Source organism: Thermoanaerobacterium thermosulfurigenes, assembly GCF_051201035.1.
GTDB classification, from domain to species: domain Bacteria; phylum Bacillota; class Thermoanaerobacteria; order Thermoanaerobacterales; family Thermoanaerobacteraceae; genus Thermoanaerobacterium; species Thermoanaerobacterium thermosulfurigenes.
The window spans coordinates 1-49,940 of sequence record NZ_JBPODR010000004.1 but is presented as its reverse complement, the minus strand read 5'-3'; the positions used below and the strand labels follow the sequence as shown (position 1 = coordinate 49,940).

Sequence of the window (49,940 nt, the reverse complement as noted above, 5' to 3'; positions counted from 1 at the left end):
CACAGCAAGTTCAGTAGAGCAGATATCAGCATCGATAGAACAGATAAGCAAGTCGATAAAAGGAGTAGCAGGGAACGCAGAAAGCTTGTCAGCATCAGCAGAAGAAACATCGGCGGCGATAGAAGAAATGGTAGCATCGATCAATCAAGTAGCTAACAGTACTGAAAATATTAAAAGATTAAGCGATTCGCTAAAGACTGAAGCACAAAATGGCAGGAAATCGGTAGAAGAAACATTATCTTCTATTAAAGATATTACTGATGCAATTTATCTTACAGGAAATGTAATAAATAATTTAGGAGAAAGTTCTGAAAAAATAGGAAGTATTACGGAAGTTATTGATGATATTGCAGAACAGACCAATTTGTTAGCTTTAAATGCAGCGATAGAAGCTGCAAGGGCTGGTGAACATGGCAAAGGGTTTGCGGTAGTAGCAGATGAAGTTAGAAAACTTGCTGAAAGAACAGCTACAGCTACAAAAGAGATAGCTGCTCTAATAAAGAATGTTCAAAAAGAGACGGAACAAGCAGTGAAAGCAATTGCAGTAGGGCAAGATAAGGCTAAGCGTGGAACTGAGTTAAGCAATGATATGAGTATAGTAATAGAAAAAATTGTTGAAGGAATAGAAGAAATAAATAATGAGATTAACGAAGTCACATTAGCCGCAGAAGAGCAGAGAAATCAAGGGCAAAACATAGTAATAGCAGTAGAAAATATAACAAACCAGGCAGCGCAGGTAAGGCAAGCGACAAAAGAACAAGCAAAAGGAGTAGAGGAAATAGTACAAGGAGTAAACAATGCAAGAGAGCAAGTAAGACAGATAGCGGTGGCCACAAAAGAGCAGAGAAATCAAGGGCAAAACATAGTAGAAGCAGTAGAAAATATAACAAACCAAGCAGCGCAGGTGAGTCAAGCGACAAAAGAACAAGCAAAAGGAGTAGAGGAAATAGTACAAGGAGTAAACAATGCAAGAGAGCAAGTAAGACAGATAGCGGTGGCTGCAAAAGAGCAGAGAAATCAAGGGCAAAACATAGTAATAGCAGTAGAAAATATAACAAACAAAGCAGCGCAGGTAAGTCAAGCAACAAAAGAACAAGCAAAAGGAGTAGAAGAAATAGTACAAGGAGTAAACAATGCAAGAGAGCAAGTAAGACAGATAGCGACGGCTACAAAAGAGCAGAGAAATCAAGGGCAAAACATAGTAATAGCAGTAGAAAATATAACAAACCAGGCAGCGGAGGTAAGTCAAGCGACAAAAGAACAAGCAAAAGGAGTAGAAGAAATAGTACAAGGGGTAAACAATGCAAGAGAGCAAGTAAGACAAATAGCGGCGGCTGCAAAAGAGCAGAGAAATCAAGGGCAAAACATAGTAGAAGCAGTAGAAAATATAACAAACCAAGCAGCGCAGGTAAGTCAAGCAACAAAAGAACAAGCAAAAGGAGTAGAGGAAATAGTACAAGGAGTAAACAATGCAAGAGAGCAAGTAAGACAGATAGCGGCGGTTGCAAAAGAAATAAATGCAAATATCGGCGAAGAAATGAACAATTCAAATGTTATAAATAAACAAGCAGAACAAATTGAAGAGTTAATAAAAAAACAAACCTCAGAATTTAAGCAAGTTGCGGCATTTGTAAAAGAATTTAGCACTTTATTAAGTTTAAATGGCAAGGATGTTGAAAAATCTATCAATACTACTGAGGAACTTCTTAATAATGTGGAACAAATAAAAAATACATTAAGAGGCTTTGAAATATGATATATTCTGTACTATTGAAGAAGTTATATTCTTCAATAGTACAAATTTTGTTTAGGGGTTGATAAATATGATAGCAAATGAACAGAATTATTTAGGGGAATTGGCTAATTTTATATACGATTTTTGTGGCATTGATTATAAAAATAATTTAAACAATCTCAAGATAAAAATTGAAACAAGGATTAAAGAATTAGGGCTATCTGTTTGGGAATATTTTGGATATATCAAAATGGAACCAGAAGAATTGGATGTGTTAATAGAATTAATAACTGTGAACGAAACGTATTTTTTTAGAGAAGAAAATTTGTTAGAAGAATTTAAGAACTCAATTTTGCCTGAATATATTAATTCTGCAAACAATAATGTGCGCATATGGTCTGCCGCTTGTTCGACGGGTGAGGAGCCGTACACGATCGGTATGTTAATTGAAGACAGTGGTTTATTAAAAAACCATGAAGTTAAAATTATTGCTACAGACATTAATAACAAGGTATTGGAAAAAGCTGAAAAAGGTCTTTATAAGAAAAATTCATTATCGTTTAGGAGAACTCCTAATTATGTATACGACAAATTTTTTATAGATCATGGAGAATATTATAAAGTTAAAGATGAAATTGCCAAAATGGTGGAATTTAAAAGAATAAATCTCTTGGATAAGGATCTTGAAGAGAAAATAGGAAAATGTGATATTATATTTTGTAGGAATGTTTTAATATATTTTGATGAACATGCAATTCGAAAAATAATCAACGATTTTTACAAAATTTTAAATCCTGGCGGTTACTTATTATTAGGTCATGCTGAGTCAATAACTGGTATTCACAGTGGATTTGAAGTAATACATAAGCCTTCTGTTTTCTATTATAAAAGAAAGGGATGATATAGTGGAAAAGTTTGGTGTTTTAGTTGTAGATGATTCGTCTTTTATGAGAAAGTGTATTACTAAAATTATAGAAAAGAACCCTAAACTTTCTGTTGTAGGAATCGCCAGAGACGGATATGAAGCGATAGAAAAAGTTCAAAATCTTAATCCGGATATAATAACTATGGATATTGAAATGCCTAATATGGATGGTATTATGGCTCTTAAAAAGATTAAAGAATTGTATAATATACCTATTGTAATGTTGAGCAATTATACAGAGGAAGGTGCTGAACCTACTATAGAAGCGTTAGAAGCAGGTGCAGAAGATTTTTTTCTAAAAAGCGAGTTAATTAATCAAGATGTTGATGACAAGATTATTGATAATTTTATAAATAAGTTGATAAATGTAATAGAAAGCAAAAAAATACAAAAACAATGTTCAGAAATTAATAAAGACGAAATGGTTAATAAAAGAGAGCTTAGCAATGATAAACCAAAGGCAAAAGTAAATATAATTATCATAGGTACATCTACAGGAGGACCGGTCGCTTTGCAATCTATACTACCTAATTTTCCACCAGATTTGCCTGTTCCTGTACTTGTTCTCCAACACATGCCTCCCGGTTTTACTAAGTCTTTAGCTGAAAGATTTGATACATTCTGCCAACTTCATGTAAAAGAAGCAGAAGAAGGGGAAATTTTACAGGCTGGCAACATTTATATTGCTCCGTCAGGATTTCAAACTACTTTGCATATAAAAAATGATAATGAAGTTGTTTTTAAAATTATAGAAAGCTCAGATGATAATATTTTATACAAACCATCAGTTGATGTTACGCTAAATTCTGCAGCACCGATTTATAAAGAGCATTTATTAGCTGTTATACTTACTGGAATGGGCAATGATGGCCTTGTTGGATGTAAATCAGTAAAAAAATATGGAGGGCATGTCATTATCGAATCTGAAGAGACATGCGTTGTTTATGGAATGCCAAAAGCAGTTTTTGAAGCCAAGCTATATGATGTTCAAGTGCCGCTACAGGATGTTTTAAAGGAAATATTGGCATATGTGTGATAATGGTTTATGTCAGATGTGCTTTTTTAATTATTTTTTAATAATTTCGACATTTGTCTGAAAATAAAATATGATATAATATGATATGGTATAATATTAGTATTAAATATTTTTTGAGGGGATATGTTATGGAGAACAATACACAACTTAGGCGTAGTGATAGAAATAAAAAGAAAAAAAGCAAAAAAAGCGCCTTTAAGAAAGTATTCAATGTTGTGCTGTGGGGTGTCATTATACTGCTTTTAGCAGGCATTGGTGTTGTTGGCGGTAAAGTTTTAGCTATAATAAAAAACACGCCTCCACTGTCGCAGGATGCCTTGACGAAGATGAAACAGTCGTCCATAGTGTACGCTAAAAACAGCGATGGAAGCTGGAGCCAAGCTGCGATTTTACATGGTTCTGACAACAGACTTTGGGTTTCTATAGATAAAATTCCTGAAAATTTACAAAATGCCGTTGTGGCCATAGAAGACCAGAGGTTTTACAAGAATAATTTAGGCATTGATCCTAAGAGGATAATTGGTGCATTTTTGGTTGATATAAAGGCTGGTGGCAAACCTGTGGAAGGTGCCAGCACTATAACACAGCAGCTTGTTAAAAATACCATGCTTACAGATGAAAAGACATTGACGAGAAAGATTCAAGAGGCTGTACTGGCATGGCAATTAGAGCAAAAGTACACGAAAAAGCAGATACTTGAAGCGTATCTTAATACCATTTATTTAGGTGGTCCACATATAAATGCGTACGGTGTTCAAGCGGCAGCGCTACAGTATTTTGGCAAGGATGTAAGTCAGTTGGATCTTGCAGAATGTGCTATGCTGGCAGGTATTACTAATAATCCCTCTATGTACTCACCTGATTCCAATATACAGCAAGCGACGGAGAGGCAGCACCTTGTTTTGAGTGAAATGCTGAAACAGGGTTTTATCACTCAAGAACAGTACAATGCTGCAATAAATGAAAAGCTGCATTTTGTTTTCAAGAATCTCAATTTGTCTACGTACAGTCACGGTTATTTTATAGATCAAGTCATAAACGATGCTACAGATGCTCTTGTCAAAAAACTTGGCATGACTAAATCAGAAGCATTGAATGAAATATACAATGGTGGTCTTAGGATATATTCAACAATGGATCCAAACATACAGACGATAATGGAAAATGCGTTTAAAAATCCAAAGCTTTTCCCTGTAGATCCAACTACAAAAGAGGCTGTACAGGGTGCTATGGTAGTGATAGATTGGAAAACTGGAGAAATTAAGGGTATTGTAGGTGGTAGAAATACAAATGACTTTAAATATGTCACAAGAGGTATAAGCTTTGCTGATTCAAAAAGACAGCCAGGGTCATCAATAAAGCCTTTGACTGTGTATGGACCTGCACTGCAAAGCGGTCTTACCGCTGCTACAGTTGTAGACGACGTTCCTACCACATTTACACTTCCTGGTGCAAAGCCGTACACGCCTCATAACTATGAAAGCAATTATTACCATGGTTTAGTGACATTAAGGGAAGCTATAACAGATTCGTTGAATGTGCCTGCTGTTCAGGTTGTCAACAAAATAGGCATAAATGTCTCTGCAAGTTACGGGAAAAAATTTGGACTTGACATAACTAAAAACGATATGTACCTTCCAGCTCTGGCATTGGGCGGTTTAAGTCAAGGCATCACGCCTATACAAGAAGCGGCTGCTTACGGGGCAATTGCCAATAAAGGAATGTATATAAGTCCGATTACTTTTACAAAGATTACAGACTCTACAGGAAAAGTATTGGTAGACAATAAACCTGAAGAACATGTGGTGTTAAGTGAGCAAAATGCTTATATATTGAGAAGCATGATGATGGATGTTGTAGACCATGGTACAGGTACTGCTGCCAAGCTTTCTAATATGGATGTGGCAGGTAAGACAGGCACATCTGAGAATTCAGGCAACATTTGGTTCTCAGGTTTTACGCCATATTATGTTGGTACTGTATGGATGGGTTATCCGTCATCAAATAATCCTGTGAAAAATTACGGTGTGCCGCAGGTAGGAGGTACTTTCCCGGCTCAGATGTGGAGGACTGTCATGGCACAAATACATCAAAATCTTCCACCAACACATTTTACAGACAAACCATCGGGAATAGTATATGAGACTGTCTGCAAAGATTCCGGAGAATTGCCGACGGATTTGTGCAGAGAAGATCCGAGAGGGGACAGGACATATACTGAGATGTTTGCTGCAGGTACACAGCCTACGGAGTATTGCACTGTTCACGTATCAGCCCAGATAGATACATTGACAGGGAAATTGGCATCTTCCTGGACACCGCCTTTCCTCGTGAAACAAGAAGTGTTTATCAATCCTCCAGGTAGGACGCCTGAGCAGAATGCATACGCCGCCGACGGCAAATACGTATTGCCTACACAGTCAGACAGTGGAAGCGATGTATTGCCGGGAAATAATCAGAATGACAACGGAGCACAAACTGGGAATCCATCTACAAATAGTGGCGATACTACTGCTCCGACAAATGGCACGGAACCGGGAAATACAAATACTGAAAATACAGGACAAAGTAACACATCCGGCAATGGCGGGCAAAGCAATAGTAGCGGTACAAATAGCAGTAATACTAATGGCAGTGGACAGGGAAATTCTACCACGAATCAAAAGGGGATTGGAAATATAATAAACTCTATACTTGGGCACTAAATCATAACTACTGTACTTAGTAGTAAAAAAATGTGGTATTGGCACATCTATTTTGTGCATACCGTTTCATCTCGTTTATTAGCCATTAAATCACCTTTCCTTTTGTTATATAGTAGCTTGAACAACTCTATTATAACGGAAAGGTGATTTTTTTGTACAACTTCTGTCTCGCACCTGTATAGTAGGTGTTTTTTTATTTCGCTCGCTTTGGAGGCTCAAGTAATTTCCCTATTGTGAATAATGTATCAACTCATAGGAAAAAATTATTGAAGGAATATTGAAAAGTCTGTAGAAATATATAGTTAGGGGGCGAATATTATGAAAAGTATGGATTACTTAAAAGAGCTTTCAAAATTTGAACACCGTGGTTCAGCCACAAAGAATGAAAGAAAGGCAGCAGATTACATCGCAGAGAAGCTTAAAAGTTTAGGCTATGATGTTGGTGTACAGGAATTTAAAACAACACGAGACAATCTTTACATTTTGCCTCTCCAGTTTGGGATTCTTCTTTTCATCATGGGTGCTGCATCGCTTGTATACGATAAATTTTTAAATATTGTGGAGCTTTTAATTTCCATTGTTGCAGTATTTTTGTTGGTTTTAGAGTTAAGCGGCAGGTCTTTTGAAACCAGCATAATGCCCAAACACAGATCCAAAAACGTATTCACGAAATTTGAGAAAAACGACAAAAAGAAGGTAATCATATCTGCCCATATTGATACACAAAAAGGCAGTCTAATGTTCAGTCCTAAAATTGTTGGAAGATTAAAAATGATTTTTAACGTTGGCTATGTGGGATTTGCTTTGATACCATTGGGTATCGCATTTAAAATAATGGATATTTCTTTTGTATCAAATGTTTTATTGGGATTAGGCATACTAATAACATTTGCAATGGTTGTGTTTTTGCTTATATGTCAGTTAGGTGGAAAGTACACAAATGGTGCTAATGACAATGGTTCTGGTGTATCTTTGGCATTAGCGATTGCAGATCATTATGCAAATAATAAAGATAAGTTTCCTGATGATGTGCAACTGGTTTTCCTCTTTACAGGTAGCGAAGAGACTGGCGAAAGGGGAATGAAATATTTCTTGAAGAAGTATAAGAGGTTATTAGACAGGGATGCGCAGTTTGTAATACTTGATAACCTTGGAGCAGGCAAACTGACATACCTTGAAGGAGAAGGAATGATCATATACAGGAAAGCGGGCAAAATGCTTTTAGACGTTGCAGATCTTATGGCAAAAGAGTACCCCAAAAATACGGTTCAGAGAAGAAAAAATCTGCTTTTGCCCACAGATGCACTGCCTGTCTTAGCAAGTGGATTCGACGCTATAGCGTTTTTATCCATGGATGAAGACGGATCTATAAAAAATTATCATTGGTTTACAGATACTATAGAAAACGTGGATTCAAAGCTTTTAAGATATGAAGAAAGCTTTTTGATAGAATATATCTTAAGGGTTTCAAATAAGATGACCGATTTAAAAAACGTTGAAGCAATTGAGTAGGAGTAGGGATATACCTACTCCTTTGATTTATTGAAATAGCCTGTCAAGATGAATATTAAAAATATGGATAGTATTCCACCGATTATAGCGGTAGCTAATTGTGGAAATGTAAAGGCTGCTGCAATTTTTTGAGGTACTTTTACGCCAAACATTACGAGAATGTACTTTACAGAAGCTGCCAGCCATAAAAACTTTACAACTGAACCTGTTATCATGCCTATGATGTTGTTTTTAATAGCCGAGAAAAACATCACATAAAGTGCATTGCCAACCATTATAAATGGTATAAGCATTGGAAATCCCATAAGTCCTACTAAAAAAGCGATGATTGGCGTCAAAAGCCCTATTGTGATGCCAGACCAGACACCTACAAAGTAAGCCGATACAATAAGCATCGCATTTACGATTGAGCCTGTTACAAGCTGTGGCATCTTGATAAATTGTGCGATTATAGTCAATGCCAGCAAAATAGCGGTTCTTGTTATAAATTTTGCGTCAAATTTTTTGGGTGATGTGCCATTTACCATAATATCACCTCCAACATCAATCTATTTAACTATATTTTAACACTATAGTTTAATGCTGTTAAGCGATTATCAATAAAGTATTAAAAACATTAATTATGTATAAATCTCCCTTAAAGTCATTGACGAAAGGCATTGCATAAGGTTATCATTTGTGTGGGGGAATAAATAAAAAATTGGAGGATTGATTATGAAAAAATACGGCTTATTGATAGCACTTGTTGTTGCTGTATCGATTTTTGCCGGATACCTGCTTTACAATAATTCTAATATAGCACAAAGAAGAAATCAAGAATCGCAAAGCCAAAAAACTGCAACAAATGATAATTCAACTTCTGATAATAATGCAAAAGATGAAAATAAGAGTAGCAATGATAGTAATAATGGCAATAGTGATAAACAAGATCACAATCCTGTTGTAGACAATCGCAACGTTGATTTGATAAATCAGATAGTAAGCCTTGCTAAACAAGGTAAAGTAATAAACTGCGATTTTGTAACAGGTAAAACTACTATAGATGATATAGAAAAGGTGTATGGAAACCCTGACAAGCAAGAGTATATTTCATCTGCAAAGGGAACTTATACGACTTTTACAAAGAAGTATCTTGTATTTGGATTTAATAAAGGAATGCAGGTTTTTGAGACAAGGTCATTTGATCCAAGATTACAAGCTATTTCAAGAAGTGATATTGAAAATGTATTGGGAAAAGCCCCATATAAAGCCTCTATAAGCGGCACTCCAAGCCAAACTGTTTTAGGCTATACGATGAATTCTGATTACAAGCTTGAATTTGTCATATCAGATACGACAAATCTTGTTGACCATGTAAATGTGCTGTATCCTGCGGCAACAGTTAATTCTATGGCAGGTGATCCAGGCCGCCAATGGTGATTATCATATTGCATTTTAAGAGCATTTGTAATAAAATATTGATAAATATATATTGTTAATGCAATGATGTGGAGTAGTAGGCTAAGACTTTTTCAGAGAGCCTTATGACGGTGGGAAAGGGCATTGTGTTAGCTGAACTCGCCATTGAGCATGCATATTAAAAGTATGCACGGTTGTACCGTTATATGAAATAAGTGGGCTTGCGTCAAAAAGAGTGGTACCACGGAAGCGTAGCTTTCGTCTCTTTGTGATGTGAAGCCTTTTTTATGCAAAAAATATTAATAGGAGTGAGAAGATGGCTTATTCAAGGGATATTGATAAAAAATGGCAAAAGAAGTGGGAAGATACAAAACTATACAAGTTTAATCCGGAAAACATTGATAAGAAGCTGTACTGTCTTGAGATGTTTTCGTATCCATCAGGTGCAAAGTTACATGCAGGACATTGGTATAATTATGGGCCTGCTGATTCATGGGCAAGGATGAAAAGGATGCAAGGCTATGAAGTTTTTCATCCAATGGGTTTTGATGCGTTTGGATTGCCGGCAGAAAACTATGCCATAAAGACAGGCATACATCCACAGGATTCTACCCTTCAAAACATAAAGACAATGGAAAGACAGCTAAGAGAGATGGGTGCCACATTTGATTGGGATTATGAGGTTATAACCTGCTTGCCTGACTACTATAAGTGGACACAATGGGTTTTCTTACAACTGTACAAGAAAGGTTTGGCTTATAGAAAAAAGGCTCCTGTCAATTGGTGTCCAAGCTGCAAGACAGTCCTTGCAAATGAGCAAGTTGTAGAAGGTACTTGTGAAAGATGTGGCTCTGAAGTCACTAAAAAAGATTTGACTCAGTGGTTTTTAAAGATAACCGATTATGCAGAAGAACTTTTAAATAAGCTCGATGAGCTGGACTGGCCTGAAAAAACGAAAATGATGCAGAGAAACTGGATAGGAAAATCAGACGGTGCCGAGATAGAGTTTAAAGTCGATGGCAAAGACATATCGTTTAAAGTTTTTACAACAAGAGCTGACACGCTATACGGTGTTACATACGTAGTCTTGGCTCCAGAAAATGAGATAGTAGATCTCATAACGACAGATGAGCATAGAAGAAATGTAGAAGATTATAAAGAATACGCCAGAAAGCAAAGCGAGATAGAGAGGCTTTCAACGGAAAAAGAGAAGACAGGCGTATTTACAGGAGCGTACGCTATTCATCCTATTACAAGTGAGAGAGTGCCTATATGGATATCTGATTACGTTCTTGCAACATACGGGACAGGCTGTGTAATGGCAGTACCTGCCCATGACGAGAGAGATTATTCATTTGCTAAGAAGTACGACTTGCCAATAAAGAGAGTTATCAAGGGGAAAGATGGAGTAGATGACTCACTGCCATTTGTTGAATACGGTATTCTTGTTGATAGCGGTGATTTCACAGGAAACAAATCTGAAGATGCAAGGATAGAGATAGTGAAGATGCTTGAGAAAGAAGGCAAAGGAGCTCTTAAGGTAAACTACAGGCTTAGAGATTGGCTTGTATCAAGGCAAAGGTATTGGGGTGCTCCTATACCAATAATACACTGCGACAAGTGCGGATTAGTTCCTGTGCCTGAAGAAGATTTGCCAGTATTATTGCCTTACAATGTGGAGTTTTCTCCAGATGGAGAGTCGCCGCTTAAGAAATCTGAGGAATTTATGAATACCACTTGCCCTAAATGCGGTGGTAAAGCATTGAGAGATCCTGATACACTTGACACATTTGTGGATTCATCGTGGTACTTCTTAAGGTATCCTGACAACAAAAATGACAAAGAGCCTTTCAACAAAGAGCTAATTGACAAGATGCTTCCGGTTGACAAATATATAGGCGGTGCTGAACACGCATGTATGCACCTTTTGTATGCCAGATTTGTCACTAAGGCATTGAGGGACTTAGGGTATCTTGATTTTGATGAGCCTTTTAAATCTCTCATACATCAAGGAATAATATTGGGACCTGATGGAAACAAGATGAGCAAATCAAGGGGCAATACAATATCACCGGATGAGTACATCAATGAATATGGCTCAGATGTATTTAGGATGTACTTGATGTTTGGATTTGCCTTTACAGAAGGCGGTCCGTGGAATGATGATGGTATAAAGGCTATGTCCCGCTTCATACAGAGAATTGAAAGGCTTGTAGATAAATTCATAGAGGAAAAGGGTAAAGCTGGTAAAGATGAGATTTCAAAAGATGAGAAAGAACTTAACTATGTAAGAAATTATGCCATAAAGAGCGTTACAGAAGATGCTGAAAAGTTCCAGTTTAATACTGCTATAGCAAGGATAATGGAGCTTGTAAACGCCCTTTATAAATATGACGCTGAAATAGAAATCAAAAACACAAAATTGTACGAGGAAACTATTGCAGATCTTGTAAGGCTTTTGGCGCCTTTTGCACCGCATTTTGCAGAAGAAATGTGGGACAGATTGGGATACAGCTATTCTGTTTTTAATCAAAAATGGCCAAAGTACGATGAAAAAGCTTTAGTCAAAGATGTTGTTGAGATAGCAATACAGGTTAACGGTAAGGTAAGAGGACGCCTTGAAGTTTCTCCAGATGCAAGTGAGAAGGAAATTCAAGATGCTGCGATTTCAGCAGAAAGCATAAAACAATACATTGACGGTAAAGAAATAGTTAAAGTTGTGGTTGTAAAGGGTAGGCTTGTGAATATAGTTGTAAAATAGGCAGTGAGGAACTGCCTATTTTAATCTTTTTTGTCTACGCCGTTTCCGGCTTCAACTTCATCTACGATTTCATCTCTCATGCCATGGATGCTTTCAAGCCTATGGCGGTTTTTCTCTTTGATTCGTGCGATTTCTTCTGGAGAAAGTTCTTCAGCGTGCAATTTCAAGTAATCTTCAGCTTCTCTATAATTTTCTATCGTATCGTGAATCATATCCTGTAATTTTCCTACGTTATCAGAACGATCATCAGGCTTGGGAGGATTTTTGTAACGCTCTTTTTCCTCAGCCATTTCTATCACACTCCTAAAAAGTATTTTTTCAAAATTATTTTTAACTTTTATATTTAATATATGTATTGAAAAAATTAGAAAAGTTTAGGGCGATTATAGTATAATATGTTTTAGATAAAATAGTAAAAGAGGTGCTGAAAATGTATAAAGTGGAAAAGTATATGGATAAATTTGAGACGTACAGACTTTATGATTTAAAAAGCAATTCGTTTTTTGAAGTTGTGCCGGAACGTGGTGGTATAATAACAAGATATGTATGGGCTGGACAAGATATATTGTATCTTGATAAAGAAACACTGTACAATACCGAAAAGAATATACGAGGAGGAATACCGATACTTTTTCCAATCTGTGGATATCTAAAAGATGAGAAATATACGATAGATGGCAGAGAGTACAACATGAAACAGCATGGTATTGCAAGGCTTTATAAGTGGGATGTAGTTAAAACAAGTGCTGATGATTCTGCGTCGATAACATTGAAGTTTACAAGCAGCAGCGAGACAAGGGAAATATACCCTTTTGATTTTGAACTTATTTTTAAATATATTCTCAAGAACGGAATGCTGACAATAGAGCAACAATATGTAAATAAGTCAGAGAAAAATATGATATTTTACTCTGGATTTCATCCGTATTTTTACATTGAAAATAAGGACAATGCTTCAATATCAGTTGATTCAGATGCATGCTACGATGCAATATATAAAAAGCAGCTTATTTTCGATGGAGAGATTGACTTTAAAAAGACTGAGGTAAATCTTATTTTTGAGCCTAAATCAAATGAGTGCTCTATATTAGATAAAAAAAGAAGTATGAAAGTTATTCTTAAATACGATGAAGTTTTTAAATACGTAGTTGTATGGGCATTACACGATAAAGAATTTATATGTGTTGAGCCTTGGATGGCTAAGCCTAACTCCATGAACACAAAGGAAGATATTAAAAATTTAAAGCCTGGCGATGAGCTAAAAGCAGTGTTTAGTATAAGAGCGTCTATGGAATAATATTTATGATTGCGGTACATTAACGTTTTGATTCATTTGCACATAATATAATGTACCACAAGAAATATATTGAGGTGTCAAAATGAATTTGCACTATGCTTTAATAGCTTTTATTTTATTATACATCTTTATCACAGGATTTCATGACGAAGGAAATCTTATAGCTACGATTATTTCGTCAAGATCTATCGGCATAAGAAGTGCCTTTATAACAGCGTCATTAGCTCAATTTATTGGCACAGCAACATTAAGCACTACAGTTGCATCAACCATCAGTAAAGATGTGCTTAATCTTAAATACCTCACAATTGCTGGTAATGATCTGTATATCATGATATTTACAGGCTTGCTTGGTGCTGTTGTTTGGAATCTCATCACGTGGTATATAGGCATGCCTTCCAGTTCTTCACACGCATTAGTTGGAGGCATGATAGGGCCTTTCATAATTAAATATGGAATTTATTCCATTAACATCTACGGAATATTACTAAAAGTCATAATTCCACTTTTTTTATCTCCTGTTTTTGGATTTTTGATAGGATATTTAGTGATGTATTTCACAAGCCGTATTTTGAGAAGTGCTGGAGTAAAGGTCAATACTGTTTTAAAAAAGCTTCAATATTTGACTCTTTTTATCTTAAATGCTGGCCAAGGTGCTAACGACGCTCAAAAGGGAATGGGACTTATATATATTTTGACGATAGGAAGTAGTCTCTCAAGAAGCAGTGAATTTCATAATATGATTAAGGTTTTGTCGGCTTTTATGATATCCTTTGGACTTCTTTTTGGCGGACTTAGAATGATTAAAAGCGTTGGAACAAGGATATACAGGGTTAAGCCATTTCATTCTTTTAATGCGCAGATATCGTCTCTATTCATAGTTATAACTGCTGCAGTTTTTGGACTGCCTACAAGTGGAACGCAGATAATCAATTCTTCTGTACTTGGTGTAGGAGCAAAAGAAAGGCCCACCGCTGTAAGGTGGCAGTTTGCAAGAAGTATGTTTGCATCTTGGATTATCACAATACCAGCATCTTTTGCGATATCTTCAATCTTATTTTTGATTTCTAAAACTATATGAAGGTGTGATACAAATTGGGATTGTTTAATTGGCTATTTTCAAAGGGCGTCGATTTTTACAAATTGTTGCAGGAACATTCTGATTTGGCTTTAAAAGGTGTTCAGGCATTGGCTCTATATATGACTACTGGTAAATATGACGACGGTGAGAAAGTTATAATCATAGAGAAAGAGGCTGATAAGAAAAGAAAAGAGTTAATCGATGAACTTGATAGCACATTTATAACACCTATTGAAAGAGAGGATATATACGAGCTATCAAGTGCCATTGACAACATACTTGATTACTGCGAGACGACGGTAAAAGAAATGGAGATATATGAGCTTAGTCCGACAGTGGAGCTTAGGGAAATGGTGGATGTCATATTGAGAGGTACAGAGCTTATAGATAAAAGTGTTTATAATCTCGATAAAGATAAAAAATCAGCAATGGATTACGCCCTAAAAGCTAAAAAACTTGAAAATGAGATGGAGTCATATTACAGGAAATATCTAGCGGAGCTTTTAAAGAATGATGATATAAAATACATTTTAAAAATGCGGGAGATATACAGACATTTAAGCAATTGCGCCGATAAGATGGACTTGGCAGGAGAGATATTAGGCCATATCCTTGTGAAGGAAATATGAATTTTGGGTAAGGCATTCTGTTGGAGTTGATAGCGACTGGAAGTGGACGTATATAGAGAAGCACTGATAAAAAGGCATTCCACATTGTGGAATGCCTTTTACTTAAGTTTCTTTTCATAATTTCTGTATATTAAAAAGCCTATTATCAAGAAAAGAAGTGTTCCTCCGACTAATTTGACTTCATACCAGAGAAGGCTTCCTAAATTCATGCCTGCAGGTGGAATGATAGAAAGGATTATTGAGAACAACACAACCAAGAAGCCTATTCCGCCGACAAGCCAAGCTCCAAAATTTCCAAATGGGACTTTGTACAGCCTTTTGACATCAGGCTTTTTATACCTTAAGACGATTAGTGCAGAAAACATCACAAGGTATGGTATAAAGTAGAGTATCGATGTCATGGCTGACAAAAGCCAATATGCTGACTCCACGGTAGGAGTCGAGAAAGCCATAAGTATCAGTAAACTTACGATAATTGCTTGTGTAATCATGGCATTTACAGGTGTCCCATATTTATCGTGGGACTTTGTGAAGAATTGTGGCATAATGCCTTTTGAGCTTGTAAAGATCATGTTTATAGGGCCTATTATCCATGCATTTATGCCGCCAATGCCTCCTATGAATATCAAAAATGCAGCGACGCCTATTAAATATTTTAAGCCGATTTTGTTGAATATGATTTGTATTGCTTGCATTATCCCAGTTGCCAAGCCTATTTCCTTCTGAGGAACTATGAAGGTTATAGAGATGGTGCCAAGGATGTACAATGCTGGTATGATGAAAGCAGATAAAACTATTGCTTTCGGGAAAGTCCTCTCGGGATTTTCTGTTCTTTCTGCCAGTGTTGGCGCTAATTCAAGCCCTGCGTAAGCAAATATCATGGATGAAAAGAAGACGATATTGCTTAAACTTGACAGATTAGGGAAAAGCGATGAAACCGTGTATGTGGCTTGAATTTTCTGGTGAAGCCCAGTAACCCAGTATATAGAAAAACCGATAAGAAGTATTCCCGGTATTATTGTTCCAAAAAGGCCGCCTGCATTTGAAAGCCATTTGCTTAAGCTAAGACCATTGACATTTACAAGCGTTATTATCCAAAAAAGTACAAATATAAATATGGATACAAATCGGTCATTATCAGCAAGCTTAGGATTCACCATGTAAGCAGCAGTGCTGGCGATGTATATAAGCATAGACGGGTAGTATACCACATTGGTAAGCCAATACGACCATGACGTTAAAAAGCCGTATTTGTCGCCAAATGCTTCCTTTGCCCATACGTACAAGCCACCTTCATAAGGCCATCCTGTAGATAGTTCAGCTACCGCAAGTCCTTGCGGTATGAAAAACAAAATAGAAGCTAAGATCCAAAGCATTACAGAAGATGCTCCATATTTTGCGGCAAGTGGAAGCCATCTTAAACCTATGATTGCAACTACATTCATAAGGACGATGTCACGCACTTTAAGAATCTTTTCTTTTTCCACAATTTTGCCTCCTTAAAATTTTTTAATTAGCAAAATAATTTTATCATAGAAATATATCTATGTATATATTCTACAGAAAAAAGAATCTTATAAATCCTGTTTAAAACTTCTAGAAAGTGTTTTGATGTGTATTATAATATGATATAATAACCTCGTAGGAGGTATTTTTTTATGAAGAGAATTGATAAAGTTTACGAGAAACTTAAAGAAATATGCCTAAGACAGCTAAAAAACGATGGTATGATAACAGGATGCTCTGCAATTGATCTATCTAATGAGCTTAATATTCATAGAGCAAATGTATCAGGTGATCTAAATAAAATGCATAAAGACGGTAAAATAGTTAAAATCGAAGGGAAGCCTGTCTTATTCAGTATAAAGCAAGATGAATTAAATAAAAGCCTTAATACGGTTGAAGAAGACGCTTTTAGAAAGATAATTGGTTCAAATCTAAGCCTTAAAAATGCGGTTCAACAAGCGAAAGCGGCTATCATGTATCCACCACATGGACTTCATACATTAATATTAGGTGAGACGGGCACTGGTAAGTCAATGTTTGCGGAGACAATGTACGAATATGCCAAAGAGATAGGAAGGATCAAGACGAATGCTCCGTTTGTAACCTTTAACTGTGCTGATTATGCCAACAATCCGCAGCTTCTCATGGCACAACTATTTGGAGTGAAAAAAGGAGCGTACACTGGTGCAGATAAAGACAAGATAGGGATAGTAGAAAAAGCGGACAAAGGAATACTATTCCTCGACGAAGTCCACAGACTGCCACCAGAAGGACAAGAGATGCTTTTTTATCTTATAGACAAAGGAATGTTTAGATACTTAGGCGAAACAGACGTACAGCATAAAGTAGATGTACTTATAATATGTGCCACTACAGAAAATGTGGAATCAATACTCCTTAAGACTTTTACGCGACGAATTCCAATGGTGATAAATTTGCCATCGTTAAAAGAAAGAACTTATGAAGAGAGATTTGAAATAATAAAAAATTTTATGATTGATGAGGCATCTATAATCAAAAACGACATATCAATAACATCAAACGCATTGAAGGCATTTCTGCTTTATGATTGCCCAAACAACATAGGACAGTTAAAAAGCGACATAAAACTTTGTGCGGCAAAGGCATACCTTGGATTCATGATGAATAGAGACAGGGAAGTAGTAATACATACAGAGGATCTTCCACAATATATAAAGAGAGGGCTTTTCAAATACAAAGAGGAAAAAGATAAAATTGATAAATTTGTAAAAGACGACAAAATAATGTTTTCAATAGACAAAATGGACATTATCGCATCTGAAGATAGTAAATCATTTAACTTTTACGAAGCACTGGAAGAAAAGCGTAAATCTCTGGAGAAAAAAGGTATAAATGAAGATGACATAAAACTCATAATGAATCTTGATATAGAAACGTATCTGAAAAGATATATTGATGAAGCCAAAAGATATAATTTAGAAGAGCTTTATAAAGTTGTCGACAAGAGAATTGTTGATATTGTGGATAATTTTCTGAATCATGCAGGAAAAATGTTAAAAAGAGAGTTTAGTGAAAAGACACTGTACGGACTTTCTATGCACGTTGCCAGCTCAATCGAAAGGATATCAAGCGGCAAGAAAATAGAAAACCATCAATTAGACGACATAAAAAGGATATACAAGGATGAGTTTGAAGTTTCTAAAGAGCTTAAAAAATTGATAGAGAGAGAATTTGACATAGAGGTTCCAGAAGATGAAGTAGGCTTTATAACCATGTTTTTGTGCCTTGACATAAAACAAGAAAAAGACGAAGAAAAGGTTAGCGTCATAGTCGCGATGCATGGTGAGTCCACGGCTACATCAATAGCAGATGTCTCAAATAGATTGCTGGGGGGAAATTTCGTCGTAGGGTACAATATGCCACTTGACCAGAAACCTGAAATAGCCCTTAATAATCTTTGCGATTTAATCAAAAAGACAAATAAGGGAAAAGGTGTACTGCTATTAGTAGACATGGGATCATTGGTATTCTTTGGTGATATGGTATACGAAAAAACAGGCATTCCGGTTAAAACGGTTGAAATGGCATCAACACCTATGGTATTAGAAGCAGGAAGAAAAGCATTATTAAATGCATCACTTGATGAAGTTTACGATTCTGCAGTTAATTTGAGCCCTTATATAGGGAGGATATATAAGGACAACTTTGAGATGCAAAACGGATTTAAAAATGATGTCATAATAACTGCCTGCATTACAGGTGAAGGTACTGCATTGAAATTAAAATCAATCTTAGAGAAAAAGCTCAATCTAAAATCAGCAGGAATCGACATCATACCTTTAAATATAGAGGATAAAAGAGAGTTTAAGCGAAAGCTGCAGAATATAAAAAGAGAAAAGAATGTATTAGCCGTAGTAAGCGCATTTGACCCAGGCGATGACACGCTTAAATACATTTCAACTACTGATGTGTTTGACAACCGGAAATTAAATTCTTTAAAAACCATGATTGATTCAAGAGATGCACTTGAAACCATAGACAATATGAAAGAGATAATCGCAGAAAACGTAGATATCGATGCAGAAAAATATATCAAAGCTTTTAAAGAATTTTATCTAAACATCGCGGAAAACAATGTAACTCTCGACAACGACAAAATAATCGGGCTAATACTTCATCTTGCTTGTGCAATAGAACGTGTATTAAATGGCGGAGAATTAATACGGATAAAAAATTGTAAAACAATCATAGAAAATAATACATCAAAATACGAAATGATAAAAACTGCTGTAAAACCAGTAAATGAAGCCTTTAACGTGACTTTATCAGACGATGAATGCGTCAGCATAATGAAAATAATTTATTCACTTTAATACACATATGTGTATTGATTACGGTTACAAACAATACAGATTAATACAAGTATTTCAACGACATAAGAAGCCGTGGAATTCAGGCTTTTGTTATTCAAAATTATTTTGGCACGGTATTTGCATTATCTATAAGCAGAAAATTAAATTGGAGGTGAAACAAAATTAAATGAAAATAGTTTTGGTTTGTTCAGCAGGAATGTAATGTAAATGATTAAAAAAATCAAGATGAAAGGAGAATGATTATGGAAACTGTTCTGAATTTCATACAAAATGTAATTGTTCCGCCAATGGAGAAGATCGGAAATGAAAAACATTTAAAGGGCATACGTAATGGACTTATCGCAACAATACCTTTTATAGTAGTGGGAAGTTTATTCTTAATAATAGCAAATCTACCTATAAATGGATGGAGTAAGATAATAGGCAAATTTGCAAATTATTTGTCTGTTCCAGTAAATGCTTCATTCGGTGTTTTAGGGCTTTTAGCAAGCATAAGTATCGGTTATAGTCTTGCAAAGGAATACAACGTTGATCAAATAGGTGGTGCGCTGATGTCTTTGGTAGCTTTTTTGACAACACAAGTAACAAGCAAATATACACTCGATACATCAAACTTTGGTTCAACAGGCCTTTTTACTGCAATATTAACAGCAATTATTTCAATTGAGATAACAAAATTCTTTGTTAAGAGAAATATTGTGATAAAGCTGCCTGATAGTGTGCCACCTGCTATTGCCAATTCCTTTATGACGTTAGTTCCTGCAGGAGTTGTTGTACTGTTAATATGGTTCATAAGAGTAATATTAAATTTTGATATAACAAAATTTCTCCAAAAAGTATTTAGCCCAATCGTATTTAGCTTAAATACACTTCCTGGTGTACTTGTCTATATGTTATTTGTACTATTGTTATGGACTGTAGGAATTCACGGTACGGCTTTATTGAGTGCAATTGGTGATCCAATTTTTATGCAATTTGTAGCAGAAAATGCAAAAGCATTTGCGTCACATCAACCTATACCGTATATTACTGCATATGGATTTGTAAATAATTTTGTTAACTTAGGTGGTACAGGTGCTACAATTGGATTAGTTTTGTTGATGCTTAAATCAAAGAGCAAATTTTACAATTCGTTAGGTAAAATTGCATTGCCGCCGGGAATATTTGAAATAAATGAGCCTGTTTCTTTTGGTGTACCAATAGTCATGAATCCAGTAATGATGATACCTTATGTAGTGACTCCTCTAATTTTAACGGCAGTAACATATTTGTTGATGCTATATAATATAATTGGAAGACCAATTGCATTATTGCCATGGACTACTCCACCAATTATAGGACAATTCTTGCTAACAGGTGGTGATTGGAAAGCAGCAGTTTGGGGTGCAATAGAAATAGTAATATGTGCTACAGTTTATTATCCGTTTTTTAAAGCTGCCGAAAAGGAACAATTAAAAATTGAAAGCGGTGAAGAAGTAGGTGCTGAGAATTAATTTTAGTGATGATGTTGGAAAAGTTTGAACAGCAAATATAAAGATATTAAGCGAAACATCAAATATTCAATATTTGATGTTTCGCAAATAGATATTTTATAGCATGTTTTTCACAATTTTTGATGACTATTTACTTTTATAAAATTATTTTTCATATTGATTAAATAGATATTTAATATGAAAGTATATCAAGGAAGGAGAAGTTAAAAATGAATCACTCAAAACTAAAACCATTTCCAGAAAACTTTCTATGGGGAGCATCTACATCAGCTTATCAAGTAGAAGGGGCATGGAATGAAGACGGAAAAGGGCCTTCTGTCATTGATATGGGAAAATATCCTGAAGGAACATCAGATTTTAAAGTAGCCAGCGATCATTATCATCGATATAAAGAAGATATAGCTTTATTTGCAGAAATGGGTCTTAAAGCTTATCGTTTTTCTATTGCATGGACAAGAATTTATCCAAAAGGTACAGGGGAAATAAATGAAAAAGGTATTGCATTCTATAACGATTTAATCAATGAATTGTTGTCACATAATATTGAACCTATCGTTACCATGTACCACTTTGATTTGCCTTATGCATTGCAAGAAAAAGGTGGTTGGTCAAATAGAGAAACGATAGATGCTTACGAAAACTATGCTAAAACTTTATTTAAATATTTCGGTGATAGAGTCAAGTATTGGCTAACCATTAATGAACAAAATATGATGATTTTACATGGAGCAACTATTGGAACTGTAGATCCTAATATAAAAAATCCAGAAAAAGAATTGTATCAGCAAAACCATCACATGCTTTTGGCCCAGGCAAAAGCGATGAAACTATGTCATGAAATGTGTCCAAATGCAAAAATTGGTCCTGCGCCAAACATCATATCAATATATCCAGCTAGTTCTAAACCAGAAGATGTAATTGCTGCTTCAAACTTCTCGTCAATTCGCAACTGGCTATACTTAGATGCGGCTGTGTTTGGGAGATACAACAGTATAGCATGGAGCTATTTGGAAGAGAAAGGATATACACCGATAATTCAAGAAGGAGATATGGAAATCTTAAAAAGCGGAAAGCCTGACTTTGTAGCCTTTAACTATTACTCAACATCAACTGTAGCTGAAAGCAAAAACGATTCAGCTGACAAGAATTCAACTGGAGATCAGCAGATTGCCATTGGAGAACCTGGAGTGTACAGAGGAGTTTCTAATCCGTATTTAGAAAAAACAGAATTTGGCTGGGAAATTGATCCGGTAGGTTTTCGCAGTACATTGCGCGAATTAAATGACAGATATAATCTACCGCTGCTTGTAACAGAGAATGGATTAGGTGCTTATGACAAGTTGGAGAAAGGCGATGTAGTAAATGATGATTACAGGATTGATTTCTTACGTAAACATATAGAACAAGCTAGGCTAGCAATTACTGATGGTGTAAACTTAATAGGATATTGTCCTTGGTCAGCAATTGACCTTGTCAGCACCCATCAAGGATTTAGCAAGCGTTATGGTTTTATCTATGTCAATAGAGACGAATTTGATTTAAAGGATTTAAGAAGAATAAAGAAGAAAAGTTTTTGCTGGTATAAAGATGTTATAGAATCTAATGGGGAAAAGATATAATCAGTTTTAAAAATAAAAAATTATAAATAGAAAGAGGAGATATATTATGAAAATATTGTTAATGTGTGCAGCTGGTATGTCTACAAGTTTACTGGTTAATAAAATGAAAAAGTATGCTAATGAAAATGGATATAATGATGTAATAATAGAAGCACAACCTATTGAAGACTTAGAAAAATATGTTGATGATTATGATGTATTTTTATTAGGTCCACAAGTAAAGTACAAAGAAAAATGGGCGAAACAGATAATAGAGGCTAAAGGGAAAAAATATACGACTATTCCAATACAAGTATATGGTTTAGTTGATGGCAAAAAAACTCTGGAACTTGCTTTACAGCTTTTAAAATGAATGGAGGCATAAATATGGATTTCGAGCAAATTGTGTTTACTATTATTTCACATGCAGGTAACGCGAGGAGTTTATGCTTTGAAGCATTAAAATGTGCAAGAGAAGGAAATATACTTGAAGCTGAAAATCATATAAAAGATGCAAGTGACGAACTACTAGAAGCTCATCACATACAGACAGATATGATTCAAAAAGAGGCATCTGGCGATAAACAAGAAGTTACACTTTTATTGATGCATGCAGAAGATCATCTAATGACAGCTATTCTTGCAAAAGAATTGATAACAGAGATGATTGAAATGTATAAAGTGATAAATAATACAAAGGAGAGTTCTTTAAATGTCTAAAAGAGGTTTGAAAATAGCTACAATAGGTGGTGGGTCAAGCTATACGCCTGAATTGGTGGAAGGATTTATAAAAAGGTATGATGAGTTGCCTGTGAAAGATTTATACCTTGTGGATATTGAGGAAGGAAAAGAAAAGTTAGAGATTGTAGGAAATCTTGCAAAGCGCATGGTGGAAAAGGCGGGCGTAGATATAAATATTCACCTGACTTTGAATAGGCGTGAGGCGATAAAAGATGCAGATTTTGTGACTACACAGTTTAGAGTGGGGCTTTTGGATGCTCGAATCAGAGACGAAAAAATACCTTTGAGATATGATGTGATAGGTCAGGAGACGACAGGGCCTGGCGGATTTGCAAAAGCTCAAAGAACGATACCGGTGATACTCGATATATGCAAAGACATAGAAGAATTATCTCCAAATGCATGGCTTATAAACTTCACAAATCCTTCTGGAATCATAACAGAAACAGTTTTAAAGCATACAAATGTGAAAACAATTGGACTTTGCAATGTTCCAATAGGTATGGTATATGGTGTTGCAGAAATGCTTGATGTAGACGTAAAGCGTGTGTCAATAGATTTTGCAGGTCTTAATCATCTTGTTTGGGGAACACATGTGTATTTGGATGGAGATGACATCACAGAGAAATTGATAGATAGTTTTGCTGGTGGCAAGTCTATGTCAATGAAAAATGTGCCTGACTTACCATGGGAACCTGAGTTTATCAAATCACTTGGAATGTATCCGTGCCCATATCACAGGTATTATTATCTTGCAGATAAAATGTTAGAGGAAGAAAAGAAAGATGCGTCAACAATAGGGACAAGAGGTGAACAAGTCAAAAAACTCGAGAGAGAACTTTTTGAATTGTACAAAGACCCAAATCTCGATGTAAAACCGTCACAACTGGAGAAAAGGGGTGGAGCCCATTATTCCGATGCTGCATGTTCATTGATAAACTCAATATACAACAATAAAAAGGACATTCATGTAGTTAATGTAAAAAACAATGGAACAATTTTAGATCTGCCTGATGATGTGGTAATAGAAACAAATGCCTTAGTAGATAGAAATGGTGCACATCCAATAAATATAGGTCATGTACCGAAAAAGATAAGAGGATTGATGCAGTCTGTAAAGGCGTATGAAGAATTGACAATAGAAGCGGGTGTGACAGGCGATTACTATACTGCACTTCAAGCTTTAACGATACATCCGCTGGTACCATCTGCGACAGTAGCTAAAAAAATCTTGGACGATATTATTAGAGAGAACATAGATTACTTGCCGCAATATAGATGAAATAAGTAAACTTTAAGCCGGGTTTTCCGGCTTTTTTTTGCAATGAAATTTTCTAGTAACCTTTTATAATTTATAGCAAATTGGAATAATTTTTTAATATTGAGAGGATTCTTAAGATAAATGTGTATAATTTTGGATAGAAGTAAATTTTGGGGTTTGTAATTGTTTTTATAAAGATATAAAATTATATTAAAAGTTGTCTGACATCTGATATATTACAATTAATATTGTGCACAAATTTAAGTTTTACATGATTTTAACACATACTTAATAATAGCTTTATAATTGTCTGTTATATTAATCTTGTAATAAGTTGTACCAATCGTCAAAGCAGCTAAGATTTTGTTGATTTTATGTTAATGCACATCTACGTTTCCAATGCATTTGTGTTTAAAGGATATGACATAAGGGGGGATTACGTTTATACTCAAAAATATTTCAAATAATAAAAGGAGTAGGAGGGTTTATATGTTAAAAGGTAGAGGCAAAGTTTTAAGTATCATTTTGACATTTGTGATGGTATTTGGCATGGTATTTTCAAGTATGCCTCAGATATCATACGCAGCTACATCAAAGACATTTGATTTTGTAGAAGTCACTGATTTCCACGGGTATCTGCAAGCATCAGGTAAATTAAGCGATGGAACACCTATCACCCAAGAGAGAGGATCTGTATTGGCAAAAAGAATAAAAGACATAAAGGCAGCAAATCCTGATACTGTCGTACTATCAGGAGGAGATATGTTTCAAGGTACGCCTCTTTCAAACGTTTTAAAAGGACAGCCTGTCATTGATATGATGAAAAGCATTGGCTTTGATGCAATGACATTAGGAAATCACGAGTACGACTGGGGCATTGATTCTGTTATAGACACTAATAATGCAGTTTTAAAAGGATCTACAATACCCGTTTTAGCAGCCAATGTATACGACAAAACTACAGGCAAACCTGTAAGTTACACGAAACCATACGTTGTAATTGAAAGAGATGGAGTAAAGATCGGCATCATTGGAATCGTTGATAACAAAGAATTCCCGTCTATAATTTTGCCATCTCTCATAAGTAATGTAGATTTTAAAGATCCTGTGCCAATTGTAAATAATCTTGCACAGCAGTTAAGAAATGATGGTGCGCAGATTGTAGTTGTCTTGGCGCATATGGGAGCTACGACTGATAAGAATACAGGTGAGACAACAGGTAATCTTATTGATTTTGCTAAGAACGTAAAAGGCGTAGATGCTATATTTGGTGGTCATACACATACGATTGTCACAACCAGAGTAAATGGAATACCTGTAGGTGTTGCCAACAATGCAGGCATGGGTTTTATAGATCTTAAGATAACAGTAAATAGCGATGGTACTATAAGCGCAGGAGATATGGTTTACAACGACGATTACAGCTATTACAATACGAAAACACCAGTAGTTGATGAAGATGTTCAAAGTATAGTAGATAAAGCTATACAAGACGCTGGGCCGTTATTTAGCCAAGTCATTGGCACTGCAGATGTAGATTTGACGAGAACTCAAAGTGCAAATCCTTTTGGAGATTCGATTTTAGGAAATTGGACGTCAGAAGTCGTTAAGAATGCTGTAAATGCTGATTTTGCCTTTGGAAACAATGGTGGACTTAGAACTGACGTATTAAAAGGCGACATCACTGTTGGAACAATGTACACGTTGATGCCATTTGACAATACCATTGTCACAGTAAGCATGACTGGTGCAGAGATTAAGAAAGTATTGGAACAAGCGGTTCAGGATGGTGGCAAAGGCATTCAGGTTGCAGGTCTTTCATTTAAGTACGATCCAAGTAAACCGTCAATGAATAGAGTATTTGACATGAAGAAATCTGATGGTACACCAATAGACATGAATGCAAGATATCTTGTAGCAACGAATAATTTTATGGGAACTGGTGGAGATGGTTTTACAGAATTTACTGATCCCGATGTGCAAAAGTCTTACATAGATACGCAGAAATTGGTGAGAGATGCATTTATCGATGCAGTAAAGGCACAAGGTCATATAACGGCGAAAATAGACAATAGAATATCTCCTGCCACAATGATAGCTTCTAATGAAACGACTATAACAGTTTTAGCCACATCTGATGTACATGGGAATCTGGTGCCGTGGGATTACAGCAGTGCAAAAGAAGCTAATCAAGGCCTTGCAAAGGTAGCAGGCTATGTTGATCAAGTAAGATCCGAAAATCCAAACGTCGTATTAGTAGACAATGGTGATACAATTCAAGGTACGCCACTCTCATACTACTACGACAAAATTGACACAAAGTCTGAATACCCTATGGCGAAGGCTATGGGCGCCATGCACTACGATACGTGGACGTTAGGGAACCATGAATTCAATTATGGTTTGGATGTCTTAAATAGAGTAATTGCTAATATGGAAAAGGAGAACATCCATGTCTTATCTGCAAATACTTACAAAGATGATGGCACCAACTTTGTAGAGCCTTACTACATTAAAACGATAACTACACCTATGGGCGATGTGAAAGTAGGCATATTAGGACTTACTACAAAAGAAATTCCTTCATGGGAAGACAAATCTCATTACGCGGGGCTTAAATTTAATGACCTTGTAGAAGAAGCAAATAAATGGGTACCTAAAGTGAGAGCTGCTGGGGCAGACATAGTTGTTGTTGCTATGCACTCTGGCGAAGAAAGCCCATCAGATACTATACCAGAAAATCAGGTAAAAGCTGTAGCTCAAGGTGTAAATGGGATAGATGCGATAATAGCTGGACATACACATGTTGTAATACAAATGGATACATTTAAAAACCCAGAAGGTAAAGATGTAATAGTGACAGAGCCTGGCAAATGGGGACAATACGTTTCAAGGATAGATTTCAACTTATCTAAAGATGAAAATGGGAAATGGACAATTGACAGCAAAACAAGCAAAGCTGTTGCGATGAATAGCTCAATACAACCTGATGAAAACATAATGCAGCTTGCAGAGCCATACCAAGAAGCGACTCTCAAATACGTAGGAACCAAGATAGGCACAGCTTCTGGTGACTTCTTAGGAAAAGATCAGTTGACAAAGGAAACAGCCTTGATGGATCTTATCAACAAAGTACAAAAATACTATGCAAAGACGGATCTTTCAATAGCCGCACCGTTAAGCAGCACTGCTCAGATATTAAAAGGCGATGTTACAATACAAGACATGATGAGCGTATATGTGTTTGAAAATTACTTGTACGGAATAAAGATGACTGGTAAACAGTTAAAGGATTGGATGGAATGGTCTGCACGATATTATCAGCAGGTCAAATCTCCAGATGATCCTATAACAAAGGATAAGACCCTTAATATACCAGATTACAACCTTGATCAGCTTTACGGAGCAAGTTATACCATAGATCTTACACAGCCTGTCGGAAACAGGATTAAGAATTTGACAGTAAATGGCAAACCAGTGAAAGATGACGATGTATTTACTGTTGCAATAAACAACTACAGATTTAATGGCGGCGGAGGTTTTATGAAGGCAGCAGGAATTACAAATCCTGTAATAGTCTTTGACTCAGCTAAAGCATACGGTGATGATGGTCAGGTAAGAAACTTAATGATAAGTTATATAAAAATGAAAGGTACTATAGATCCTGTTGTCGACAACTACTGGACAATATCTAAGACACCAGTTTCAGAAGGAAATGTTGGAAGTAAAGGCATTGTCACAGCATCAGCTTTAAATGTGCGTTCAGGTGCTGGTACAAATTATAAAGTGATAGGTGTAGTAAGAGCTGGTCAATCTATCAACATAATAGGCGAAAATGATGGTTGGTACCAGATTGAATACAATGGAAAAACAGGTTATGTATATGGCAAGTATGTAGCTTCGTCGCCAGATTTAACAAATGTAGCCGTATTAAAATCGGTGAAGGTGACTGCTAAAGACGGACTTAATATCAGAGTGAATAATTCCATAAACGCGCTAAAAATAGGAGCAGTACCGTACGGCTATGAATTAAAAGTGGTCGGCGAATACGACGGATGGTACAAGGTTCAGTATAACGGCGTATACGGATTTGTTTATGCAAAATACACAAAATAGAAAAATAAACTTAGTAAAAAGGGAAGGCTGTAAGATGGCAGCTTTCCCTTTTGCTATACATAAACAGCATAAGAGGCAGTTGGATAGATACAAATATAATGATAGAATAATAGAAGAATAAATATGATAATGTGGACTTAGCAAGAAGGGAATGAAGAGGAAGTTGTACATAGGAGACGTAGAAATCAAAAACAATGTGTTTTTGGCGCCTATGGCAGGTGTCACAGATAAGCCTTATAGGTGTATATGCAGTGAGATGGGATGTGGATTTACATACACTGAAATGGTCAGTGCCAAAGGCCTTTACTATGAAAGTGAAAATACGGAATTTCTTACAGATATAGATGATGACGAAAATGTAGCGCTCCAGATATTTGGCTCTGATCCTTATATAATGGGTGAAATCGCAAAGAGATTAAATACATCAAATGCAAAGGTGATAGATATAAACATGGGATGCCCAACGCCTAAAATAGTAAAAAATGGCGATGGTTCGGCTTTGATGCTTAAACCTGAATTGGCAGAAAATGTAATTAAAGCTGTGGTGAAAAATTCTTCAAAGCCTGTAACTATAAAGATAAGGAAAGGATGGGATGATGCTCATGTAAATGCTGTTGAGATTGCTAAGATGGCTGAAAATTGCGGCGTAAAAGCGGTTGCGGTTCATGGCAGGACGAGAGAGCAGTTTTATTCAGGTAATGCTGACTGGGATATAATAAAGAAAGTAAAGGATAATCTGAAAATACCTGTAATAGGCAATGGAGATGTGTTTTCACCGGAGGATGCAAAAAGAATGATAGACGAGACAGGATGTGATGCGGTGATGGTTGGCAGAGGGGCAGAAGGCAATCCATGGATTTTCAAAAGGATTCTTCACTATCTAAATACAGGTGAACTACTGCCAGAGCCGATTGTAAGTGAAAAGATTGATATGATTTTAAGGCACCTTGACATGATGATAGAATACAAAGGTGAACATATAGGAATATTGGAGATGAGAAAGCATATAGCATGGTATCTAAAAGGAATCCGCGGTGCTTCAAAGATAAAGCAAATGGTATTTACCATGTCTAACTATAAAGAGATTAAAGACCTGTTACTTAGCATTAAAAGTTCTACATAAAATTACGCCATGTATTTTGGGGGAAGATATCTTGCCATTAAAATATGTATTGTCATTATGCGTAATAGGATTTATTGCTGCTTTTATTGATTCTATAGCAGGTGGAGGAGGCATAATAAGCCTTCCGGGGCTTATGGTTTTAGGGGTACCTCCTGCATATGCTCTTGGGACTAATAAATTTGCATCGACTTGTGCGTCTTTTACAAGCTCTATGACTTTCATAAAATACAAAGTATATGATATCAATTTATTGAAATATCTCGTTTTTGGGACATTAATAGGAGCAATTTTAGGCGTTAAAGCGGTTTTGTCATTGGACAGTTCAAAATTGAGAATCATCATAATAATATTGATGATATTTGTTGCAATATATACATTGCTATCGAAAAATGTTGGAAGTGTAAATAATTTTGAAGGTGTTAATAAAAAGACGATAGCAATTGGACTTATTATATCTATAGTTTTGGGTTTCTATGATGGCTTTTTTGGACCTGGTACAGGCTCTTTTTATATTTTTTTATTTATAATATTACTGGGATATGATTTTAGAATAAGTGCTGGAAATGGAAAGATACTCAATTTTGTAAGCAATGTTACATCATTGGTTCTATTTGCTATAAGCAGTAAGATAATTTATTCTGCAGCAATCCCTATGGCAATAGCTATGATAGTTGGTGCCAGATTTGGCACTAAAGTGGCAATAAAAAATGGCGCAAAATTGATTAGACCTATACTAATATGTGTTGCTATTGCATATGCAATAAAAATGGTATTTGATATTATTAAATGAGACATGCACAAAACCCTTCTATGACAGCATAGATTATTAAGAAGGGGGATGTAGGAATGCTCATACTGCCTAACAGTAAATATCTATCAAGTAGTAGTGAAATGCCGAAACAGATTGAAATATCTGGTGTGAATATTGAAGAGTTTAATTTTAAAGAAAACTTAAAAAGGAAAAGCTTCTTTGAAAAGGAGGATTTTTATAAAAGATTTCTCACCCTAAATGGAGCTATCATGATATCAAAACCATTGGATGCAGGAGAAGTAAATAAATTCTATGTAAGTTTATACGATTTAATTAAAAACATCAACTCTGAAGAAGTATTTGGTGTGAAGTTTCCTTCAAGAAGCAGTGAAAAGGTTGTTTATAAAAACAGCATATCATTCGACAAGTTTGCAATTGGGGACATAATAGTTGCTACAAGTCCGGGTTTTCACGTGCAAGGTGCAATAAGACATGCTGCGATATTTGATAGCAGAAGATATCATGGAAGCATCGATGATAAATGCCTCTTGACGGCAGAGCCGGATCAAGGTGTGATTTATGAGACAATAAGGTTTTACAGAGAAAATTTCAGTGAGGCATGGGGGCTGACAGTTCCAAAGGCCACAATAGAAGAAAGAGTAAAAGCTATTGATGAAGTGTCAAAGTTTGTTGGAAAGCCCTACAATTGGAGGGCTGACAAAAACGATGATGAAAACTGGTATTGCTCAAAAGTCCCATGGTCCGCATACAAAAAATCATCAGGAATAGACATAGATGGAAATGGAGGCTTTTGGGTGTTGCCAATTGACATCTTCATATCAAAAGAAACAGAAGTGTTTGAGTATTCTACTTCATAAATATAGTGCAAAATTAAATTAGATGAATAAAATAAACTGGTATGAAGATTTCAAACGCCAGTTTATTTTTTTATAGAAAGATACTGAATTAATAATTTAAAATGTAGTTTTAAAAATTACATATAAAATATAAAGTATACTTCATATTTTTTGTATAAAAATATGAAGTATGTGTTATAATATTATATTAGAGGTGATAAAAATGTCTATTACAAGCTCAGAAAATATATTAAGGATTTTGTACTCGTATAACCCATGGTGGAGGGAAGGATATTTCCCTCAAGATCTATCCAAACCCGTAAAGAGAGTAGTCTATCATCAGGCATTTGAATTACTAATGCATCCAACTATCAGAAGATATGTCATACTTTCAGGTGCACGTCGTGTAGGTAAAACTACAATTTTATATCAAATGATAGAAACTCTTTTAAAAAATCAAGTGCACCCAAAAAAGATATTATATGTATCTTTTGATCATCCTTTATTTAAATTAAGTTCTTTTGACCAAATTATTAATCTTTATGAAACTACCATAAATGAAGAAAAAGAGGCTTATATATTTTTAGATGAAATTCAATATGCAAGTGATTGGGACAGATGGTTAAAAGTCTATTATGACACCAAACCAAACTGGAGAATTATTGCTACAGGTTCAGCTTCTCCTGCACTTATTGAAGGTACAAAAGAAAGTGGTGTTGGCCGCTGGACTGTGATTTCTGTACCTACTCTTTCTTTTTATGAATTTTGCGAAATACTTGGTGTTCCAGAAAGACCAACCAATTTGCCAAATTTAAACTTAAATGAAATTTCAAATTTAAATGACTCTCAGTTAAATGAGCTTATGTTTTTACTTATGCCATTGCAAAAGTACTTTAATAAGTATTTAACAATAGGAGGATTTCCTGAATTTGTATTCTCAGAAGACCAATTTTTAGTGCAAAGAATGTTAAGAGAAGATGTGGTTGATAAAGTTATTAAAAGAGATATACCTTCCTTGTTTAATGTGAGAAATTTAGCAGTGTTAGAGAAGGTTTTTTTGTACCTATGTTTTAATTCTGCAAATGTTATAAGTATTTCAACGATAAGTAAAGAAATTGGAGATGTTTCAACAGTAACATTAGAAAACTATATTCATCTTCTTGAAAATGCAAATTTGATTTATAAAAGTTTACCTATAGAATTAGGCGGTAAAAAAGTTCTAAAAGCAAAACCCAAAATTTACGTTTCCGACCCTGCCCTAAGAAATGCAGTTTTAATGATAGACAATATACTCTTAGACAGTAAAGAACTTGGAATAACGGTTGAAACAGCAGTTTTTAAACATATCTATAATTTTTACCTGCAAACAAATGCTAGAATAGGTTATTTTAGAAAAGCTAATGATAATCAAAAAGAGATTGATGTAGTGGTTGAATTCCCACATAATAAATCCTTAATCGAAGTGAAATTCAGAGAAGATACGACACTTTCCGAGAATGATGCCATTGTTGAGATGAGCAAAAAAGAAAAAAATATTGATTCAGCAATATTAGTAACAAAAAGGCCAGAAGATTATGGGAAAGTTAAGGTTTCGACAAAAGTACCAATAGTAAAAATTCCTGCTTATGCATTTTTGTATTTGTTTGGAAGACGCTAACTTATTTTTCTCAAAAGAATATGAGAACCATTTAAAAAAATTTTTATAAAAAACTGTAACAAATTCCTTAGAAATTTGTCTTATATTGAGAGAGAGCAAGTTGCAAGATAAATTTAGTCCAATTGATAAATATTGCAAACATGGAAAGGATGTGATTGCATTTTTCCATCTGTTTTAGATAGGAAAGAATGATATTGGATTTAAATATAAAAGATAGGTGATATTAGTGAATAGTTTAATTCGCAACAATAAATATATTATCCATATAGTTCTATTGGCTATTTATGTTTTATGGATATTGAATTTAGATTATTTTTATCCTTTTATAAGATTTAAGTCTTTAAAATTAAACGATATTTTTTCTTTGTGTATTCAGATAATACCTTTGATATTGTTAATAAATGGCTTTAGATTTAAACATAATTCTGCAAAGGTAGTGAATAGTGTGATTTCAATAATATTAATGTTGATAAGTGCAACAACTGCAGTCATTATTTTATTTGCTACTATTACTCTTAATGTAAATGAGGCGTTTATGCCGATCCATAATATTAGGTTTGAATCAAGCTCCGTTATAGTTTATAGATCAAATTACGGCGCTACTACTGATTATGGAATTGTTGTAAGACAGGAAAAAGAAATCATAAAAGGTGTTTTGCTTGTTAAAAATTTACTTCGTAAAGATCATGTTTATGATATTTCAGTAAAGAAATTAGGTGATAATGTGGTAGAATTAATGGGCAAAAAAATATATTTAAAGCGAAATGTGTACTTTCCATAAATTTTTGTTGGATATATTAATGGATTTTTTTAGTTAGGAGGTTTTAGGAGTTGGAATACATAGAGCTTTTTGCAAATATATCTAATATAATAGATGTGATTGCTACTTTGTTGTTTTTGTATGTGGGATATATATTTTTAAGATATAGCCAATAGAGAAAGACTTAAACGAAAATCTTAAAGTCAGTACATTTTATTATCCAAGTTAAAAACAAAAAAAGCAGGTTAGTTACCTGCCTTCTTTATGCTTGCTAAACCCATGATTATGAGAGAAACTATTACAATGCTGCCGCCTGGTGAAAGATTGAGATAAAAAGATAGTATTATGCCTGCGAATACAGATATAAAAGAAAACAGTATGGCGTAAAAAATGGTCTGTCTGAAGTTTTTGGCTATTTTAAGACTGGCTGCTGCTGGTATCACCATCAATGCTGATACCAGCAAAGCTCCTACTATTCTCATGGAAACTGCTACGGTTACGGCCACAATCATGGTAAATATTATATTTACCAAGTTTACAGGAATACCTGATATCAAAGCAGCTTCTTCGTCAAATGTAATGTATAGAAGCTCCTTGTAGAAGATATAAATTAAAGTTATTACTGCAATGCTAAGTATGAGTGATAGCAATACATCAGTGTTATTAATTGATATTATGCTCCCAAAAAGGTAATTCATTATGTTTGCAGGACTTCCGCTGGATAAACTTAGAAGTATTACTGCGATTGCCATTCCTGCAGACATGACAACGGCAATAGATATTTCCGAGTATCTAAAGTATGATTTTCTCAAGCGTTCAATACCAAAAGATGACAGTATTACGAAGATTATTGAGCCGATTGTAGGATTTATACCTATGAGAAATCCTGCTGCTACGCCTGCCAGTGCTACGTGAGATAGAGTATCCCCCATCTGCGATAGCCTTCTTAACACTAAGAAACTGCCTACCAATGGAGCTATTATCGATATAAATCCACCTGCAAGAAATGCCCTAATCATAAAGTCGTATGTAAAAATATTAAGCATTGTAACACCTCAATCTAAAGTCGATTATTGATATTTTCACTTTGGTGATGGTGCATATCAAGTTTGACAGGGTATCCATATATTTCTGCTAATTCTTTTTTTGAGAAGTCTAAAGTGTCGCATTTGTCATATAGTCTGCCATTTCCCATGCATACGATTCGAGATACCTTGTCGGATATGGCCCATACATCATGAGTGACCATGATAATCGTTATTTTGTTTTCCTTATTTAAAGTATCAAGTATTTTATAGAGAGTGTCTTCTGACTTTGCATCTATGCCTGTCGTCGGTTCATCTAAAAATAAAATCTTAGGATCGCTGACAAGAGCTCTTGCTATAAATACCCGTTGCTGCTGGCCTCCGGACAGATTTCCAATAAGCCTGTCTTTGTAATCAATCATGTCGACAGTCTTTAAAGCGTTATTCACGATTTCCCAGTCATCTTTAGAAAGTTTTTTAAACAACCCTAATTTTCCATAAAGCCCCATTGAGACGACTTCTTTTACACTTGCTGGAAAAGAAGCGTTGAATGAATAAGACTTTTGGGGGACATATCCGATTACAGATCTATTTTTCATGTCTTTTACGTTTATCCCATTTATGAGGACTTCGCCAGATGAAGGTGTAAGATCTCCTATCATGATCTTTACAAGTGTGCTTTTGCCTGAACCATTAGGCCCAATAAGGCCTACAAATTCGCCATCATCGATAGTTAGATTGATATTGTTAAGTACCTTTTTATCATCATAAGAAAAACTAACATCTTTAAGCTCTACTATTTTACCCATAAAAATCCCTTTCATTAATCTAATTTAATGCTTTCTGAAGATTGTCTAAGTTTTGCTGTAACAATTTTATATAATCGTATCCTTTCTTCATTTCATCTTTAGTAAGCCCTTCAATAGTATTTAGCGGTAATACCTTTGCACCTGTTTCGCTGGCAATTGATTGGATCGGCTTAGGTGATGTCAATGGCTCTGTAAAGATGTACTTGATATTTTCTTTTTTTATAAGTTGTATGACTTCAGCAACTTTAGCAGGACTTGCTTCAGCTTCCTCGCTCATACCGACAATAGATACTTGGTTTAAGCCGTAATCTCTCGCTACGTAGTCAAAGGCACTGTGATAGACTATAAATGTCTTTGTCTTGGTGTTTTTAAGTCTTTCAGTGTATTCACTGTCTAACTGCTTTAATGTATTTAACAAAGTATTATAATTATCTTCGTAGTATTTTGCGTTTTTATTGTCAGCATTTACTAAAGCATCTTTGATATTTTTTGCTAATATTTGTGCTTCTTTTGGAGAGAGCCATACATGAGGATTTACAGCATTTCCGACTTTTATAGCGTCAATACCGTTTGACACATTTACAAATTTAGGTCCTGATACAGACGATTCTACTTTGCTTATCCATGAATCCATCCCAAGTCCTAAATACACGACGAGAGAAGCTCCTTCTATGTCTGCTATCTGTTTTGTCGTAGGTTCCCAGTCGTGTGGCTCCACGCCTGGTGGTATTATGTTTTGAACTGTGGCTTTATCACCTGCAATCTTTTTTGTAAGATCGTATAAGGGATAAAAAGTTGCATATACAGCTAATTTGCTGGGCTTTTTTGAAATTTTCGTATTGCATGACGTCAAGCTAAACACTATCAAAATCGCCAAAAAAATTGAAATAAATTTTTTCATCAACAATCCTCCTCGTGATTTTTGCAATTTTTGCAGTATCCAGTGATCTCGATTTTATGGTCTACAACTTCAAAACCATCCAGTTTGTTTCGGCAAAGATCTATGGGACATATATCCAGTTCAAAGACCTTTCCGCATTTTAGACATTTCATTATGTGTTCATGCATGTCTTTGTGAATTTCATACATAATATTGTTGCCTATAGTTGCTTCACTTAATACATTTATATCTTTTAGAAGGCTTAAATTTCTGTATACAGTATCTAAACTTACTTGTGGAAATGAACTTTTTACTTTTTCGTAGATTTCCCTTACAGATAAGTAACCATTGGAATTTAGCATTATGTTTATGATAAGCTCTCTTTGAGGAGTTATCTTAAAGTTGTTGGATTTTATGGTTTTTAAAATATCTTCCTTTGTCATAATCCCTCATTCCTTCTAAATAAGAATAATTTACTATTTAGGATTATATAATTGTTTATCGTATTTGTCAAGAAATTTTAATTATTTTTTAATCTGTATCTAATTTTATTTTAAGAATTGAAGGTTAAAATCTTAATACGAGGTGATGAAAATGAATTACGCTATTTTTCAATTTATCAATGGATTTGCAGGTCATCATAGTATATTAGATAAAGTGATGATATTTATTGCTTTGTATTCTCCTATTATATATGGGCTGATAATGGTTATCCAATGGTTTATTGGAGAGGATGATGGGAAAAAGATATCGATGGAAGAGTTCTTTGCTGCAGTCATAGCACTGAGCGCGAATTTTATCATTTCAAGATTTTACTTTGAACCAAGACCTTTTGTTACACATAAAGTGAATTTGCTTATTAAACATCCAAGTGATGCGTCTTTTCCAAGTGATCATCTATCAGGAGGTTCTGCTATTGCATTTACTCAGCTAAAAGGAAATAAGTTCCTTGGTGCTACTATGATGGTTTTGACGGTTTTACTGCTTATAGCGAGAGTATATGTTGGAGTTCACTATCCTGTAGATGTCGTAGCTGGATTTGTCATAGGATTTTTGAGCAGCAAGCTTGTGAAATATCTAAAAGGCATTTTGGATCCCCTTGAAAATCAAATTCTTAAGATATGGCATAGATTTATAAAGATATGATAAATATTATTTTTATATTTTATTGACACGAAGGGGAATATATAGTATCATAGAATCAGAAATTGAGAATGATTATCAACGAAGGGGTGGTAGTGGTGAGCGTATACGACTTAAGACCAGGGCAAACGGCTTTAGTAAGTGGTATTTTAGGTGACGAAAAGTTAGCCAAAAGATTGCGTGCTCTTGGAGCAAATGAAGGCGTAAAAGTAAAAGTCAAAAGCTTTGCGCCCTTAGGAGATCCTATAATAATAAATTTTATGGGTTTTGATTTAGCAATTAGAAAAAGAGATGCAAAGAATATCGTCGTAAAAGACGTTATTTAAAAAAATGAAGGAGGGGGCGTATGGCAGTTACTGATTCGAAACGAATGACAACCGCCGCTTTGATTGGTAATCCTAATGTTGGAAAGACAACTCTTTTTAATCTGGTTACTGGGTTAAACCAGCACGTAGGCAATTGGCCTGGTGTCACCGTTGAAAAAAAAGAAGGTTTCATAAATGACAATGTAAAAATCGTCGACTTACCTGGTATTTATGCAATGGATACTTACTCCAACGAAGAGAAAATTTCCAAGTCTTTTCTGGAAAGCGGAAATGTTGATTTTATATTAAATATAGTAGATGCTTCAAATCTTAAGAGAAATTTGTACTTAACTATGCAACTTAAAGAATTCAACATACCTATCATATTGGTATTAAATATGGTTGATGTTGCCGAGAAAAAAGGAATAAAGATTGATTATGTAGAATTGTCTAAATTACTTGGTGTCATGGTTGTTCCTATTGTGGCTTCAAAAGGAAAGGGTGTAGACGAGATTAAGGAACTTTTATCGAATGACATTTTTTCAAAAGCAATAAATGATAATGAAAATCATTATCGTAATAATGTAGGCTTTAAAAGTGAAGCTGAAACATATAAGTATATAGAAGGCATTTTATCACAGTGTGTTACGTACACATCTGAAAACACAGTTACAATTACGGAGAGATTGGATAAAATCCTAATAAATAAATTTTTGGCATATCCGATATTTATAGCCATCATATATTTAATTTTTCAGTTTACTTTTAGCTGGGTGGGCCAACCATTGGCAGATTTATTGGACGGTTTTGTCAATGCTTGGTTTGTACCGCATGTTAATATTTTGTTAGCTGGTGCAAATGGCTGGTTTAAGTCACTTATCGTTGACGGCATCATTGGCGGCGTAGGATCGGTAATAGTGTTTCTTCCCGTGATCTTAGCCTTGTTTTTGTGTATATCTTTTTTAGAAGACAGCGGATATATGGCAAGAGTAGCTTTTTTAATGGACAAGATAATCAGGAAAATGGGGTTATCCGGAAAGGCGTTTATTCCACTTATAATTGGCTTTGGATGCAATGTTCCTGGTGTGATGTCAACGAGAACTTTAGAGAGTGAAAAAGACAGAAAGATGACGGCTCTTCTTTTGCCGCTTATGTCTTGTAATGCAAGGTTGCCTATTTATCTGGTTATGGCTGGTGCTTTGTTTAAAGGTCACGAAGCTTTGGTTGTTGCATCTTTATACGCATTAGGCATCATTATGGCGTTTTTAGTAGGCATACTTTTCAAAAATACCATATTTAAGAAAGATGATGAGCCGTTTATAATAGAACTTCCTGAGTATAAGTTGCCTGAACTTAAGTCATTGGCAGTACACACGTGGGAAAAAGGCAAGGGATTCTTAAAAAAAGCAGGTACTATAATCTTTTCCGTGTCTATAATTGTTTGGATTTTATCAAACTTTAATTTCTCAGGCATGACGGAAATAGACAAAAGCTTTATCGCATATATAGGGAGATTCATAAGTCCTATCTTTATACCATTAGGTTTTGCTTCATGGCAAAATTCAGTATCGCTTCTTACAGGGATAATGGCAAAAGAAGTGGTAGTAGGAACTATGGGGGTTATATACGGCGGAAATTTGATAAAGATTTTGCCGACGGTTTTTACGCCGATTTCAGCTTTTAGCTTTCTCGTCTTTGTGCTTTTGTACACACCGTGTATATCTCTGATTGCCACAATGAAAAAGGAATACGGTGGGAAGATGGCGGCATTTTCTGTAGCATATCAATTAGTCTTAGCTTGGGTAGTTTCATTTATAGTTTACAATGGTGGAAATTTAATCTTGAGAATATTTTAATAAAAGGAGTGGGCCTATGATTATTGAAGTGATTGCAACTGTAGCAATAGTGGCTGCAGCGGTGTTTATTCTTTACAAAAACATAAAGAAAAGCACTTCTGGCCAATGCAATTGCGGCAGTTGTTCTTCCAGTTGTCCTAAATTTTCTGCAGTAAAGCAAAAAAAGTAGGGAAACCTACTTTTTTAAAACACTCTCTTAGCAAAGCTTTCTATTCTTTCAAGAGCTTTCATAATCTTATCGATAGAATACGCATAAGATACCCTTATAAATCCGTCTCCTCCAGGACCGAATGCATCTCCTGGTACGACGGCTATTTTTTCTTCTTTTAAAAGCCTTTCGCAAAATTCTTGAGATGAAAGGCCTGTTTTTTTAATTGAAGGGAATATATAAAAAGCTCCTTTTGGTTCAAAGCAATCAAATCCTATTTCTCTGAAGCCATTTACTATGAGACGCCTTCTTTGATCGTAAGTTTTGCGCATCTTTTCTATATCATCTTCGCACTCGTATATCGCTTTTATGCCTGCGTATTGTGCCATTATGGGAGCGCATATTGTCGTATACTGGTGAATCTTATTCATAGCCTCTATGAAGCTATGTTCCGCTGCTATATATCCTAATCTCCAACCCGTCATGGCAAAAGCTTTTGAAAATCCGTTTAAAACGATAGTCCTTTCCTTCATATCAGGCAGTGAAGCTATGCTTACGTGTTTTCCGTCATAAGTAAGTTCACTGTAGATTTCATCAGATATTACGATCAGATCATGTTCTATTATTATGTCTTTTATAGCTTCTAAGTCTTCTTTTTTCATGATAGCACCTGTAGGATTATTTGGATATGGAAGTATAAGTGCTTTTGTCTTACTGGTTATTTTTGATTTCAAATCATCAGGTGTTATTATAAAATTGTTTTCTTCATAGGTAGGTACGTATACTGGCACTCCTCTTGTAAGCTCTATGCAAGGTGAATAAGAGACATAACTTGGCACAGGCACTAAAACTTCATCACCATCATTAATAAGACATCTAAGCGCTAAGTCTATGGCTTCACTGGCGCCTACGGTTATCATTATTTCCTTTTCAGGATCGTAATTTAAGCCGTAATGATTTTTTAGAAAGAATGATACGGCTTCTCTTAATTCTAAGAGTCCAAGGTTTGACGTATACGTAGTGGCACCTCTGTCAAGCACATCTATGGCTTCTTTTCGCACAGTCCATGGCGTCACAAAATCTGGTTCGCCAACACCGAGAGAGATAATATCTCGTGAATTTGTAACAAGATCGAAGAATTTCCTTATTCCAGACGGTGGAATATTTTTTACTACATCTGAAATGTATTTATTATTCATGGTGTTACCACCAATCTTTTGTCTTCAGGACCGTCTGTAAAAAACACCCCATCTTGTTTGTATCTTTTAAGTATGAAGTGTGTAGTTGTACTTAATACGCCGTCAATAGGAGCCAGTCTTTCTGCTACGAAAATAGCTATCTCTTTCATGGTTTTACCTTCTACTTCTACTGATAGGTCATATCCGCCAGAGATTAAAGATACAGATTTTACTTCATCGTATTGTCCGATTCTTTCAGCAATAGCATTAAAGCCCTGTCCTTGCTGCGGTGTGACTCTTACATCAATAAGTGCTCGCACTACTTCCTTTTCGGTTTTTTCCCAATTGACCAATGTGCTGTACTTTAATATGACTTTTTCTTCTTCAAGGCTTTTTACTATATTCTTTACTTCATCTTCGCTGAGTCCAGTGATTATGGATATTTGCTTATCTGTCAGACGGCTGTTTTCATGAAGAAGCTCTACTATATCCATCTTTTTAGACATTCACGGCACCTCCCAAAAATAATGTTATGCACATTATAATACAAAAATTATAATAATTCAATCTATTAAAGTTTTAAATTTGCAACTTTCCTTTGAATTTCAATATCATCTTTGCAGGGTGGTATGACTTCTTTGCATACCTAAGGCCTGGGATTCCCAAATCTTGCTCCCTGTTTATATATTTGTATTCAGACATTAGCTTAGCAAAGCACATGTTTATAAATGCGTATGCGTCTTTAATCTCTGGATTTGCCTTTTCTATGTGAGTCACTGCTGTTTCTGGATTTAATTTTTCTCCGAATGAATATGCTTCTATTTTTCCGTTTATCTTTAATACAATTCCTTTTACATTAAAAAAATCGTAGTTTTCCAGAACTTTTTTTATCGCATCAAATTCCTTTAATATTCCGGGATTTTCCTCTATGTCTTTTAAGGAAATCCATTTTTCAGTAAATTTTAAGCATTCTAAAGCATTTACAGAAGATAATGCTTCTAATGTATAATCATAAGTTTTTAAAAATTTGTTTATATGATTTTTTTTATTGTGATATTTTCTACCAGAAAGATTGATGAGATCTTGTGTATTGTACACGTAGTCAAAATTGTCTTCATCTGGCTCCATCTCAACATTAAAGTTTTCTCTAATCTTAGAGGCAAAATCATTGTCAAAGCGAGTTAGATTGATTTCAGAGTAATCTTTTTTAAGCATTTCACAAAATTTTTCCAGTGCATTTAATGTATTTTCAGGTGGACCTACAGGAGGAAATACGTTATTGCCTGAAGCAATCAAAAGACACCCATCGATTATCTCATATCTAATGTCGTAAACGTGATTCCACATAAGGAGATTTGTAAATGTGTATTCCGATATTTCTGGTGGATATGCATAAAAGTATTCATCAAAAACATTTTTGTCGTCTATAGATAATGGTTTCAACTATTTTCACCTCTTGGATAATGATTATTTATTGAATATAGTTATTCACATGTGTTAATATTATAACACACAGCGGTTGAATAACAAAATTGACTTAAGCGTTGTGATAATATAATATAGAAGAATAATGGGAAAAATAATTAAGAGGTGTTTTTATGTACGACGAATTTGCTAAATTTTACGATAGATTAGGTTGGGATTCTTACGCGAAGGAGTTGTGGCCAGATTTTAAAAGATTTTTAGACAATGCTGGATTTAATGTTAAGACGATGTTAGATTTGGCGTGTGGAACTGGGGTCTTTTGTATAGGTGCTTTAAGAGATGGCATAAATGTGGAAGGTCTTGACTTATCTGAAGAAATGCTTAAGAAGGCAGTTGAAAATTGTAGAAAGTATGGTTACGATATAAAGTTTCATCTTGGCGATATGAGCGATTTTGATTTAGGCAAGAAATACGATCTCATTACATGTACATTTGATGCTATAAATCACATGACGGATTTTCAAAAGTGGAAATCTATGTTTAGCTGTGTTAAAAGTCATCTTAAAGAAAACGGAGTTTTCATGTTTGACATGAATACATTGAAAGATTTGAGAGATAATTGGAATAATATCCATATAAGGAAGTATTCAAACGGCGATTACTATATTTCCAAAAGCATATCTTTTGGAGATAATGCTTTTATAACATTTACTGCCTTTTTAAAGAAAGAAGGAAGGCTGTATGAAGAATATGAAGAAACAGTTCATGAAATGAGTTTTTCACTAGACGAAGTTGTAAATGAATTAAAAATGGTTGGATTTAAAAGTGTCAGAGTAATGAATAGAAAATTTGATATTGTTGAAGATGCAGATAGTTTAGATAGGGCTTTCATTTTCTGCAACATTTAATATGTTGTTGTGTAGTGAAAAATTAATTTTGGAATTAATAAATGGGAGATAGTGATATGTCAAAAATAGAATTGATAGCACCTACACTTTTTGGAATCGAATCAGTTACGGCTAATGAGATAAGATCTTTAGGCTATGATGATGTAAAAGTAGAAGATGGGAAAGTGACATTTAGTGGCGATATAGCTGCTATATGTAAGTCAAATTTGTGGTTAAGGACTGCCGAGAGAATCTACATTAAAGTTGGTGAATTTACAGCTACCACGTTTGACCAGCTTTTTGAAGGTGTAAAGTCTTTGCCGTGGGAAGAGTGGATTCCTGAAAATGGACAGTTTCCTGTAGATGGATACTCTCTTAAATCGAAGCTTTTTAGTGTGCCTGATTGCCAGTCGATAGTGAAGAAAGCAGTTGTGGAAAGGCTCAAGAAGAAGTACAAAAGAGAGTGGTTTGAGGAAAATGGTCCAGTATACAAGATAAAATTTTCATTAATGAAGGACAAGGCTATACTTATGATAGATACAAGTGGAGAGGGGCTTCATAAAAGAGGATATAGAGCTGTGTCAAATGTGGCGCCTTTAAGGGAAACTTTGGCTTCTGCCATGATAATGTTAAGCTATTGGAGATATGATAGACCGCTTATCGATCCGTTTTGCGGATCAGGAACTATACCTATTGAAGCTGCTTTAATTGGTGCAAATATGGCTCCAGGGCTATATCGACAATTTTCATCGGAAAGATGGAGGCAGATTCCAAAAAAGCTGTGGACTGACGTGAGAAATGAAGCTTTTGATTTAATCAAAAAAGATGTAAAACTTAATATAAGTGGATATGATGCAGATGAAGATGCGGTAAAATTATCTATAGACAATGCCAAAAAGGCCGGTGTCAGTGATTATGTAAGATTTTCAAAGCGATCTTTGAAAGATCTGAAAACCGATGATAAATATGGCATAATAATCTGCAATCCGCCTTATGGTGAAAGAATGGGAGAATTAAAAGAGGTGGAGAAATTGTATAGGGAGATGGGGAAAGTATTTTCAAAGCTTGATACGTGGTCCTACTATATAATAACATCGCATGAAAATTTTGAAAAACTTTTTGGAAGAGATGCAAGCAAAAGAAGGAAGCTATACAATGGCATGATAAAAACCACATATTATCAGTATTTTGGACCAAGGCCGCCGAAAAAATGACGAGTAAGCGTCTTTTGTTTTTGCAAAAAAATTTTAATAGTTATGAAAAAGTTATTTGCGGCTCGTTATAATTTTAATTATAATAAAATAAAATATCCTATTTTAAATAAATAATTTAAAATAGTTAAATTTAATTAAAACTGGGGGGATTAATATAAAATGGCTCACAAGGAAAAAGCCGGAAGTTCAAATATATTAAGAAAAAAATCTCTTGAAATGATAATAGATGACACACAGGACAAAAAGCACGCATTGAAAAAATCGCTATCATGGTTTGACCTTATTTTATTTGGCATTGGCGCCATAATCGGCACAGGTATTTTCGTGTTGACTGGCGTTGCGGCTGCAAAATATGCAGGACCAGGTCTTATATTGTCATTTGTTCTTTCGGGTATTGCATGCTCATTTGCCGCACTAAGTTATGCAGAATTTGCATCTACATTTCCCGCGGCAGGATCTACGTATAGCTACAGTTACGTGGCACTTGGTGAGATATTCGCATGGATCATAGGATGGGATTTGATATTGGAGTACGCATTCGCTATACCTGCCATTGCATTAGGTTGGTCAGGGTACTTTACAAGTTTGCTTCACAGCTTTGGCATTAACATACCTGTATGGGCTGCAAATTCGGCAAGCTCTGCGCCTGGTGGAATAATAAATTTACCGGCTATCGGCATAGTATTGCTTTTGGGAATAATCCTGCTTTTTGGCACAAAAGAAAGTTCAATACTAAATAATATCGCTGTTATATTTAAAGTGATGGTGATATTGTTTTTCATAGCCGTCGCTGTATGGCATGTACATCCATCAAACTGGAAGCCATTTTTGCCGTTTGGATGGAAAGGAGTATTTTCGGGTGCTGCAATAATATTTTTTGCTTACATTGGGTTTGATTCGGTATCAACTGCGGCTGAAGAGACAAAAAACCCTGAAAGGGATATGCCTATAGGAATTTTAGGGTCTTTAGGAATAAGCACAATTTTGTATATAATTGTCGTTGCAATTCTTACAGGTGTCGTATCATATACAAAACTTAATACACCTGAACCTGTGGCATTTGCATTAACAAGCCTCGGCATAAACTGGGCGTCGGGATTAGTTTCTTTTGGTGCGATAGCAGGGATAACGACGGTTCTTTTAGTGATGATGTATGGACAGACCAGGATATTCTTTGCTATGTCAAGAGATGGACTTTTACCGCCATTTCTTTCAAAACTTCATGAAAAGCATAAGACGCCTGTTGCAAGTACGATAATAGTTGCACTATTTGCAGCAGTTGTTGCAGGATTTTTCTCCATCGATGAACTTGCAAAACTTGTAAATATAGGAACCATGTTTGCATTTGTCCTTGTATCAGTAGCTGTTATTGTTTTGAGGTACACAAAGCCTGAACTTCCGCGAAAATTTAGATGTCCATTTGTTCCGTTAGTGCCTATCTTATCAATTGCATCAACTGTGTTTTTAATGGTTTCGCTTCCTCTTGAGACGTGGATAAGGTTTATAGTATGGTTTGTGTTGGGGATTGTCGTATATGTCTTTTATGGATATAGGCACAGCAAGCTGGCACAAAATGATTATAAAGGTGTTAAAACTGAAAGCTTTTAGAAACTTTAGAAATAAGTGTGATGAAGGAGCCTTGGAAGACCAAGACTCCTTTTTTGTTATGGGTGAATGGACATATACAGAGAAAATATGCTGTAAAATATTGCATAGTTTACTACTATGATAAAAAAGACTATTAAAAATGTTCTAATAAAATTCTTCTTCAACATTAAATCCCCTCTATGTTAGTTTTTTCTCCATATATATTAGACAAATAAGCATTAATTTTGTTACAGTTAAAATAAATTATTTTTTCAGTTTGATGCTATTGGCAGCTTTTATAAGTTCGTTCTTATCGATTTTCGACATTAAGGAGAATAAGTTGTTGTCTTTACGCCATACGATGGTGTTTAAACCGTTTTTTTGAATCAAGATGCCCTCATAGCCGTTTATATCAATCTTTTGCGTGATAGCATTTTCTGTGTCAACCATCATGTCAGTGTTTTCGTTAGAGCTTTGACTGAAAATTATGAAATCGCCTTTGCCATTTGTGTATTGAATGATTTTGGTTACCTCCTGTGACTCTACCTTGCTTATCTTGAACCCATGTGGCACGTATGAAAGATAATATTCATTTTTCCAGTTGGATGGAACCAGCGATGTGGAAGAAGACGTACTGGGTTCATTGTTTTCTTTTAATTTTATGTCTGTATAATCTTTTTTGATTTCAATTATGAGGTTAAAGACGCGAGCTCTAAAAGCAGAAACAGTCGTCATCGCCACAGTGAAGCCAATAAAAACCACAAAGAAGAATATCGCGACTTTTGGGAAGATCATTTTTGCCGATGTGAAGAATTTTTTGACTGCTTCTTTTCTTTTGTGATGTCTTAACATCTGTCTAATTTTAATGCTTAATTCTTCAGGGTAAGGCATTTCTTCATCATTGGCTTCTTCCAAGTCATTAATTATGTTGTTTACATGGCAAGCCCCTGCATATTCCAGCAATGCCTCAAATATTTTGCTTTCAGATTTTAGCTTTTCATTGTAAAGGTCTTTCATATTTCCACATCTCCTTTATACTGGTATAAAGCATCTTTAAGGCTTTGCCGCGCGCGATACAGTCTTACTCTTACATTGTCTTCTGTGATGTTTAAAAGATTTGCGATGTCTTTATTAGAGTAGCCGTAGTAGTATTTTAGAGAAATAATGTCTGCGTACTCTGTCTTTAGCTCCTTTACCTTTTCAGATACTCTTCTAAAAATGTCACCGTTTATTATATTCTCGTCAAACGGCTCTGAGTCATCATGGAAAATTTCATCCGCATCTTCAATAAATAAATTTTTTTGCCGCTTTATTTTATTGTACATATTTATTGAGATGTTTCTAACTATAATAACAACTAATGCTCTTATTTTGTTACAGTCATAATCAGAAATTTTTTCAATATAATTGATAATATTTATAAAAGCAGATTGGACCGCATCTTGTGCCAATTGATAGTCGTTTAAAATGTTGTATGCCACTTTAAACATATCTCTGCTGTAATTTACATATATATCTTCGACTTTTTTTCTTTGGCATTCATCTATAATTGTGTCAAATAAGATGAGCAAATTTCTTCCCTCCCTCGTCCATGCTTGCCCATAAAAATTTAAGCATGTTAAATAGATTATATCATAAAACTTTTTATGTGAGATATTTAACAAAAATTTTTGTAAGTAAAATCTGTTTTTGAGATATGGTTACAGTATTGTTACAAAACCTCATTATAAAATATTGCGGCAATAATCTGTATTTTTAATATTCGTATGATATAATAAAGGTAAGATGCTATTTTTTAGGTCTCCAATACACAAAAATCGATGAACTAAATATAGAATTTGCAAGAGTAGAACGCAGAGACAGCGATATGATATTTAAATGCACAACAGACAAAGGAAATGTGGCTGTGCATATAGAATTTCAATCAGAAAATGACGGAAAAATGCCTTACAGGATGTTACGATATTCCATGGAGATAATGGAAAAGCATAATCTCTTACCATATCAGATAGTCAGTCCTATATATAGGAAAAGATAATGTAAAAATGGCAAATAGCTTAAGCTACGACTTTAGAGAACAAAACACATTAGATTATAAATACAGAATAATAAATGTTGGCGACATAAAATATACTGATGTTTTGAAGACAGACTATTATGATTTGTATTCGCTTCTTCCGTTGATGGACAAAAATAGAAGGAAAGAAGAAGGAGAAAAATATCTGGAAAGATGTGTTGAGGCTATAAAAGATATTCCATTAGACATAAACAAAAAGAAAGACATTGCATTTAAGGCTGAATTATTGTCAGGTATAATTTTTAAAAGAGAAGTTATTGAAAAAGTTTTTTCGGAGGTGATAAAAATGTTTAGGATTGAAGAATCAGAAACATACAAAATGATAATAGAAAAAGGCGAAAAAGAAAAAAGTATAAAAATAGCAAAGAAGTTGTTAAAAGAAGGTATGGACATTGACAGAATAGCAGAGATTACAGAGTTGTCAAAAGAGGAGATAAAAAAATTGATGAATTAGGATCATAAACAGGCTTAATGCCTGTTTTTTTTAAAGTTTATTGATGACCGAAAAACGGTCGCGATTCCGACAATATATTACATAGATTGACAAAGTGTTACAGAAAAATTGACCTAATTTAGCACCTTCCCAAGTAAGGATAATTGGTTTATAATAACATTAACAGAAATTGGCGCCATTCCCTGAAGATAAAATCATAGTCAATATGCTTTTTGGTACCGAGAAGCGTAATGACTACAAAAAATGAGATGTAAAGTATGTTAAAAAAACTGATTTCACTGCTTCTAATTGTTGTGCTTTTTACAATTTCAAGTTTTAGCTTTGCTTTTTCTTCAGGTGTTGCGATTCCGAATTCTGAAGAGAAAGTAGTCGGAAAACCTACTGATAAGGTTGGTACAATCGTTACTTTTGTGGATGCTAATCTTTCAAAAACTAGTCCATTAGTTACAAATAATCTTGTCTATCCAATGGGTACAATACATGAAGAATATGATCATTCTTATTATTATTATGATCATAGCGCTATATCTGCTTATAATGTTGGACCAAGATGCAACGACATCTTTTTGATTTCAGTGGCAAGAGGAACAACTAAAACTTTAACTACGACAAAAACAGTATCTGGTACTATTGTCTTTACAACATCAGTTGAAGCTGGAATTCAGGATGTTGTTAAAGCTGGATTTGGGCTAACATCTTCCGGAACATATACTTATACTTGGTCTTTGACACAACAATTTACAGGGCCTCCTGCTCCTTATAACAGTCGTGATTATTATGGTGCCATAAATTATGATTTATATTCAGTCTATGTAAAGCGTTATGATGTGTATAGGGTATATAATGGAAACGCAATGACAGGTTATAACACTTATTATCAAGGTCTTACGACAGTAAATGGCGTTAAAATACCTAAAGCCGTTCAATATAGCGTAGATAGCATTCAATAGTATTTGAGTTTTAAAATATATTGCTTTCTATAGCTTTCTTATTTAGGTTTTAGATTATGGAGCATTCCTGTAATGAATAAAAAATAAGGAAGAATGAACTTTGAAAAAATAAGTACCTCCTGATAAAATACAAGATGTCGATTGTTCATGAACACGACTCTCAAAATAACAAGGAGGTACCTAATATGAAGTATAACCAAAATTT

42 protein-coding genes, 1 pseudogene and 1 other annotated feature are annotated in these 49,940 nt (G+C 34.9%); of the genes and pseudogenes, 31 read left to right on the top strand and 12 right to left on the bottom strand.

Annotation, left to right across the window (positions count from 1 at the left end):
- The 5 genes from HNR52_RS02225 to HNR52_RS02205 form a co-directional block, all read left to right on the top strand.
- Window positions 1–1,756, top strand: a 1,756-nt coding sequence (locus HNR52_RS02225) for a methyl-accepting chemotaxis protein (RefSeq protein WP_435619576.1), incomplete at its 5' end; no start/stop codon positions are given.
- Between the two features lie 67 nt (window positions 1,757–1,823).
- Entirely contained in the window at window positions 1,824–2,636 is an 813-nt protein-coding gene (locus HNR52_RS02220; RefSeq protein ID WP_435619575.1) for a CheR family methyltransferase, read from the top strand.
- A gap of 4 nt (window positions 2,637–2,640) precedes the next feature.
- Window positions 2,641–3,696 (top strand): protein-glutamate methylesterase/protein-glutamine glutaminase, encoded by a 1,056-nt coding sequence (locus tag HNR52_RS02215; RefSeq protein ID WP_013788757.1) that lies wholly within the window; start codon window positions 2,641–2,643, stop codon window positions 3,694–3,696.
- 128 nt (window positions 3,697–3,824) lie between these two features.
- Window positions 3,825–6,401: a transglycosylase domain-containing protein gene (locus HNR52_RS02210; protein ID WP_435619574.1), complete on the top strand. Its 2,577-nt coding sequence runs from the start codon at window positions 3,825–3,827 to the stop codon at window positions 6,399–6,401.
- A 318-nt stretch (window positions 6,402–6,719) separates the two neighbouring features.
- Window positions 6,720–7,913 carry a M28 family peptidase gene (locus tag HNR52_RS02205; protein ID WP_435619573.1) on the top strand — a complete coding sequence of 398 codons (1,194 nt, stop codon included), beginning with the start codon at window positions 6,720–6,722 and terminating at the stop codon, window positions 7,911–7,913.
- 14 nt (window positions 7,914–7,927) lie between these two features.
- Here the strand turns inward: HNR52_RS02205 and HNR52_RS02200 are convergent, their stop codons facing one another.
- Window positions 7,928–8,440 carry an ECF transporter S component gene (locus HNR52_RS02200; RefSeq protein ID WP_013788754.1) on the bottom strand — a complete coding sequence of 171 codons (513 nt, stop codon included), beginning with the start codon at window positions 8,438–8,440 and terminating at the stop codon, window positions 7,928–7,930.
- A gap of 187 nt (window positions 8,441–8,627) precedes the next feature.
- On the opposite strand from HNR52_RS02200, the gene HNR52_RS02195 reads away from it, so the two are divergent.
- Entirely contained in the window at window positions 8,628–9,332 is a 705-nt protein-coding gene (locus HNR52_RS02195) for a YjgB family protein (protein ID WP_435619572.1), read from the top strand.
- A 54-nt stretch (window positions 9,333–9,386) separates the two neighbouring features.
- Window positions 9,387–9,580, top strand: a binding site (T-box leader).
- Window positions 9,581–9,627: 47 nt separating this feature from the next.
- Window positions 9,628–12,072, top strand: coding sequence for a leucine--tRNA ligase (gene leuS / locus HNR52_RS02190; RefSeq protein ID WP_435619571.1), 2,445 nt, complete (start codon window positions 9,628–9,630; stop codon window positions 12,070–12,072).
- A 20-nt stretch (window positions 12,073–12,092) separates the two neighbouring features.
- Here the strand turns inward: leuS and tlp are convergent, their stop codons facing one another.
- Window positions 12,093–12,362, bottom strand: a complete 270-nt coding sequence (gene tlp, locus HNR52_RS02185) for a small acid-soluble spore protein Tlp (RefSeq protein WP_013788751.1) — start codon at window positions 12,360–12,362, stop codon at window positions 12,093–12,095.
- A gap of 140 nt (window positions 12,363–12,502) precedes the next feature.
- Between tlp and HNR52_RS02180 the strand changes: the two genes are divergently transcribed.
- The 3 genes from HNR52_RS02180 (at window position 12,503) to HNR52_RS02170 (ending at window position 15,079) form a co-directional block, all read left to right on the top strand.
- Entirely contained in the window at window positions 12,503–13,369 is an 867-nt protein-coding gene (locus HNR52_RS02180; RefSeq protein WP_435619570.1) for an aldose epimerase family protein, read from the top strand.
- A gap of 82 nt (window positions 13,370–13,451) precedes the next feature.
- Window positions 13,452–14,450, top strand: a complete 999-nt coding sequence (locus HNR52_RS02175) for an inorganic phosphate transporter (RefSeq protein ID WP_013788749.1) — start codon at window positions 13,452–13,454, stop codon at window positions 14,448–14,450.
- Between the two features lie 14 nt (window positions 14,451–14,464).
- Complete coding sequence (locus HNR52_RS02170) at window positions 14,465–15,079, top strand: DUF47 domain-containing protein (RefSeq protein WP_013788748.1); 615 nt, start codon at window positions 14,465–14,467, stop codon at window positions 15,077–15,079.
- A 98-nt stretch (window positions 15,080–15,177) separates the two neighbouring features.
- Here HNR52_RS02170 and HNR52_RS02165 read toward each other — a convergent pair whose 3' ends face one another.
- Entirely contained in the window at window positions 15,178–16,566 is a 1,389-nt protein-coding gene (locus HNR52_RS02165; RefSeq protein ID WP_435619569.1) for an APC family permease, read from the bottom strand.
- Window positions 16,567–16,737: 171 nt separating this feature from the next.
- Between HNR52_RS02165 and HNR52_RS02160 the strand changes: the two genes are divergently transcribed.
- The 12 genes from HNR52_RS02160 to HNR52_RS02105 all read left to right on the top strand — a co-directional run bounded on the left by HNR52_RS02160 (window position 16,738) and on the right by HNR52_RS02105 (window position 33,818).
- Window positions 16,738–19,440, top strand: coding sequence for a sigma-54-dependent transcriptional regulator (locus HNR52_RS02160; protein ID WP_435619568.1), 2,703 nt, complete (start codon window positions 16,738–16,740; stop codon window positions 19,438–19,440).
- Between the two features lie 242 nt (window positions 19,441–19,682).
- Window positions 19,683–20,933, top strand: coding sequence for a PTS sugar transporter subunit IIC (locus tag HNR52_RS02155; RefSeq protein WP_435619567.1), 1,251 nt, complete (start codon window positions 19,683–19,685; stop codon window positions 20,931–20,933).
- 209 nt (window positions 20,934–21,142) lie between these two features.
- A complete protein-coding gene (locus tag HNR52_RS02150) occupies window positions 21,143–22,552 on the top strand; it encodes a glycoside hydrolase family 1 protein (protein ID WP_435619566.1) in 1,410 nt (469 codons plus the stop codon).
- A 46-nt stretch (window positions 22,553–22,598) separates the two neighbouring features.
- The gene (locus tag HNR52_RS02145) at window positions 22,599–22,904 is read left to right on the top strand and encodes a PTS sugar transporter subunit IIB (RefSeq protein WP_435619565.1); all 306 of its coding nucleotides are present in this window, start codon (window positions 22,599–22,601) and stop codon (window positions 22,902–22,904) included.
- A 14-nt stretch (window positions 22,905–22,918) separates the two neighbouring features.
- On the top strand, window positions 22,919–23,251 hold the full coding sequence (locus HNR52_RS02140) for a PTS lactose/cellobiose transporter subunit IIA (protein WP_435619564.1): 333 nt from the start codon (window positions 22,919–22,921) through the stop codon (window positions 23,249–23,251).
- Window positions 23,244–24,554 (top strand): 6-phospho-beta-glucosidase, encoded by a 1,311-nt coding sequence (locus HNR52_RS02135; protein WP_435619563.1) that lies wholly within the window; start codon window positions 23,244–23,246, stop codon window positions 24,552–24,554. Before HNR52_RS02140 ends, HNR52_RS02135 begins: the two co-directional genes overlap by 8 nt.
- Window positions 24,555–25,022: 468 nt before the next feature.
- Entirely contained in the window at window positions 25,023–28,649 is a 3,627-nt protein-coding gene (locus HNR52_RS02130) for a 5'-nucleotidase C-terminal domain-containing protein (RefSeq protein WP_435619562.1), read from the top strand.
- Between the two features lie 151 nt (window positions 28,650–28,800).
- Window positions 28,801–29,772: a tRNA dihydrouridine synthase DusB gene (gene dusB, locus HNR52_RS02125; RefSeq protein WP_435619561.1), complete on the top strand. Its 972-nt coding sequence runs from the start codon at window positions 28,801–28,803 to the stop codon at window positions 29,770–29,772.
- 31 nt (window positions 29,773–29,803) lie between these two features.
- Window positions 29,804–30,562, top strand: a complete 759-nt coding sequence (locus HNR52_RS02120; protein WP_013788739.1) for a TSUP family transporter — start codon at window positions 29,804–29,806, stop codon at window positions 30,560–30,562.
- Window positions 30,563–30,663: 101 nt separating this feature from the next.
- Complete coding sequence (locus tag HNR52_RS02115) at window positions 30,664–31,401, top strand: YiiX/YebB-like N1pC/P60 family cysteine hydrolase (RefSeq protein WP_435619619.1); 738 nt, start codon at window positions 30,664–30,666, stop codon at window positions 31,399–31,401.
- A gap of 202 nt (window positions 31,402–31,603) precedes the next feature.
- Window positions 31,604–33,037, top strand: a complete 1,434-nt coding sequence (locus tag HNR52_RS02110; RefSeq protein WP_435619560.1) for an ATP-binding protein — start codon at window positions 31,604–31,606, stop codon at window positions 33,035–33,037.
- A 274-nt stretch (window positions 33,038–33,311) separates the two neighbouring features.
- Entirely contained in the window at window positions 33,312–33,818 is a 507-nt protein-coding gene (locus HNR52_RS02105; RefSeq protein WP_435619559.1) for a hypothetical protein, read from the top strand.
- Between the two features lie 224 nt (window positions 33,819–34,042).
- Here HNR52_RS02105 and HNR52_RS02100 read toward each other — a convergent pair whose 3' ends face one another.
- Genes HNR52_RS02100 through HNR52_RS02085 form a run of 4 tightly spaced genes read right to left on the bottom strand, consistent with a single transcriptional unit; the run spans window position 34,043 to window position 36,954 of the window.
- Window positions 34,043–34,843, bottom strand: a complete 801-nt coding sequence (locus HNR52_RS02100; protein WP_435619558.1) for a metal ABC transporter permease — start codon at window positions 34,841–34,843, stop codon at window positions 34,043–34,045.
- A 14-nt stretch (window positions 34,844–34,857) separates the two neighbouring features.
- A complete protein-coding gene (locus HNR52_RS02095; RefSeq protein ID WP_013788734.1) occupies window positions 34,858–35,631 on the bottom strand; it encodes a metal ABC transporter ATP-binding protein in 774 nt (257 codons plus the stop codon).
- Window positions 35,632–35,650: 19 nt separating this feature from the next.
- Entirely contained in the window at window positions 35,651–36,532 is an 882-nt protein-coding gene (locus tag HNR52_RS02090; RefSeq protein ID WP_013788733.1) for a metal ABC transporter substrate-binding protein, read from the bottom strand.
- A complete protein-coding gene (locus HNR52_RS02085; protein WP_435619557.1) occupies window positions 36,532–36,954 on the bottom strand; it encodes a Fur family transcriptional regulator in 423 nt (140 codons plus the stop codon). The genes HNR52_RS02090 and HNR52_RS02085 overlap by 1 nt, the downstream gene beginning before the upstream one ends.
- Before the next feature lie 151 nt (window positions 36,955–37,105).
- Here HNR52_RS02085 and HNR52_RS02080 point away from each other — a divergent pair, with 151 nt between their 5' ends.
- The 4 genes from HNR52_RS02080 to HNR52_RS02065 all read left to right on the top strand — a co-directional run bounded on the left by HNR52_RS02080 (window position 37,106) and on the right by HNR52_RS02065 (window position 39,984).
- The gene (locus HNR52_RS02080; protein WP_435619556.1) at window positions 37,106–37,657 is read left to right on the top strand and encodes an undecaprenyl-diphosphatase; all 552 of its coding nucleotides are present in this window, start codon (window positions 37,106–37,108) and stop codon (window positions 37,655–37,657) included.
- 95 nt (window positions 37,658–37,752) lie between these two features.
- A complete protein-coding gene (locus tag HNR52_RS02075; protein WP_041592123.1) occupies window positions 37,753–37,980 on the top strand; it encodes a FeoA family protein in 228 nt (75 codons plus the stop codon).
- Window positions 37,981–38,000: 20 nt separating this feature from the next.
- A complete protein-coding gene (gene feoB / locus HNR52_RS02070; RefSeq protein WP_435619555.1) occupies window positions 38,001–39,815 on the top strand; it encodes a ferrous iron transport protein B in 1,815 nt (604 codons plus the stop codon).
- Between the two features lie 16 nt (window positions 39,816–39,831).
- Entirely contained in the window at window positions 39,832–39,984 is a 153-nt protein-coding gene (locus tag HNR52_RS02065; protein WP_013788728.1) for a FeoB-associated Cys-rich membrane protein, read from the top strand.
- A 14-nt stretch (window positions 39,985–39,998) separates the two neighbouring features.
- Here HNR52_RS02065 and HNR52_RS02060 read toward each other — a convergent pair whose 3' ends face one another.
- The 3 genes from HNR52_RS02060 to HNR52_RS02050 all read right to left on the bottom strand — a co-directional run bounded on the left by HNR52_RS02060 (window position 39,999) and on the right by HNR52_RS02050 (window position 42,584).
- The gene (locus tag HNR52_RS02060; protein ID WP_435619554.1) at window positions 39,999–41,162 is read right to left on the bottom strand and encodes a pyridoxal phosphate-dependent aminotransferase; all 1,164 of its coding nucleotides are present in this window, start codon (window positions 41,160–41,162) and stop codon (window positions 39,999–40,001) included.
- On the bottom strand, window positions 41,159–41,647 hold the full coding sequence (locus HNR52_RS02055) for an Lrp/AsnC family transcriptional regulator (protein WP_013788726.1): 489 nt from the start codon (window positions 41,645–41,647) through the stop codon (window positions 41,159–41,161). The genes HNR52_RS02060 and HNR52_RS02055 overlap by 4 nt, the downstream gene beginning before the upstream one ends.
- A gap of 73 nt (window positions 41,648–41,720) precedes the next feature.
- Window positions 41,721–42,584, bottom strand: coding sequence for a DUF2156 domain-containing protein (locus HNR52_RS02050; protein WP_435619553.1), 864 nt, complete (start codon window positions 42,582–42,584; stop codon window positions 41,721–41,723).
- Between the two features lie 155 nt (window positions 42,585–42,739).
- Between HNR52_RS02050 and HNR52_RS02045 the strand changes: the two genes are divergently transcribed.
- From HNR52_RS02045 to HNR52_RS02035, 3 genes are all read left to right on the top strand, one after another.
- On the top strand, window positions 42,740–43,474 hold the full coding sequence (locus tag HNR52_RS02045) for a class I SAM-dependent DNA methyltransferase (protein WP_435619552.1): 735 nt from the start codon (window positions 42,740–42,742) through the stop codon (window positions 43,472–43,474).
- A gap of 56 nt (window positions 43,475–43,530) precedes the next feature.
- Window positions 43,531–44,667 carry a THUMP domain-containing class I SAM-dependent RNA methyltransferase gene (locus HNR52_RS02040; RefSeq protein ID WP_435619551.1) on the top strand — a complete coding sequence of 379 codons (1,137 nt, stop codon included), beginning with the start codon at window positions 43,531–43,533 and terminating at the stop codon, window positions 44,665–44,667.
- A gap of 159 nt (window positions 44,668–44,826) precedes the next feature.
- Entirely contained in the window at window positions 44,827–46,275 is a 1,449-nt protein-coding gene (locus tag HNR52_RS02035) for an amino acid permease (protein WP_435619550.1), read from the top strand.
- Between the two features lie 243 nt (window positions 46,276–46,518).
- On the opposite strand, the gene HNR52_RS02030 is transcribed toward HNR52_RS02035, so the two are convergent.
- Window positions 46,519–47,271 (bottom strand): DUF4367 domain-containing protein, encoded by a 753-nt coding sequence (locus HNR52_RS02030; protein ID WP_435619549.1) that lies wholly within the window; start codon window positions 47,269–47,271, stop codon window positions 46,519–46,521.
- Complete coding sequence (locus tag HNR52_RS02025; protein ID WP_435619548.1) at window positions 47,268–47,825, bottom strand: RNA polymerase sigma factor; 558 nt, start codon at window positions 47,823–47,825, stop codon at window positions 47,268–47,270. Before HNR52_RS02025 ends, HNR52_RS02030 begins: the two co-directional genes overlap by 4 nt.
- 200 nt (window positions 47,826–48,025) lie before the next feature.
- On the opposite strand from HNR52_RS02025, the pseudogene HNR52_RS02020 reads away from it, so the two are divergent.
- A pseudogene (locus tag HNR52_RS02020) lies at window positions 48,026–48,785 on the top strand (Rpn family recombination-promoting nuclease/putative transposase).
- A 257-nt stretch (window positions 48,786–49,042) separates the two neighbouring features.
- A complete protein-coding gene (locus HNR52_RS02015; RefSeq protein WP_435619547.1) occupies window positions 49,043–49,735 on the top strand; it encodes a hypothetical protein in 693 nt (230 codons plus the stop codon).
- Window positions 49,736–49,940: the final 205 nt, after the last annotated feature.

Excerpts from the sequence above, each read along its gene's own strand:
- HNR52_RS02220 (WP_435619575.1), top strand. The coding sequence starts at position 1,824 with ATGATAGCAAATGAACAGAATTATTTAGGGGAATTGGCTAATTTTATA.
- HNR52_RS02210 (WP_435619574.1), top strand. The coding sequence starts at position 3,825 with ATGGAGAACAATACACAACTTAGGCGTAGTGATAGAAATAAAAAGAAA.
- HNR52_RS02205 (WP_435619573.1), top strand. The coding sequence starts at position 6,720 with ATGAAAAGTATGGATTACTTAAAAGAGCTTTCAAAATTTGAACACCGT.
- HNR52_RS02200 (WP_013788754.1), bottom strand. The coding sequence starts at position 8,440 with ATGGTAAATGGCACATCACCCAAAAAATTTGACGCAAAATTTATAACA.
- HNR52_RS02195 (WP_435619572.1), top strand. The coding sequence starts at position 8,628 with ATGAAAAAATACGGCTTATTGATAGCACTTGTTGTTGCTGTATCGATT.
- leuS (WP_435619571.1), top strand. The coding sequence starts at position 9,628 with ATGGCTTATTCAAGGGATATTGATAAAAAATGGCAAAAGAAGTGGGAA.
- tlp (WP_013788751.1), bottom strand. The coding sequence starts at position 12,362 with ATGGCTGAGGAAAAAGAGCGTTACAAAAATCCTCCCAAGCCTGATGAT.
- HNR52_RS02180 (WP_435619570.1), top strand. The coding sequence starts at position 12,503 with ATGTATAAAGTGGAAAAGTATATGGATAAATTTGAGACGTACAGACTT.
- HNR52_RS02175 (WP_013788749.1), top strand. The coding sequence starts at position 13,452 with ATGAATTTGCACTATGCTTTAATAGCTTTTATTTTATTATACATCTTT.
- HNR52_RS02160 (WP_435619568.1), top strand. The coding sequence starts at position 16,738 with ATGAAGAGAATTGATAAAGTTTACGAGAAACTTAAAGAAATATGCCTA.
- HNR52_RS02155 (WP_435619567.1), top strand. The coding sequence starts at position 19,683 with ATGGAAACTGTTCTGAATTTCATACAAAATGTAATTGTTCCGCCAATG.
- HNR52_RS02150 (WP_435619566.1), top strand. The coding sequence starts at position 21,143 with ATGAATCACTCAAAACTAAAACCATTTCCAGAAAACTTTCTATGGGGA.
- HNR52_RS02145 (WP_435619565.1), top strand. The coding sequence starts at position 22,599 with ATGAAAATATTGTTAATGTGTGCAGCTGGTATGTCTACAAGTTTACTG.
- HNR52_RS02140 (WP_435619564.1), top strand. The coding sequence starts at position 22,919 with ATGGATTTCGAGCAAATTGTGTTTACTATTATTTCACATGCAGGTAAC.
- HNR52_RS02135 (WP_435619563.1), top strand. The coding sequence starts at position 23,244 with ATGTCTAAAAGAGGTTTGAAAATAGCTACAATAGGTGGTGGGTCAAGC.
- HNR52_RS02130 (WP_435619562.1), top strand. The coding sequence starts at position 25,023 with ATGTTAAAAGGTAGAGGCAAAGTTTTAAGTATCATTTTGACATTTGTG.
- dusB (WP_435619561.1), top strand. The coding sequence starts at position 28,801 with ATGAAGAGGAAGTTGTACATAGGAGACGTAGAAATCAAAAACAATGTG.
- HNR52_RS02115 (WP_435619619.1), top strand. The coding sequence starts at position 30,664 with ATGCCGAAACAGATTGAAATATCTGGTGTGAATATTGAAGAGTTTAAT.
- HNR52_RS02110 (WP_435619560.1), top strand. The coding sequence starts at position 31,604 with ATGTCTATTACAAGCTCAGAAAATATATTAAGGATTTTGTACTCGTAT.
- HNR52_RS02100 (WP_435619558.1), bottom strand. The coding sequence starts at position 34,843 with ATGCTTAATATTTTTACATACGACTTTATGATTAGGGCATTTCTTGCA.
- HNR52_RS02095 (WP_013788734.1), bottom strand. The coding sequence starts at position 35,631 with ATGGGTAAAATAGTAGAGCTTAAAGATGTTAGTTTTTCTTATGATGAT.
- HNR52_RS02090 (WP_013788733.1), bottom strand. The coding sequence starts at position 36,532 with ATGAAAAAATTTATTTCAATTTTTTTGGCGATTTTGATAGTGTTTAGC.
- HNR52_RS02085 (WP_435619557.1), bottom strand. The coding sequence starts at position 36,954 with ATGACAAAGGAAGATATTTTAAAAACCATAAAATCCAACAACTTTAAG.
- HNR52_RS02080 (WP_435619556.1), top strand. The coding sequence starts at position 37,106 with ATGAATTACGCTATTTTTCAATTTATCAATGGATTTGCAGGTCATCAT.
- feoB (WP_435619555.1), top strand. The coding sequence starts at position 38,001 with ATGGCAGTTACTGATTCGAAACGAATGACAACCGCCGCTTTGATTGGT.
- HNR52_RS02065 (WP_013788728.1), top strand. The coding sequence starts at position 39,832 with ATGATTATTGAAGTGATTGCAACTGTAGCAATAGTGGCTGCAGCGGTG.
- HNR52_RS02060 (WP_435619554.1), bottom strand. The coding sequence starts at position 41,162 with ATGAATAATAAATACATTTCAGATGTAGTAAAAAATATTCCACCGTCT.
- HNR52_RS02055 (WP_013788726.1), bottom strand. The coding sequence starts at position 41,647 with ATGTCTAAAAAGATGGATATAGTAGAGCTTCTTCATGAAAACAGCCGT.
- HNR52_RS02045 (WP_435619552.1), top strand. The coding sequence starts at position 42,740 with ATGTACGACGAATTTGCTAAATTTTACGATAGATTAGGTTGGGATTCT.
- HNR52_RS02040 (WP_435619551.1), top strand. The coding sequence starts at position 43,531 with ATGTCAAAAATAGAATTGATAGCACCTACACTTTTTGGAATCGAATCA.
- HNR52_RS02035 (WP_435619550.1), top strand. The coding sequence starts at position 44,827 with ATGGCTCACAAGGAAAAAGCCGGAAGTTCAAATATATTAAGAAAAAAA.
- HNR52_RS02030 (WP_435619549.1), bottom strand. The coding sequence starts at position 47,271 with ATGAAAGACCTTTACAATGAAAAGCTAAAATCTGAAAGCAAAATATTT.
- HNR52_RS02015 (WP_435619547.1), top strand. The coding sequence starts at position 49,043 with ATGTTAAAAAAACTGATTTCACTGCTTCTAATTGTTGTGCTTTTTACA.